The 56285-nt window shown below is 53.1% G+C and carries 59 protein-coding genes and 2 riboswitches (1 of these 61 running past the window's edge); of the genes, 44 read left to right on the top strand and 15 right to left on the bottom strand.

Annotated elements, in window-relative coordinates:
* The first annotated feature begins 150 nt into the window (after window positions 1-150).
* The 8 genes from HP435_RS23450 (at window position 151) to HP435_RS23415 (ending at window position 8834) form a co-directional block, all read left to right on the top strand.
* On the top strand, window positions 151-801 hold the full coding sequence (locus HP435_RS23450; protein WP_173599637.1) for an HAD family hydrolase: 651 nt from the start codon (window positions 151-153) through the stop codon (window positions 799-801).
* An 89-nt stretch (window positions 802-890) separates the two neighbouring features.
* Window positions 891-1037, top strand: a riboswitch (FMN riboswitch).
* Window positions 1038-1151: 114 nt separating this feature from the next.
* Window positions 1152-1298: riboswitch (FMN riboswitch) on the top strand.
* A gap of 129 nt (window positions 1299-1427) precedes the next feature.
* Entirely contained in the window at window positions 1428-2525 is a 1098-nt protein-coding gene (ribD, locus tag HP435_RS23445; RefSeq protein WP_173599636.1) for a bifunctional diaminohydroxyphosphoribosylaminopyrimidine deaminase/5-amino-6-(5-phosphoribosylamino)uracil reductase RibD, read from the top strand.
* Window positions 2526-2622: 97 nt separating this feature from the next.
* On the top strand, window positions 2623-3285 hold the full coding sequence (locus tag HP435_RS23440; RefSeq protein WP_122964487.1) for a riboflavin synthase: 663 nt from the start codon (window positions 2623-2625) through the stop codon (window positions 3283-3285).
* Window positions 3286-3302: 17 nt separating this feature from the next.
* Window positions 3303-4496, top strand: a complete 1194-nt coding sequence (locus tag HP435_RS23435; protein WP_173599635.1) for a bifunctional 3,4-dihydroxy-2-butanone-4-phosphate synthase/GTP cyclohydrolase II — start codon at window positions 3303-3305, stop codon at window positions 4494-4496.
* A gap of 20 nt (window positions 4497-4516) precedes the next feature.
* The gene (gene ribE, locus HP435_RS23430; protein ID WP_122964489.1) at window positions 4517-4981 is read left to right on the top strand and encodes a 6,7-dimethyl-8-ribityllumazine synthase; all 465 of its coding nucleotides are present in this window, start codon (window positions 4517-4519) and stop codon (window positions 4979-4981) included.
* Between the two features lie 142 nt (window positions 4982-5123).
* Complete coding sequence (locus HP435_RS23425) at window positions 5124-6623, top strand: spore germination protein (RefSeq protein WP_173596740.1); 1500 nt, start codon at window positions 5124-5126, stop codon at window positions 6621-6623.
* 4 nt (window positions 6624-6627) lie between these two features.
* Window positions 6628-7716, top strand: coding sequence for a GerAB/ArcD/ProY family transporter (locus HP435_RS23420; protein WP_173596741.1), 1089 nt, complete (start codon window positions 6628-6630; stop codon window positions 7714-7716).
* On the top strand, window positions 7713-8834 hold the full coding sequence (locus tag HP435_RS23415) for a Ger(x)C family spore germination protein (RefSeq protein ID WP_173599634.1): 1122 nt from the start codon (window positions 7713-7715) through the stop codon (window positions 8832-8834). Before HP435_RS23420 ends, HP435_RS23415 begins: the two co-directional genes overlap by 4 nt.
* A gap of 15 nt (window positions 8835-8849) precedes the next feature.
* Here the strand turns inward: HP435_RS23415 and HP435_RS23410 are convergent, their stop codons facing one another.
* The 3 genes from HP435_RS23410 to HP435_RS23400 form a co-directional block, all read right to left on the bottom strand.
* On the bottom strand, window positions 8850-10379 hold the full coding sequence (locus HP435_RS23410) for an aldehyde dehydrogenase family protein (RefSeq protein ID WP_370641109.1): 1530 nt from the start codon (window positions 10377-10379) through the stop codon (window positions 8850-8852).
* A gap of 15 nt (window positions 10380-10394) precedes the next feature.
* Window positions 10395-11018 carry a TetR/AcrR family transcriptional regulator gene (locus HP435_RS23405; protein WP_173599633.1) on the bottom strand — a complete coding sequence of 208 codons (624 nt, stop codon included), beginning with the start codon at window positions 11016-11018 and terminating at the stop codon, window positions 10395-10397.
* A 109-nt stretch (window positions 11019-11127) separates the two neighbouring features.
* Window positions 11128-12135 carry a M23 family metallopeptidase gene (locus HP435_RS23400; RefSeq protein WP_122964495.1) on the bottom strand — a complete coding sequence of 336 codons (1008 nt, stop codon included), beginning with the start codon at window positions 12133-12135 and terminating at the stop codon, window positions 11128-11130.
* 160 nt (window positions 12136-12295) lie between these two features.
* Here HP435_RS23400 and larC point away from each other — a divergent pair, with 160 nt between their 5' ends.
* Both larC and HP435_RS23390 read left to right on the top strand, forming a co-directional pair.
* Window positions 12296-13330, top strand: a complete 1035-nt coding sequence (gene larC, locus HP435_RS23395) for a nickel pincer cofactor biosynthesis protein LarC2 (RefSeq protein WP_173596744.1) — start codon at window positions 12296-12298, stop codon at window positions 13328-13330.
* A 47-nt stretch (window positions 13331-13377) separates the two neighbouring features.
* Window positions 13378-13929, top strand: coding sequence for a DJ-1/PfpI family protein (locus HP435_RS23390; protein WP_173599632.1), 552 nt, complete (start codon window positions 13378-13380; stop codon window positions 13927-13929).
* A 74-nt stretch (window positions 13930-14003) separates the two neighbouring features.
* Here the strand turns inward: HP435_RS23390 and HP435_RS23385 are convergent, their stop codons facing one another.
* Window positions 14004-14765, bottom strand: coding sequence for a nickel pincer cofactor biosynthesis protein LarC (locus HP435_RS23385; protein WP_173599631.1), 762 nt, complete (start codon window positions 14763-14765; stop codon window positions 14004-14006).
* Window positions 14766-14897: 132 nt separating this feature from the next.
* Here HP435_RS23385 and HP435_RS23380 point away from each other — a divergent pair, with 132 nt between their 5' ends.
* The 3 genes from HP435_RS23380 (at window position 14898) to lipA (ending at window position 19252) form a co-directional block, all read left to right on the top strand.
* Window positions 14898-16022 carry a metallophosphoesterase family protein gene (locus HP435_RS23380; RefSeq protein WP_173599630.1) on the top strand — a complete coding sequence of 375 codons (1125 nt, stop codon included), beginning with the start codon at window positions 14898-14900 and terminating at the stop codon, window positions 16020-16022.
* Window positions 16019-18247 carry an ATP-binding protein gene (locus HP435_RS23375; protein ID WP_173599629.1) on the top strand — a complete coding sequence of 743 codons (2229 nt, stop codon included), beginning with the start codon at window positions 16019-16021 and terminating at the stop codon, window positions 18245-18247. The genes HP435_RS23380 and HP435_RS23375 overlap by 4 nt, the downstream gene beginning before the upstream one ends.
* 99 nt (window positions 18248-18346) lie before the next feature.
* Complete coding sequence (gene lipA, locus HP435_RS23370) at window positions 18347-19252, top strand: lipoyl synthase (RefSeq protein WP_122964499.1); 906 nt, start codon at window positions 18347-18349, stop codon at window positions 19250-19252.
* 75 nt (window positions 19253-19327) lie between these two features.
* Here the strand turns inward: lipA and HP435_RS23365 are convergent, their stop codons facing one another.
* Window positions 19328-20233 carry a YhcN/YlaJ family sporulation lipoprotein gene (locus HP435_RS23365; RefSeq protein WP_229049744.1) on the bottom strand — a complete coding sequence of 302 codons (906 nt, stop codon included), beginning with the start codon at window positions 20231-20233 and terminating at the stop codon, window positions 19328-19330.
* A 116-nt stretch (window positions 20234-20349) separates the two neighbouring features.
* On the opposite strand from HP435_RS23365, the gene HP435_RS23360 reads away from it, so the two are divergent.
* Window positions 20350-20988: a YutD family protein gene (locus tag HP435_RS23360; RefSeq protein WP_229049743.1), complete on the top strand. Its 639-nt coding sequence runs from the start codon at window positions 20350-20352 to the stop codon at window positions 20986-20988.
* A 62-nt stretch (window positions 20989-21050) separates the two neighbouring features.
* Here HP435_RS23360 and HP435_RS23355 read toward each other — a convergent pair whose 3' ends face one another.
* The 3 genes from HP435_RS23355 to glpX form a co-directional block, all read right to left on the bottom strand.
* On the bottom strand, window positions 21051-21302 hold the full coding sequence (locus tag HP435_RS23355; RefSeq protein ID WP_122964502.1) for a hypothetical protein: 252 nt from the start codon (window positions 21300-21302) through the stop codon (window positions 21051-21053).
* Between the two features lie 151 nt (window positions 21303-21453).
* Window positions 21454-21723, bottom strand: coding sequence for a DUF3055 domain-containing protein (locus HP435_RS23350; protein ID WP_122964503.1), 270 nt, complete (start codon window positions 21721-21723; stop codon window positions 21454-21456).
* Between the two features lie 12 nt (window positions 21724-21735).
* On the bottom strand, window positions 21736-22710 hold the full coding sequence (glpX, locus tag HP435_RS23345; protein WP_173596751.1) for a class II fructose-bisphosphatase: 975 nt from the start codon (window positions 22708-22710) through the stop codon (window positions 21736-21738).
* Window positions 22711-22821: 111 nt separating this feature from the next.
* Between glpX and HP435_RS23340 the strand changes: the two genes are divergently transcribed.
* The 4 genes from HP435_RS23340 to HP435_RS23325 all read left to right on the top strand — a co-directional run bounded on the left by HP435_RS23340 (window position 22822) and on the right by HP435_RS23325 (window position 25024).
* The gene (locus HP435_RS23340; protein ID WP_007777847.1) at window positions 22822-22938 is read left to right on the top strand and encodes a hypothetical protein; all 117 of its coding nucleotides are present in this window, start codon (window positions 22822-22824) and stop codon (window positions 22936-22938) included.
* Between the two features lie 10 nt (window positions 22939-22948).
* A complete protein-coding gene (locus HP435_RS23335; protein ID WP_122964505.1) occupies window positions 22949-23383 on the top strand; it encodes a DUF86 domain-containing protein in 435 nt (144 codons plus the stop codon).
* A 94-nt stretch (window positions 23384-23477) separates the two neighbouring features.
* Window positions 23478-24104: a helix-turn-helix transcriptional regulator gene (locus HP435_RS23330; protein WP_122964506.1), complete on the top strand. Its 627-nt coding sequence runs from the start codon at window positions 23478-23480 to the stop codon at window positions 24102-24104.
* A gap of 140 nt (window positions 24105-24244) precedes the next feature.
* Complete coding sequence (locus tag HP435_RS23325; protein WP_173596752.1) at window positions 24245-25024, top strand: TIGR01457 family HAD-type hydrolase; 780 nt, start codon at window positions 24245-24247, stop codon at window positions 25022-25024.
* Here the strand turns inward: HP435_RS23325 and HP435_RS23320 are convergent.
* Entirely contained in the window at window positions 25007-25528 is a 522-nt protein-coding gene (locus tag HP435_RS23320) for a phosphatidylglycerophosphatase A family protein (RefSeq protein ID WP_122964508.1), read from the bottom strand. The two genes, HP435_RS23325 and HP435_RS23320, sit on opposite strands and share 18 nt — an antisense overlap.
* A 120-nt stretch (window positions 25529-25648) precedes the next feature.
* Here HP435_RS23320 and HP435_RS23315 point away from each other — a divergent pair, with 120 nt between their 5' ends.
* Genes HP435_RS23315 through HP435_RS23305 form a run of 3 tightly spaced genes read left to right on the top strand, consistent with a single transcriptional unit; the run spans window position 25649 to window position 28597 of the window.
* Complete coding sequence (locus HP435_RS23315) at window positions 25649-26734, top strand: protein kinase family protein (RefSeq protein WP_173596753.1); 1086 nt, start codon at window positions 25649-25651, stop codon at window positions 26732-26734.
* Window positions 26691-27650: a 2-hydroxyacid dehydrogenase gene (locus HP435_RS23310; RefSeq protein ID WP_173596754.1), complete on the top strand. Its 960-nt coding sequence runs from the start codon at window positions 26691-26693 to the stop codon at window positions 27648-27650. The genes HP435_RS23315 and HP435_RS23310 overlap by 44 nt, the downstream gene beginning before the upstream one ends.
* On the top strand, window positions 27647-28597 hold the full coding sequence (locus tag HP435_RS23305) for an alpha/beta hydrolase (protein ID WP_173596755.1): 951 nt from the start codon (window positions 27647-27649) through the stop codon (window positions 28595-28597). Before HP435_RS23310 ends, HP435_RS23305 begins: the two co-directional genes overlap by 4 nt.
* A gap of 52 nt (window positions 28598-28649) precedes the next feature.
* On the opposite strand, the gene HP435_RS23300 is transcribed toward HP435_RS23305, so the two are convergent.
* Window positions 28650-28871 carry a NifU family protein gene (locus HP435_RS23300; RefSeq protein WP_122964743.1) on the bottom strand — a complete coding sequence of 74 codons (222 nt, stop codon included), beginning with the start codon at window positions 28869-28871 and terminating at the stop codon, window positions 28650-28652.
* Between the two features lie 193 nt (window positions 28872-29064).
* Here HP435_RS23300 and cysK point away from each other — a divergent pair, with 193 nt between their 5' ends.
* The 17 genes from cysK (at window position 29065) to HP435_RS23215 (ending at window position 46173) form a co-directional block, all read left to right on the top strand.
* Window positions 29065-29988 carry a cysteine synthase A gene (gene cysK / locus HP435_RS23295; protein WP_063227383.1) on the top strand — a complete coding sequence of 308 codons (924 nt, stop codon included), beginning with the start codon at window positions 29065-29067 and terminating at the stop codon, window positions 29986-29988.
* A gap of 1 nt (window position 29989) precedes the next feature.
* The gene (locus tag HP435_RS23290; protein WP_063227384.1) at window positions 29990-31123 is read left to right on the top strand and encodes a bifunctional cystathionine gamma-lyase/homocysteine desulfhydrase; all 1134 of its coding nucleotides are present in this window, start codon (window positions 29990-29992) and stop codon (window positions 31121-31123) included.
* A gap of 54 nt (window positions 31124-31177) precedes the next feature.
* Window positions 31178-31513, top strand: a complete 336-nt coding sequence (locus HP435_RS23285; protein WP_063227385.1) for a YuzD family protein — start codon at window positions 31178-31180, stop codon at window positions 31511-31513.
* 142 nt (window positions 31514-31655) lie between these two features.
* A complete protein-coding gene (locus tag HP435_RS23280; protein WP_173599628.1) occupies window positions 31656-32870 on the top strand; it encodes a hypothetical protein in 1215 nt (404 codons plus the stop codon).
* Between the two features lie 200 nt (window positions 32871-33070).
* Window positions 33071-33964: a hypothetical protein gene (locus HP435_RS23275; protein ID WP_063227387.1), complete on the top strand. Its 894-nt coding sequence runs from the start codon at window positions 33071-33073 to the stop codon at window positions 33962-33964.
* Window positions 33965-34218: 254 nt separating this feature from the next.
* On the top strand, window positions 34219-34560 hold the full coding sequence (locus HP435_RS23270; RefSeq protein WP_122964514.1) for a hypothetical protein: 342 nt from the start codon (window positions 34219-34221) through the stop codon (window positions 34558-34560).
* A 130-nt stretch (window positions 34561-34690) separates the two neighbouring features.
* A complete protein-coding gene (locus HP435_RS23265; RefSeq protein ID WP_173599627.1) occupies window positions 34691-35107 on the top strand; it encodes a hypothetical protein in 417 nt (138 codons plus the stop codon).
* Complete coding sequence (locus HP435_RS23260) at window positions 35094-35987, top strand: tetratricopeptide repeat protein (RefSeq protein WP_173599626.1); 894 nt, start codon at window positions 35094-35096, stop codon at window positions 35985-35987. The genes HP435_RS23265 and HP435_RS23260 overlap by 14 nt, the downstream gene beginning before the upstream one ends.
* Window positions 35974-37260, top strand: a complete 1287-nt coding sequence (locus HP435_RS23255; RefSeq protein WP_173599625.1) for an AAA family ATPase — start codon at window positions 35974-35976, stop codon at window positions 37258-37260. The genes HP435_RS23260 and HP435_RS23255 overlap by 14 nt, the downstream gene beginning before the upstream one ends.
* Before the next feature lie 342 nt (window positions 37261-37602).
* Window positions 37603-38901 (top strand): hypothetical protein, encoded by a 1299-nt coding sequence (locus HP435_RS23250; RefSeq protein WP_141254219.1) that lies wholly within the window; start codon window positions 37603-37605, stop codon window positions 38899-38901.
* A gap of 13 nt (window positions 38902-38914) precedes the next feature.
* The gene (locus HP435_RS23245) at window positions 38915-39841 is read left to right on the top strand and encodes an ABC transporter permease (RefSeq protein ID WP_122964516.1); all 927 of its coding nucleotides are present in this window, start codon (window positions 38915-38917) and stop codon (window positions 39839-39841) included.
* 120 nt (window positions 39842-39961) lie between these two features.
* Entirely contained in the window at window positions 39962-40831 is an 870-nt protein-coding gene (locus HP435_RS23240) for an ABC transporter permease (RefSeq protein WP_122964744.1), read from the top strand.
* Window positions 40832-40845: 14 nt separating this feature from the next.
* Window positions 40846-41844 carry an ABC transporter ATP-binding protein gene (locus HP435_RS23235; RefSeq protein WP_122964517.1) on the top strand — a complete coding sequence of 333 codons (999 nt, stop codon included), beginning with the start codon at window positions 40846-40848 and terminating at the stop codon, window positions 41842-41844.
* A complete protein-coding gene (locus tag HP435_RS23230) occupies window positions 41844-42827 on the top strand; it encodes an ABC transporter ATP-binding protein (protein ID WP_063227392.1) in 984 nt (327 codons plus the stop codon). Before HP435_RS23235 ends, HP435_RS23230 begins: the two co-directional genes overlap by 1 nt.
* A gap of 94 nt (window positions 42828-42921) precedes the next feature.
* A complete protein-coding gene (locus HP435_RS23225; RefSeq protein ID WP_173599624.1) occupies window positions 42922-44580 on the top strand; it encodes a peptide ABC transporter substrate-binding protein in 1659 nt (552 codons plus the stop codon).
* Window positions 44581-44647: 67 nt separating this feature from the next.
* A complete protein-coding gene (locus tag HP435_RS23220; protein WP_173599623.1) occupies window positions 44648-45379 on the top strand; it encodes a gamma-glutamyl-gamma-aminobutyrate hydrolase family protein in 732 nt (243 codons plus the stop codon).
* Window positions 45376-46173 carry a M55 family metallopeptidase gene (locus HP435_RS23215; RefSeq protein ID WP_173599622.1) on the top strand — a complete coding sequence of 266 codons (798 nt, stop codon included), beginning with the start codon at window positions 45376-45378 and terminating at the stop codon, window positions 46171-46173. The genes HP435_RS23220 and HP435_RS23215 overlap by 4 nt, the downstream gene beginning before the upstream one ends.
* Window positions 46174-46208: 35 nt before the next feature.
* Here HP435_RS23215 and HP435_RS23210 read toward each other — a convergent pair whose 3' ends face one another.
* Window positions 46209-47639 carry a MocR-like pyridoxine biosynthesis transcription factor PdxR gene (locus HP435_RS23210; protein ID WP_173599621.1) on the bottom strand — a complete coding sequence of 477 codons (1431 nt, stop codon included), beginning with the start codon at window positions 47637-47639 and terminating at the stop codon, window positions 46209-46211.
* A 141-nt stretch (window positions 47640-47780) separates the two neighbouring features.
* Here HP435_RS23210 and HP435_RS23205 point away from each other — a divergent pair, with 141 nt between their 5' ends.
* On the top strand, window positions 47781-48674 hold the full coding sequence (locus tag HP435_RS23205; protein ID WP_173599620.1) for an arylamine N-acetyltransferase family protein: 894 nt from the start codon (window positions 47781-47783) through the stop codon (window positions 48672-48674).
* A 196-nt stretch (window positions 48675-48870) separates the two neighbouring features.
* Here the strand turns inward: HP435_RS23205 and HP435_RS23200 are convergent, their stop codons facing one another.
* Window positions 48871-49938: an NAD(P)/FAD-dependent oxidoreductase gene (locus tag HP435_RS23200; RefSeq protein ID WP_122964523.1), complete on the bottom strand. Its 1068-nt coding sequence runs from the start codon at window positions 49936-49938 to the stop codon at window positions 48871-48873.
* A 173-nt stretch (window positions 49939-50111) separates the two neighbouring features.
* Here HP435_RS23200 and HP435_RS23195 point away from each other — a divergent pair, with 173 nt between their 5' ends.
* Entirely contained in the window at window positions 50112-50375 is a 264-nt protein-coding gene (locus tag HP435_RS23195; RefSeq protein ID WP_173596760.1) for a DUF1450 domain-containing protein, read from the top strand.
* A 112-nt stretch (window positions 50376-50487) separates the two neighbouring features.
* Here the strand turns inward: HP435_RS23195 and mqnE are convergent, their stop codons facing one another.
* On the bottom strand, window positions 50488-51591 hold the full coding sequence (mqnE, locus tag HP435_RS23190) for an aminofutalosine synthase MqnE (protein ID WP_173596761.1): 1104 nt from the start codon (window positions 51589-51591) through the stop codon (window positions 50488-50490).
* A gap of 323 nt (window positions 51592-51914) precedes the next feature.
* Between mqnE and HP435_RS23185 the strand changes: the two genes are divergently transcribed.
* From HP435_RS23185 to HP435_RS23170, 4 genes are all read left to right on the top strand, one after another.
* The gene (locus HP435_RS23185; protein WP_063227402.1) at window positions 51915-52133 is read left to right on the top strand and encodes an aspartyl-phosphate phosphatase Spo0E family protein; all 219 of its coding nucleotides are present in this window, start codon (window positions 51915-51917) and stop codon (window positions 52131-52133) included.
* 145 nt (window positions 52134-52278) lie between these two features.
* Window positions 52279-52638, top strand: a complete 360-nt coding sequence (gene erpA, locus HP435_RS23180; RefSeq protein ID WP_063227403.1) for an iron-sulfur cluster insertion protein ErpA — start codon at window positions 52279-52281, stop codon at window positions 52636-52638.
* 284 nt (window positions 52639-52922) lie between these two features.
* Entirely contained in the window at window positions 52923-53375 is a 453-nt protein-coding gene (locus tag HP435_RS23175) for a VOC family protein (RefSeq protein WP_173597507.1), read from the top strand.
* A 213-nt stretch (window positions 53376-53588) separates the two neighbouring features.
* Window positions 53589-55070 (top strand): DUF4153 domain-containing protein, encoded by a 1482-nt coding sequence (locus tag HP435_RS23170; RefSeq protein ID WP_173599619.1) that lies wholly within the window; start codon window positions 53589-53591, stop codon window positions 55068-55070.
* 29 nt (window positions 55071-55099) lie between these two features.
* Here HP435_RS23170 and HP435_RS23165 read toward each other — a convergent pair whose 3' ends face one another.
* Window positions 55100-55675 (bottom strand): hypothetical protein, encoded by a 576-nt coding sequence (locus HP435_RS23165; protein WP_173599618.1) that lies wholly within the window; start codon window positions 55673-55675, stop codon window positions 55100-55102.
* 130 nt (window positions 55676-55805) lie between these two features.
* On the bottom strand, window positions 55806-56285 hold the 3' portion of the coding sequence (locus tag HP435_RS23160) for a M20 family metallopeptidase (RefSeq protein ID WP_217365778.1). The gene runs 963 nt beyond the window's last position; only the last 480 of its 1443 coding nucleotides appear in the window; its start codon lies off the right edge, out of view — the gene reads right to left on this strand; its stop codon occupies window positions 55806-55808.

Below are 56285 nucleotides of genomic sequence, written 5' to 3'. Positions count from 1 at the left end.
ATGATGTTTTTATCGTCGATCGTCTAGGCGTCGTTCACGAGCTTTTGCGATTGGAAAAAGTCCTGATTCCCGTTTTCGCATCTAGTCGAACGTTCTTAATTTGGTATACTTGACCAAATAATCATTGGCAAAAGGGGGAGAGATCCGACAATGACCAGAGCGTCGATAAAAGGCATCATTTTCGATATGGACAATACGTTGCTGCAATCCAAAATCAACTTTTTGGAAATGAAGCAGGCCATTTTTACCTTGTGGGCTGAGCACGGGCTGTGCGAGCCGACTTTTGACTGGCGCAGCCACACCGCTTCGCAATTGATCGAAATGGGCAGAAATTCGGGTCGGATGACGAGTCAGCTTGAGCAAACGATGTGGGAGGCCGTGACCGCGATTGAAAAAGCAGGGATGCACGAGGCTGTCCTGGAAGACCACGTCAAGGAAGTGCTCGCCCACCTAAAGGAACGGTATCATTTGTTCATTTTGACCAACAATGCCTACGCAGCCGCCGAGGAAGCGCTGAATCATACGGGAATCGCCGATTGTTTCCAGGAGATTGTCGCGCGCGAGCAGATGACGACACTCAAACCGCATCCGTCCGGGATTCACTACATCCGCGCCCAATACCCCAACTGGTCTGCTACGGCGTGGACGATGGTCGGAGATTCCTGGATTGACGGAAAAGCGGCGCACGGCGGGGAAGTGGCGTTTATCGCGTATCAGGGAGAGCGGGCGGACATGGAGCGCAACGAAGTGTCGCCGCGAGCGTACATCACGGACTTGCGCGAGCTGCTGGACATTTTGTAGCCGCGCTCGCGGAGAGCAGGAAAAGGACACTTCCACCTAAAAAAGTGACAGTTGACGAGAAATGTGTGCTATACTGTGCCTAACTGAATACCAGCCTTCAGGGTAGGGTGAAATTCCCGACCGGCGGTAATGACGAACGCACGTCTGAGCCCGCGACTCGCTATTGCTGTATGGATAGCGACTGACTTGGTGCAAATCCAAGGCCGACGGTAAAGTCCGGATGGGAGAAGGTGTCTTACAATAGCTTCGGCGGCTGTTTTTTCAAAAACAGAACTGTCACGAGGCTTGTTTCCCTACGCCCTGAGTATCGTTTGCTCGTGGGCGTTTTTTATTGGAAAACTGCATAGCGCAAAAATCTTCAGGGCAGGGTGAAATTCCCGACCGGCGGTAATGACGTATGTACGTCTAAAGCCCGCGACTCGCTGATCGTTACGGTCAGCGACTGATCTGGTGCAAATCCAGAGCCGACGGTAAAGTCCGGATGGAAGAAGAGCTGACCATGCTTTTTGGCATCCCTTTTGCAAAAAACGGATGCGATGAGGCTTCTTTCCTTATGCCCTGAGCCGCTAGTGGTTTCGAGGGCTTTTTGCATTGGCTGGAATCCGTGCATGAAAGAGGAGGTTTACATGGAGCAGGACATGCGGTTCATGGCACTGGCACTGGATTTGGCGCGCTCGGCAAACGGTCAGACGAGCCCCAATCCGCTCGTCGGTGCAGTCCTGGTAAACAACGGAGAGGTAGTAGGCATGGGAGCGCATTTGCGTGCAGGCGAACCTCATGCAGAAGTGCACGCTCTGCGGATGGCAGGGCAAAAAGCGGCTGGCGCTACGCTGTATGTCACATTGGAGCCGTGCAGTCATCACGGCAAAACGCCTCCGTGCGCCGAGGCGGTGATCGCGGCTGGCATCCGGCGTGCCGTGATCGCCACGCTGGACCCGAATCCGCTCGTCGCGGGAAAAGGCGCGGAGAAGCTGCGGGCAGCAGGCGCGGAAGTGGTTGTCGGCGTGCATGAAGCGGAAGCGAAAAAGCTGAATGAAGTCTTTTTCCACTTCATTACGACGCGGCGTCCGTTTGTGACGATCAAAACAGCGAGCACGCTGGATGGCAAGATCGCTACCGAAAGCGGGCACAGCCGCTGGATAACGGGTGCGCGGGCGCGGGGGGAAGTGCACGAGCTGCGCAGACAGCACGACGCGATCCTGGTCGGAGTAGGCACGGTGCTTGCGGACGATCCGCTTTTGACGGCGAGACTGGACGGGCAAGCGCATGGGCGACAGCCTGTGCGTATCATCTGGGACAGTCAGCTGCGCACGCCGCTCGGGGCCAACGTGATTCAAAATGCGGATGCGCCCACCTGGATTTTTACGACGAAAGCTGCGGCGCAAGCGAAGCAGGAGGCTTTTGCGGAAAAAGGTATCCGGCTGTTCGTGGCAGATGAGCAGATTAGGGTGGACGAGGTGCTGGACACGTTGGGCGAATGGGGAATCACTTCGCTTCTCGTCGAAGGCGGGGCCGCAGTCAACGGAGCGTTTTTGCAGGCGCGGGCGATTCAAAAAGTGATCAGCTACGTGTCGCTGAAAATGATTGGCGGTGGCCAGGCGCCGACACCGTTTGGAGGACAAGGCTTTTCCACGATGGATCAGGCGGTCAAGCTGGCGAATCCGACCGTTGAGCAACTGGATGAGCTGGACTTGCGGATCAGCGGCTATCCACAGTGGGAGTGAGGACAAAAAAGCGAATCGGAGACAGACGGCTTTGTTTCACCGAGGCCGATGGCTGCTTTCCGATGTTATAAACCGTGTAAAAAGAGGAGGAAAGCCGATGTTTACCGGACTGGTAGAAGAGCTGGGCACGGTGGAATCGCTCACGGGCAACGATCAGGCGAGTCAGCTCGTGATCCGGGCGCAGCGGGTGCTCGAAGGTGTGCAACTGGGCGACAGCATCGCAGTCAACGGGATTTGCCTGACGGTTACTTCGTTTACGCAGCGGCATTTTCAGGTCGACGTCATGCCGGAAACGATGAAAAAGACGAGCCTGCGCCATCTGCGAGCGGGCCAGCGAGTCAACCTGGAGCGGGCGATGCGCTTGGGCGACCGTTTTGGCGGGCATATCGTCTCCGGGCACGTGGACGGGACAGGCACGATCGTGTCGCGACAGCCGCACGCCAACGCTGTGCTGTTTACGATCGAAGCGAGCGCGGAGCTGTTGAAATACGTCATCGAGCGCGGCTCGATTTGCGTGGATGGCATCAGTCTTACTGTGGTGGAAGCTGCGGATACGCATTTCAGCGTGTCGATCATCCCGCACACGCTGGCGCAGACCAGCTTGCAGGATCGGCGCGCAGGCGATCAGGTGAATCTGGAGACAGACGTCATCGGCAAGTATGTAGAGCGGCTTTTGGGCGATCGCGGCCAGCAAAGGAGCGGGCAAGCGGCAGGCTCGACGATCAGCATGGCTTTTTTGCAGGAAAATGGATTTGTCTGAACGAGGAGGGAAGTCCCATGTTTCATCAGTTAGAAGAGGCATTGGAAGATTTGCGCCAAGGGAAAGCGATTATCGTAGTGGATGACGAAGATCGGGAAAACGAAGGCGATTTCGTCTGCCTGGCGGAAGCGGCGACACCGGAGATGATCAACTTCATGGCAACGCATGGGCGCGGGCTGGTCTGCGTGCCGATTACGCAACAGCGCGCGGCCAGATTGAAGCTTGCTCCGATGGTCGAAGACAACACAGACAAGCAAGGGACGGCTTTTACCGTCTCGATTGATGAGGCGAGCACGCATACGGGAATCTCAGCCCATGAGCGTTCGCAGACAGTGCTGGCGATGCTGGATGAGCAGAAGACAGCCGAAGATTTCCGCAAGCCGGGGCATATTTTTCCGTTGATAGCAAAAGCGGGCGGCGTGTTGCGCCGGGCTGGTCACACGGAGGCGGCCGTCGATCTCGCGGAGATGGCTGGCAGTGCTGCGGCAGGCGTGATTTGCGAGATTATGAATGAAGACGGCTCGATGGCCCGGTTGCCGCAGTTGGTAGAGATTGCGCGGCGGTTTGAGCTGAAGCTGATCACGATTGCCGATTTGATCGCGTATCGGATGCGCACGGAATCGCATGTGCACAAAGAAATCGAAGTGAATCTCCCGACGAGCTTCGGCGATTTTCGGATCGCGGCCTATACGAACGAAGTAGATGGCAAAGAACACGTAGCGCTCATCAAGGGCGAGATCGACTCGGACAAGCCGGTTCTCGTCCGGGTGCACTCCGAATGCCTGACCGGGGATATTTTTGGCTCCGAGCGATGCGACTGCGGGCCGCAACTGCATGCTGCGCTTGCGCAAATCGAGGCGGAGGGCGCGGGCATTCTTTTGTACATGCGCCAAGAAGGACGCGGCATCGGGCTGATTAACAAGCTCAAGGCGTACAAGCTCCAGGAGGAAGGGCTTGATACGGTGGAAGCAAACGAAAAGCTGGGCTTTGCGGCCGATTTGCGAGAGTACGGGATTGGTGCGCAAATTCTTCGCGACCTCGGAGTGCGCAGGATGCGCCTTTTGACCAACAATCCTCGCAAAATTCGCGGGCTGGACGGCTACGGGCTGAAAGTAGAAGAAAGAGTGCCGTTGCAAATGCAGGTGCAACCGCACAATCAGCGATATTTGACAACCAAGCAAACGAAGCTGGGGCACTTGCTCCACCTATAATGCAAAGGAGAGTGAACGGAATGAGAACATTTGAAGGACATCTGGTAGGGACAGGACTGCGCGTAGGGATTGTAGCAGGGCGATTTAACGAACTGATCGTCAGCAAGCTGGTTGGCGGCGCTCTCGATGCTTTGAAGCGCCACGGTGTGGAAGAGGAAAACGTCGATGTGGCATGGGTGCCAGGCGCATTTGAAATTCCGCTGATTGCCAAAAAAATGGCGGAATCCGGCCGTTACGACGCGGTAGTGACGCTGGGCGCCGTGATTCGCGGCGCAACTCCGCACTTTGATTACGTGTGCAACGAAGCGGCCAAAGGAGTTGCTTCCTTGTCGCTGTCCACAGGGATTCCGGTTATTTTCGGCGTGCTGACGACAGACAATATTGAGCAAGCGATTGAGCGTGCTGGAACGAAAGCAGGCAACAAAGGCTGGGAGGCCGCTGCGGCTGCGATTGAAATGGCGAATCTGTCGAAGCAGTTTGCCTAAACGAGAACAGTATAGCATGAGAAGGCGAGAAGCGGGGGCTGAGGCTCCCGTTTTTGCATGGATAAAAACGCCTATGGATGGATAAAATCACCACCTATCGGTCAAAGTAAGAAGGATTTTCCTGTAGATCGGGGGATTCAAGATGGAGCCGACAGATTGGTGGAGAGCGCAAGTATTCAAAGTGGCACAAGCCAAGAGCGGTGGCGCGTCGCCTTCGCGTGGCGAGCGAATCACGCCGGAAATGATCAAACAGCAAATGCACAACGTGGATGACCTCAGCAGCCTGGCTTTGACGATCAATGACGAAGAGGTTCACGTTTTTTTTCTAGATACGATGGTGGAACTGGCGCAGTTGTATGAAAACGTGTTTTTGCCGTTGCAGCGCTCGGACGGCAGAGATCCGTTGACCGTGCTTCCTTACGCGCAGCCGTGTCGCGAAGGCAACCTGGACTTGCTGCTTGCCAATTTGCTGCGCGGCCATACGATCCTGTTTTTTCTGGAACGGGAGCTTATTTTGCACGTCAATACGTTTCAGGTCGAGCATCGTGCGATTACCAAGTCGGAGAGCGAGGCGACGGTTCTCGGCCCGCAGGATTCGTTTGTGGAGATGCTGGAGATCAACCTGTCGCTCTTGCGCCGCAGATTGACGACGCCCAACCTGAAAATTGTCGCCTACACGATCGGCACAGAGACGCAAAACCGGGTAGCGGTCCTGTACCTGGAAAATATCGCGAACGAGATCAACGTCGAACGCGTGAAGACACGCATCCAAAACGTCGAGTATCAGGGCTTCGTCGGACTGCCTGTTTTGAAACAAATGCTCGAAGACAAGCCGTACTCGCCGTTTCCCCAGTTCGGGCTGACCAGTCGCCCGGACAATGTGGCAGCGGCACTGCTGGATGGCAGAATCATCATTATGCTGAACGGAAGCCCTGAAGCGGCGATCTGCCCGGCCTCTTTTCTGGAGATGTTCAGCAGCCCCGAGGATTTCTACAATCGCTGGTTAACGGCGAGCTTGCTGCGAATGATCCGCTTTTTCGGGCTGTTTGTGACGATTTTGCTTACTTCCAGCTACGTATCCGTCCTGACTTTTCACCCGGAAATGCTCCCTCCCGCCTTGCTGACGATTTTGTCTGAATCGCGCAGCCAGGTGCCTTTTCCTCCGGTCATCGAAGTGATCTTCATCGAGCTGGTTATCGAGATTTTGCGTGAAGCCGGGATACGCATGCCGACGAAAATCGGTCAGACGATCGGGATCGTGGGCGGGATTGTCATCGGAACAGCGTCCGTTCAAGCGGGATTGGCCAGCAACATCTTGATTGTTCTCGTCTCCGTCTCGGCCCTGCTTTCGTTTGTTCCGCCCAATTTTTTGATGAGCAACGCGATTCGTCTCGTTCGTTACGGTTTTATTTTGATGGCAGGCATGATGGGGATGTACGGTCAGATGCTGATGCTTGCTTTTTTGTTTGCGCATTTGCTCAACCTGACCTCTTTGGGCACTCCTTACATGGCTCCGGGTGTGCCGCGCCAGTGGACGGATTTGTTTAATGGCCTGGTGCGCGCGCCGATGAAGTTCATCGTCTATCGCAACCGCATGTCCAGAGCAAAACGCAAACAGGCGCGGCCCGTTGGTGAGGAGTAGATAGATGGACAGAGGAAAGATTCACAGCCTGAATCCGATCCATGTAATCGGGCTGATCATCAATTCAATGGTCGGCGTCAATCTGCTGTCGCTTTCTCATTTTGCCAGCAAAATGGGCTATAACTTGTGGATGGCGCCGATTTTGCTCGGAATCATTGTGACGCTGACGGTCTTTCCGATGATCGCGCTGTGCAGCCGCTACCCGGGAGATACGCTGTTCGGGATTCATGAAAAGTTGCTGGGGAAGTGGCTGGGCAGCTGCCTGAACGTCCTGGTCATCGTCTACGCCATCCTGAACACATCGACAGCGAATGAAGGATACGTCCGGCTTTTGCAAACCTCGATGCTCAACAACCAGACGATCACCATGCCGTTGCTTGGCTTGACACTCGTCATGATGTACATTACGAACGGCGGAATCAAGCTCGTGGCGAGATTTTGCCTGCTGGCCTTGTTTTTTACGGGGTGGATGCTGGTGTTGCTGCATTACGGTTTTCAAAAAGGCGGGCTGTCGCATATTTTTCCGCTTTTCAATACCGATCTGGCCAGTGTGCTGGATGCGCTTAACCAATCCTCAGGCAGTATGCTGGGGTACGAAATTTTGTTGATTTACTACCCGTTTATCATCGAAAAGAACAGAGCGCGGCGCCATGTGTTGATCGGCGTATGGACGGTCGTTTTCTTCTACGTGTTGGTGCTGCTCACGAGTGTGGCGTATTTTTCCGAATGGCAGGTGGCGAATCTCGTCTACCCGATTTTGAATCTGTTCAAGGCTGTCGAGCTGTCCTTTTTGGAGCGGGTAGAAAATTTGGGAATCGGTCTGTGGGTGTTTCTCATTCTCAGCACGTCGACCGCGTACTTGTGGATGGCGCGTACGGGGATGGAACAATTGGCGGGGAAACGTCGCTTATGGCATCTCTTGTTGCCGTCCGCGATTTCTTACTTTATGATTCGCGGCCCTCTGTCCGTGGAAGCGCAACGTTACCTGTATGACCAGCTGACTGTTTACTTCGCGTACGGCTTGATCTTGTGGCCGATCTTTTTGCTGATGCTGCACGCTTTGCGGCGAGGAAAGGGGGAGAAGGTGTCATGAGATGGAGCAGCTGGCTCTTTTTGATCGCACTCCTTTCCTGCACGCTTGCGGGCTGTGCCGCCGAATATGAACGTCCGGCGCTTGAAGACATGGCGATGATCGGCGTGATGGGGTTCGACTATGTCGATGATACGCAAATGAAGGTGCTGGTCTCCATTCCGGTTCCGGCAAAAGGCAAGGAAACGACGCAAATTTATGCGACCCAGGCTTCGATGACCAGTGAAGCGATGCTGGCGCTGGCTCCCAAAGTGGAGCGGACGATTACTTTATCGCAGCTGCGCGTCATTTTGTTCAGCGAGGAGCTTGCCCGAAAAAGCGGGATTGGCAAAGTCGTGCTCGATTTGTACCGGAATCCGATTGTGGGCGAAAACGTGTTTATCGCCATCGTCAAAGGCAAAGTAGAGGATGTCATCAGAGGGAAGTACAAGAACAAGCCGGAAATCAACACGTATTTGAACGACTTGCTGCGTCCGAGAGTGGAGACGGCGTTTTCGTCTTTTTCCACGATTCACGATTTTGTCTTCATGATGACCAGCAATATAGGCGATCCGAATTTGCCGTATTTGGTCAAGCAAGACGGGAGCATCGAGATTGCCCAAGTTGCGTTATTGCGAAAGGACAAGATGATTGGACTGTACTCGCAGCGCGAAGGGAAGCTGGTGCAATGTTTGTTGGGACGCAAGCGGCTCCCCCGCGTCAAGTTCGGGTTTGGCGACCCGGACGCTGCGGAGGCGAACGCCGACATGGAAGAGATCATTTTCGACTTCGTCTGGTCGAAATCAAAAGTGCGGAGCAATGGCAATACGAAAAAGCCGGTCATTCATATCGACCTGGAACTGCGCGGCGTGGTCGTCGGCTATGATGGAAAGAAAAACTTGGATAAGCGTCCGCAGATCACCAAGCTGGTCAAACAAATGGAAAAGCGGATTCAAAGTGAAACGAAAACCATGCTGAAAAACTATCAAAAATGGGGCGTCGATCCGGCTGGCTTGGAGGAAAGTCTCCGGCAGAAATACCATGGGAAATGGACGCGGGAAAAAGGATTGGCCCTCTACAAGAAGGCCGATCTCAACATCAAGGTCAAACTGGACATTCTCGGCTACGGAACCATCAAATAAGGGGGAGCAGGCTTGCTAACGCAGTCGTTTCAGCTCCCGCCAGATGGCTTTCAGCGTGGGAAGATTCCATTTTGGCCTTTTTCCGTAGAGCAGATGGGTCAGCCCGGAAAACATCAGCTGCTGGTCTGGCGTGTACGGATACCAGTTGAACTCGCGCTTTTTCGAGCCGGGATCGTGAATGATCGAGATGCTGTGGGTGAAAGCTTGCAGTCCAACCGGGCCGCGGTAACGGCCGATGCCGCTATCCTTGACCCCGCCAAAAGGGAGGTGCGGATTGGCATAGCTGATGATGACGTCGTTGATGCACACGTTTCCGCTCAACAGCTTTTCCGCCACGCGCTGCGCTTTTGCTTTGTCGGCTGACCAGACAGAGGCATTCAAGCCGTAGGGCGATTCATTGACCAGACGGATGACTTCTGCTTCATCGGAAAAGGTGACGATCGGCAGGACAGGGCCGAATGTCTCTTCGCGCATGATTTTCATTTCCGGTGTGACGCCTGTCAGGATGGTCGGGGCAAGGAACATGCTGTCCGTTTGGATCGCTCCGCCAGTGACAGCTGTGGCTCCCGCGGCGAGCGCGTCGTCGATGTGCGCGCGGACGATCCCGATTTGCTGCGGCGACGTCATCGAACCGACTTCTGCCTGCTCGGGAAAGCCTTGGCGCAGCGCTTTTGTTTTTTCGGTGACCAAGCGCAAAAATTCGGAATACACGCGCTCGTGGACATACAGGCGCTCGACGGACATGCACACTTGACCGGAGTTGGTGAAAGCGCCCCAGACGGCACCGTTTGCGGCGCGCTCCAGATGGGCATCGTCGAAAACGATCATCGGGTCTTTTCCGCCCAATTCCAATTCTACGGGGATCAAATGCTCCGCTGCGGCTGCCATGATTTTTTTGCCAGTGGCGACCGAACCTGTGAAAAAGATTTTGTCAGGCCGGGCGGATACAAGCCGACTGCCGACCTCCCGCCCGCCGTGCAGGACAGTGACGACGCCTTCAGGCAGTCCGACAATCTCGAACAGTTCTTCGATCAACAGGCCAGTGGACGGCGTGACTTCCGACGGCTTGAGAATGACGGTATTTCCGGCGACAAGCGCGGACAGCATCGGAATGATGGCAAGCTGAAACGGATAGTTCCACGGCGAGATGACCGCGACAACGCCCATCGGCTTGTAGTGGATGTACGATTTTTTCGGCCAGAGCACGAGCGGGGTGGGAACAGGCTGGGGAGACAGCATTTGCTGTGCGTGCTTTTCGTAAAAACGGATCGTATCAGCGGTGACAAAAATCTCGGTCATGTACGCCTCAAGCGTTACTTTTCCCGTTGCCTGGCTGATTTTTTGCGCCAGCTCCTCGCCGTGCTCGACGAGATAGTGGCGCAGGGAAGCGAGATAGCGCAGCCGCTCAGCGAGGGATGTAGCGGACCAGGCAGCAAAGGCGCGCCGTGCTTTTGCTACGGCGGCATCAACCTCGGCCGGGCTGGCCTCCGTTACCGAACCAAAAACTTCGCCAGTCGCAGGATTGCGCAAAGAGAGGACGGACATCATGGATCACCTCATTCATTTTTGATCAAGCGGAAAAAGCGACGCAAGAAAATGCTGCACTGCAAACTGGAAAAGGGCCAAAGCTTCGGCTGCGGGTTTGTCTTCGTCCAGCAAGCTTTGCAAGATCATGCCGTCAATCAAGGAGTAAACGATCGAGCTGGCAGCGTTCTCGTCCATTGCGAGCGGTGTTTGCCGCTCCGCTTGCAGCCGTCTGAGCATGCGCACAATCAAGTCGTGCAGCCGGGCGCGAATGCGGTGGACTTGTTCGAGAAAGACGGGGGTGTACAAAGCCTGCGCTTGCAAATCGTACCAGAGCCGATGCAGCTTGCGGTCTTCTTGGAGACTGCGCCCGAGAACCGTCACGAGTGCGGGGAGCCAACTGTCCAGGGGAGCAGTGACTACTTCGCGTTCCAACTCGTCGATCAAGCGTTCCTTGTAGCTTGCGATGACAGCGAGCAGCAAATCTTCCTTGCTGGCGAAGTAGTAATGCAGGATGCCGAGCGAGACGCCGGATTCCTTGGCGATATCGCGCAAAGACACGTTGGCGTAGCCTTTTTCCGCCAGACAGGCCGTTGCCTGTTCGATCAGGAAGGCTCGCTTCGCTTCTGCTTTCGCTTGGCTTTTGGAAGGGGGAGTCATGCTGTGCACCTCGTTTTTGGACGATCGTCCAAATTTTGATTTGATTGTAATTCGCTGCTGTGCGCTCTGTCAATGGAAATCGAGAACATGCCAAAAAGAAGCGGCTGCATCACCGCTTCCTTTGACGTTCCCAACGCTTGAGATACGGATAAGGGTCAAAAGCCCAATCGGCTCCCCCTGTCTCCCGGTACATGCCGTAATGCAAGTGGGGCGGAAATTTCCCCGCCGTCCCGGGCTTTCCGTAGCCGGAGCTGCCGACATACCCGAGCAATTGCCCTGGCTCCACGATGTCGCCTGGCTTCAACCCTTTTTTAAACGAGGACAAATGCGCGAAGTAATGATACACGTTGCCCATGTCCCGCATGCCGATTCGCCAGCCGCCGTAGCGGTTCCAGCCAATGACCTCGATGACTCCGTAGGCGGTCGACAGGACGGGCGTGCCGTAGCTGGCGAAAATGTCTGTGCCTTCGTGAATGCGGCGTCCTCCCCAGCCGCGAGCGTCTCCCCATGTGCTGCGGTAGCTGTAGTCGTACCGGGCAGGAATGGGAAAATGACGCTCGTCCAGTTGCAGGTGCTGGTATTTGTCGTACACCTGGGCGAATTGCCGGATCGTTTTTACCGAGCGATCGCGCTGGTAGTAAGACCAGACGCCGATTTGCCAGTCATCCGCCGAAAAGCCGTAAGCGGACAGGTAATGAATAAGCGTAGTGAGTGCATCCAAATCGTTGTTGCGGTCGGCGATCCCATCTCCGTCGCCGTCCATTCCCAGCCCGTCAAAAAACTGAATCGATGCCGGGTTGGTATCTTCCGGATCGGGGTTCATCACGCCTGACCAGCGCTCCTGCGGGATATCAACAGCCGTGAGCCGCGCGTTCGATTCTTGCGTATTGGCTTGTTTTTTGCGTATTTTCATCGTGCGCTCGTACTGGTCAATCGCGGCCAAATAGTTCCACGGAATGCCGTACAAAGACTCCATGCGCAAAAAAAGCTGCAGGCGCTCTTTTAGCAGAGGATCTGTCTGTTTGGCAGCAGAGCCTTTGGCAAAGCCTGATTCCAGCGGCAAAACGATTGCTGCCACGCACAAGCTGATCTGAATGATTAGGCGGAAAACTCGCATGCCGACTCCCTCCAGCCAGGGTAGTTTCCGTTGTAGTTTCTGCCAGTCTGAGCGGATTATCCACGATACTTTTTGGAAGCAGGCGAGCAACTTTTCTCCGGAGGCACGGGCATTTGATGTATGATGCAAGAAGAAACAAGCAAAGTTCGGAGGGGAAAAAATGAAGCTGGTCATTCGGGCAGAAGGTCCGATCATGCTGGAATCATTGGTGAAGCCGCTGCAACGGATTGCGAGCAAGCAAGGGATCGGTGCAGCTGAGCCTGCCGCCGCGAAATTCGCCGGGTGCATGCACGATTTGGCGGAGTGGTATCGGGAGGGGATGGATCAGGAACGCTGGCAACGGGAAGCAGCAGCCTTGCGCGAGCTGATGACAAGCCCTTTGACTGACTGGTGCCGGGGCAAGCTGTATGTGGAAACAATCGCCGTCCCGTTCGGTTTGCCGCTCGCCGCCCTGTCGCTTCTGTCCGGGCTGGCGATCCGGGAGACGGAACAGTTGGAGCCGCGTCGCGACTTTTCGCCGCTCGCCGTGCTCTGGCTGAAGGAAGTGGGAGCAAAGCCGATGCGCGGGCTTGCAGGCGAACTGGTGCAGGTGGAAGGTGAAAACAACGTGGCAGCAATTTTGCTGAAGCCAGGCGTTGAAACGGCGCGAGCAGACGGCATACCTGTCGGGTACGAGCAAAGGCAGCACGCCGACGAGCATATCGACGAAGGCATGGTGATATTGCAAGCGAACATAGATGACGCAAGCCCGGAGTGGCTTTCCTATCTGATGGAGCAATGCTTTTGGGCAGGGGCGAACGATGTGCATTTTTTGCCGGTGACGATGAAAAAGAGCAGAGCCGCGACACTGGTGCAAGTCATGTGCTATCAGAGCCAGCTTGAGGCGATGAAAACGATTTTGTTCAAGGAGACGACGACGTTTGGCATTCGCTCTTTCCCTGTAGCGTGTCACCGTCTGGCAAGGCGATTTATCACTGTTCAGACGAGTTGGGGAGAGGTTGCGGTCAAACTCGGCTACCACAGGGGCGAGCGGGTGCAGATTGCGCCGGAATACGAGCACTGCGCGCAGCTTGCCAGAGCCAACGGCGTACCTTTGCAGCAAGTTTATCAGGAAGCTGTGGAACTGGCCGCCCGTAAAAGTTCTGTAAAAATATGGGCAGACAAGCAGGAGCAAGCCGAGCCGCCAAAGAATTGAAAACGTGGAGTATCCAAACCCCAAAACCGTATGGAGGTGGCTGTGTGATGAGCAAAAAAGTGTTGATCGTTACAGGGGATGCCGTAGAAGCCTTGGAGGTGTTCTACCCGTATTACCGTTTGCTGGAAGAGGGTTACGAAGCCGTGATTGCTGCGCCCAGCGTGAAGACGCTGCACACCGTTTGCCACGATTTTGAAGCACACAGCGAGACGTATACGGAAAAGCCGGCTTATCAGCTGCCTGCGCACGCCGCTTTTGCCGACGTCAATCCGGAAGCGTTCGACGCCTTGATCATTCCGGGCGGTAGAGCACCCGAGCACATCAGGCTGAACGAAAACTTGAAGCCGATCGTCTCGCACTTTTTTGAAGCGAACAAGCCTGTTGCCGCGATCTGCCACGGTTCACAGGTGCTGGCAATCGTCTCCGAGCATCTCGCTGGCCGTACGCTGACAGCCTATCAGGCATGCAGACCAGACGTCGAGGCGATGGGGGCGATTTACGAAAAAGAAACCCTTCACGTAGACGGCAACCTGGTTTCTGGTCATGCATGGCCGGATTTGCCCGGCTTTATGCGCGAGTTTTTGCGTCTGCTGCGATAAGCCTATCCTAGCCTTTGCCCTTGCCTAAATAAAAACTTCCGCCGACAAAGCACATCGGCGGAAGTTTTTTTCGTTTACTTGTGTCCGACCAACAGCCGCAACACGTTTGGCTGATCGGGCAGGTCGCGTGTGCCTGCGCCGTAGCCGATGGACTCTACGGTCATCGACGGCAACGAACCGAACTGTTCGACTAGGGCGGCAGCCACTCCTGCTCCGGTAGGGGTGGTCAATTCCTTTTGGATGCTCGTCTCGCGCAGCGGTATGCCGAGCAACAGCTCCATGGTCGCCGGAGCGGGAACCGGGTACAGTCCGTGAGCGCAGCGCACGTAGCCGTTTCCCGTCGGGATCGGCCCGCAGTAAAGCTGCTCGATGTCCAGCTCTTCCAGTCCTAAAGCGATCCCGACGATATCGACGATGGAATCGAGTGCGCCCACCTCATGAAAATGGACCGTATCTACAGGGACATTGTGAATTTTCGCTTCGGCGATCGCGATTTTTTCAAAAATAGCCAGAGAGCGGCGAGTTACGCGCGGCGCCAGTCCGGCAGCCTGGATCATCGCCACAATGTCTTTGTGGCTGCGGTGTGTGTGGTCGTTTCCCAGCACTTTCAAAGGCTTCTGCGGCAGCGAGGGAGCGTGGCTTTCATCGATGACGTCCAGCTTCAAAGCGGAAACGCCAGCTTTGACGACGGTTTTCCACTCCAGGCGAAAATCTCCCGGAGACAGCTTGCGCAACTCCTGTTCGATCCGCTCGCGATTGGCTCCTGCGTCCACCAATGCGGCGAGCAGCATGTCTCCGCTGATCCCCGAAAAACAGTCCAAATACGCGATGCGCACAAGAAACACTCCTTTTCAACCAATGATTTCCTCTGTATCATATAGGGAAAGTATGTTCGTCTGATTGGCGATTGTTTGTCCAAAGTGTACCATTTGCCGATTCAGTTTGTCATGCAAGGAGTTGAGCGCTTCGTGTTGTCATTCATTCATACGGCGGACGTCCATCTGGACGCGCCTTTACATATGCTGGCGGATCGTTACGAGCTTAGGCAGGATGATGTTCGCCGCACGCTGCAAACGATTCGCGACCTGGTCGTGTCCAGACAGGTCGACTTTTGGCTGATCGCCGGAGATTTGCTGGAATACCACGGGGGCAGAAGAGCGACGGCTGTATTTTTGCGCGATCTGTTCGAAAGTGTCGCTCCGATTCCCGTTTGCATCGCGCCGGGCAACCACGATCCGTGGCGCGCGGATTCGTTTTACCAGACGATGGACTGGCCTGGCAACGTCTACTGGTTTACCCCGGAATGGGGCGTATACGAATTTCCGGAAAAGTCGTGTGTCATCTACGGCTGGGGCTTTGGACAGCCACACGTCTACGAATCGCCGCTTGCGACTTTTCCGGGCAAGCTAGATGGCTATCGGCATCACCTGATGGTTCTGCACGGCACGATCTTGAACGCGACGAAAGACGAGCACCAGCCTTACGCGCCTATGAGCTTGCAGGAGCTTGTCCAGGCGGATGTAGACTACGTCGCTCTCGGGCACATCCACAAGCCGGAACAATTCGTCCATCCGCTCAAAAAGCGGCCGCTTGCCGCCTATCCCGGTTCGCCGGAAGGATTGACCAATAAGGAAACGGGAGAGCGCTGCGTGTTGCACGGCGAGCTGGACGACGCGGGAAAATTGACCTTGCAAGCGATCCCGGTCAGTCAGCGGCAGATTCATAAACTGACCATTCACGCGCAAGGAGCGGAAACGGCGGAACAGCTAATCGCAGGGATGGAGGCACAGCTTGGCAGGATCGCCGACCGTGATCTCGTGTATGTGACTTTGACAGGAGAGAGAGCGGCGCATTTTGTTCCCTCGATTCCCGTTCTGGAGCAGCGATTTTCGCGGTTTTTTCTGTTTGCAATTACGGATGAGACGTGGCCGGACATCGATGCGCAGAAGCTGATGGCCGAGGACAGCATTTGGGGAAAATGGCTCGCCAAGCTGGCGCAGATCGAGGCGAATGCCCGCAGCGAAGAAGAGCGGGAAATAGCGAGACTGGCGAAGCAAGAAGCGCTTGCGCGGATTGGGGGGAGCATGCGATGAGAATCGAGGAGCTGACCGTAACCGGGTTCGGAAAATGGCAAGGAGCTGCTTTTCGCTTCGCTCCCGGGCTGAATTTGTTTTACGCCCCCAACGAAGCGGGAAAGTCCACGCTGCTGCAAGCGATTTTCGCCGCCCTGTACGGGATGAAGCGCGACTACGTGAAGACGGCAAGGTATTTGCCTGAATACGAAAAATACCGCCCCTGGCATCAGGGAGAGTATGAAACGATCATTACGTACCAGCTCGGGGGCAAAACGTACCGCTTGCACCGGACGCTTTTGAAAGAGCGGGAACAGGCGCGGCTTTTTCTCGACCCGGAATGGACGGAGCTGACAGACATCTACCTGGAGGATCGCCGCAAGGAACGGAACTTTCTCGAAAAGCATCTGGGGCTTACCCGCAGCTTGTTCACCGATTTGACCTGGATCAGACGGGAGCCTTTGGAGGCTGCCGAGCATCTGTTGCCTTCGTTTGCGGATGTGCAGGAGGCAAGTCCGCTTGTCCACACGATTTTGGCGGAGTTGGATCGCGACTTGACGAGCATCGGCAAAAAGGAGCGGGCGGAAAATACGCAAATGGGCAAGGCTGCATCGCGGGTCGCCCGCAAAGAACAGGAGCTGGCTGATGCCGAAGCCGCCTGGCGCATGATTACCCAACTTGCGCAGTCGATCCGCGGCTGGGAGGAGGAGCGCCAAGGGCTGGAGCAGCGGCGAATCAGGTTGCAGGCGCGCATGCAAAAGTGGCAGGAGCAGGAACAGCTTTTGCAGGAGCGCTGGCAGCGAAGCTTTACCGCAGTCGACAGGCAAGAGTGGGACTGGTGGGAGCAGTCTGCTGGCAGCGAAGAAGAGCGGCAACTGCACCATCAGGCGCGCAAAGAAGTGGAAAAGTGGGGCGAACCGCGAACTGCCGCCGCGCCAGAAGCGATGCCCGACCAAGCGCTGAACGAGCTTGCGGCCGATTACGAGCGAGGGGTTGCGCTTCGCAAACAGCGGGAGCAGCGCCATTTGCGACTCGCTGAGCTGGCGGTTCTCGCCTTGTCCACGGGAACGCGCAGCCGGGGGCAGGGACAAGGGCAAGGACGCGCGCAAAGGCAAGGGAACCAGGCGAAGCGGAGGAAAGGCGTCCTGCGTCTGTGGGGTGTTGCAGGGGTGTTTGCCAGCTTGGGCGCAGTCGGTTTGGCGACGGAGCATCCTGTCCTTGGAGGCAGTGCCATTGGTCTGGCTTTGCTTTTGGCCGCGCTCGGCGTAGTTGTGCTGCGGGCAAAAGGGGGCGCAAACAGCAGCAGTCCCGCCGCAGCCATCGACAGCCAGCAAGCGCTGGAGGGAGAACAGCTGCAACAGGAGATCGCCGCCTTGGACGCCGAGTTGGCGGAGCTGGTGGGGCGTTATGGCGTTTCGGATTGGGATACTTTTCTGGCAAAAAGGGAAGAGCTACAACGAAGCGTGCAGGAGCAGCGGACTGTTGCGCTGGAGAACGATCTGGCCAAAACAAGGCGGGAGGAACTGCTTGCGGAAAGCTGGGGCGAGGCGCTGCGTGCGATTTTAAAACGGGAAAAGCGACAGTGCGAGGAAGCGGGGAGCGACTGTCTGGCGCAGTTAGCGCACATCGAAGCCGAGTTGCAGGAGCTGCGGGAAAAAACGGCGAGGGCGCATGGCGAAATGAATGCGCATGAAAGCGAATCCGTAGCGAGTGCCAGAGACGAATACGAGCAAGCCGTGCAGGGGCTGCGCCAACTGCAGCAACGCAGAGATGCGCTGCAACTGGCGCGGGATACTCTTTTGGAAGCACAAGGGGAGTGGAAGCGGGACGTCACGCCGGACGTAAACCGGATTGCTTCCGAGGTGATGAGCCAAATTACAGCGGGGGCTTATTGCGACGTGAGGCTAGATCCGGGCGAAGGCTTTGCCGTACGCCTGCTGGAGCCATCCCGCAAGCAAATTGTCAGCCAGGAGCAATGCTCCACGGGAACCGCCGACCAGCTTTATTTGGCGCAAAGGCTGGCTCTGCTGCATCATGTGAGCAAGCGGACGGAACCGTTGCCGCTGTTTTTGGACGACCATTTTGTCCATTATGACGACGAGCGGTTGCGAAGAACATTGGCGTACGTTGCCGAGCTGGCAGCGGAGCAGCAAGTGTTTTTGTTTACTTGCCACGAGCGCGAGCGGCGCATGCTGGAATCGTTGCTGTCCGGAGGGGCTCGGCATAAAGTGCATCGGATCGGGTAATTGTTACCTCAATTGTGAAAGAGGTTGCCCCTTGTATATCCAACCTCTATAATGGAGATTGATTATGTCTCGTACCAAGATACATGAGGAGTGGGCCCTATGACGCAACGCAAGCCGGAGTGGCTCAAGATCAACCTTGTTTCAGGACCAGAACTCGCCAGCTTCAAAGAGTTGAAGCAAACGATGCGCAGCAAGACGCTACATACTGTTTGCGAAGAAGCCAAATGCCCCAACATTCATGAATGCTGGGCCAGCGGAACAGCTACGTTCATGATTTTGGGTGATATATGTACCCGTGCCTGTCGGTTTTGCGCAGTAAAAACCGGATTGCCGACGGAGCTTGATGTGGCCGAACCGGAACGCGTGGCAGAAGCAGCCGAGCAGATGCGTTTGCGACATGTTGTCGTGACTTCTGTTGCCCGCGACGACCTGAAAGACGGAGGCGCACAAATTTTCGCAGAGACGATCCGGGCGATTCGCCGTCGTCTGCCGTTTGCCTCTGTGGAAGTATTGATTCCCGATTTCCAAGGAAACTGGGATGCATTGAAGCTCGTCATGGACGCGAAGCCAGACGTGCTGAACCACAATATTGAGGCTGTTCGCCGCCTGTCCGATCGCGTGCGGGCGCGCGCCAAGTACGACCGGACTTTGGAACTGTTGAAAAAGGCGAAGGAATTTCAGCCAAACATTCCAACGAAGTCCAGCCTGATGATCGGCGTAGGCGAGACGCTCGAAGAAGTGATCGAGACAATGGACGATTTGCGTTCCGCAGATGTCAACATCATGACAATCGGTCAGTACCTGCAACCGACGAAAAAGCACCTGAAGGTAGAGCACTATTACCATCCGGATGAATTTGCCCGCCTGAAGGAAGAGGGCATGAAGCGGGGCTTCAGCCACGTCGAAGCAGGGCCGCTCGTACGCAGCTCTTACCATGCCCACGAACAGGCCAATGCAGCGAAGGAAACCATCGCCAAGGAAACGGCAATGCCACAGGCGCAATAACAGGGAAGAACCCCTCCTGCAAGCGAGACGAATCGCGGCAAAAGGGGTTCTTTTTACGTACAGGGGAGATTCGCACTAGCGACTGGTTGTACCCATGTTAGCTTTGTGGGTTGCATGCGCGTTCGTTTGCGCTTTTGTGCTGGTTCCTTGCTCGCGATCCGTCATGCCGCCCATTCGCTTGATCAGCGTATCGATGCTGGCTGCGTCTTCGTTACGCGCCGTATGCAGATTGCTTGAGCGGCTGGCGACACGGGCGATTTCCTGAATGTCGTTCGGATTGTCCGTTACGTACACTTTGTAGTAACGTGGTGAAATCGACTGCGCATTCATTTTCGCCTGGTTTTTGGCGGTGCGGGCGTCAGCTCCCTGCGTGTTCAGGCCGACGAAGATTTCTTCATCCGTCACCAGGACAGTAGATTGCTGAACGCCGGGGCAGCTCGTTGTGACGTTGCCGACTGCTTGCGCCAGCGCATCACGGTCTACATAGACGTTTTGGGCGCCAGCGGTCTTCATGCTGGCCCGGTTCGTCTGGACGTAGCCCATTTTCGGCATGCCGGTTTGCATGATGCCAGCTCCTGCACGATTCCAGGCCCGCTTTTGATAAATGGAATGATTCATTCCATTCGGCGTGCCCAACGCTCCGGCGTTGTGGTCGGTAAAGGCGTTGTACGGTCGCATGCCACTTGTGTAGGCATTGTAATTGTTGACGTTCGCCCGTGGATACGTCCCGTTCGGATGCAGGCCATTATCGACGCCAGGCGCGTTGTTCAGACCGACCCCGTTACGCACGTGCAGTCCGTCAAAGTTTGCGGAGCGCACACCGTCGTAGTTGCGGACATGCAGCCCGTCAACATTCGTTACGTGAGGAGCAGCCTGATTCGGATGCGTGTAGTTCGGCGCAGCGTTGTTTGCGCAAGCGGAAGCCAAGAGAGCAATGCCTGCAATCGCAGGATACAACCATGTCTTTTTCAATGGTAACACCCCCTACACGATAGAATGTCCAGGGGGCAGGTGCAGTTTTCGTGGGAATTTTATCTCTTGCTGTTTGAAATATGGTAAGATGTACAAAAGTAAACAAGTGTAAGGAGGAAGCGGACTTGATTCGCACGCAAGCCGGTACTTATGAAGTCATGGAAGAAAATCGCGACGGCTGGAATCCGGAAGCATTCAGGGAGCGTTACAGCGATATCCTCGATAAATACGATTACATCGTAGGGGACTGGGGCTACGGACAGCTTCGTCTGCGGGGATTTTATACAGATGCCAATCGCAAAGTACCGTTCGAGCAGAGGATCGCCGCTTTGGATGAGTACCTGCACGAGTTTTGCAACTTTGGCTGCCCGTACTTCGTTTTGCGCAAAGTGAAGGATGCCATTGGACATAGCGGTGGAGAGCACGAAGGCAACGACGATAATCCGGACACGATTCTCGATATTCGCCATGACGCGTCAAGGGGAGAAAGTTCGGCTGTCATTGTCGAACGCAAGGACCGACGCCGTTTTAACCCCCGGCAAAACAAGCAGGATCGCCAGGAGCGAAACAATAACGGAGCTTCCCACGACCGTTCCGGTGCTGGTCGCAACGATCGGTCAGACAAGCCCAAGTTCCACAAAGAAAAGCAGGACAAAAACGGCAAGGACTCTTCCTCGCGGGAAAAACGTCCGAACCAGATGCGTCCCAACCGGGAGCGCGACAAAGTTCCGACTGGTCAGAACACGCCCAAGCGTGACACATAGAAAGACAAAAGCAAACAGCCCCGGGACTAGGGGCTGTTTTGCTGTACATAAATCTTGCTTCATCAAAAGCCGCCGCCGTAAAACGGAAAGGGCTGATACGGGTACGGGTAGTACGGATAGGAGTATGGATACGGGTATGGATAGTAATAAGGCGGATAGTAGCTATAAGGAAGCGGAATGATCACAGGGCCAATTCCTTCGTCTCTTCTTCGGCGAAAGAAGACGGGATGCGCCTGGTCTTCCGGAATCATCTGGTATTGTTCGTCCGCCTGATGGCCCTGCAACTGGTTTTCGTCAGCTTGATACGGTTGCATATTGCGACTGCACTCCTCTCAGTGTCTGTATGTGCAGTAGCAGTATACGAGACATCCGCCTGCAAGGAGCGTTGTCCCGATGGAAATGGGCAGCAAAAAAGCCTATCCCCGGGCTCTTGTGTCAAGAGCGGGATAGGCCCAAAAAGCGGAATTAAACGACAGTCTCCAAAAAAGTTTTCAGCTCTTCTGCTTCCCGCTCGTTCAGATTGAAGGCAAATTCGAGGTAGCCTTCTTCTTCGAGATCGTCGTGCCCGATAATGGCAGAGCGGCCGTTTTGGATGTTGATGACGATTTTTTTGCCGTAAAAACGGTTTGTCGTCGTGATAGCCAGATCGAATCGGGTAGCTTCGCCCATAAAGCTGACGAAGCGGGTTTTCGTGTCCTCCGGTTCGTCGTACAAGAAAAACAGGTCATTCACCATAAATACGCTCCTCTACTTCCATAACAGATTTGGTTTGTGTTCGATATTGTGCAAAGCGCGGACAAAACGGATCGTTTTCGTTTGGGCGCGCATGACGATGGAATGCGTCTCCACCATATCGTCGCCCAGGTAGCGAACTCCTTGAAGCAGCTCGCCGTCCGATACGCCTGTGGCGGCAAAAATGGCGTCGTCTCCTTTTACCATATCGTTCAAGGTCAACAACTGCTCCGGATTGGTCAGGCCCATCTTGATACAGCGTTCGCGTTCCCCGTCATTTTGCGGCTTGAGCATCGCCTGCATGTCTCCGCCGAGGCATTTGATCGCCGCCGCGCTAATGACGCCTTCCGGTGCTCCGCCGATTCCGAGAAACAGGTCGATCCCTGTATGTGGCAGACAGGCGGCAATCGCTGCGCCTACATCGCCATCGCCGAACAGTTTGACGCGCGCGCCTTTTTCCCGCACCGTGTCGATGATGTGCTGGTGCCGCTCCCGTTCCTGAACGATCACAGTCACGTCGGAAACGCGCTTGTTGTTCGCTTTCGCTACCACTTCAATCATTTTATCCACGGGATCAAGCAAGTTGATTTGTCCCGCAGCCCGTTTGCCCACAGCCATTTTCATCATGTACATGTCAGGGGCATGAAGCAGCGTTCCGCGGTCACCGATCGCGATGACCGACATGGCATTGTTGTGGCCTTTGGCGACGATCGTGGTTCCTTCCAGCGGGTCGACAGCGACATCAACCTCCGGGCCGCCAGCTTCGGGGTGACCGAGTTTTTCGCCAATGTACAGCATCGGCGCTTCATCCAGCTCTCCTTCGCCAATCACGACGGTTCCCCGCATGTTGATGGTGTCGAACATGGCGCGCATGGCGCTTGTCGCCGCTCCGTCCGCTTCATTTTTCTTTCCCCGACCCATCCAGTGAGACGAGGCGAGGGCAGCCATTTCCGTCACCCGCACGATTTCCAATGCCAGTTCGCGTTCCACAGTTGTGTTCCTCCCTTTATGCCGGCAAAATTCACCCCATCATTGTAACACAAAGTACAAGCTGATTCGTGACAGCAGGGACAAATTTGGTATACTGTTGGAGGAAAAGAGGTGAAAGCCGTGAGCAATTCCTATTTGCAGGAAGGGGAATTGGTCCTTCTCGTCCTGGTGCTGACATTTGTGTTTACTACCTATTATGCGAAACGAAAAGCCAAAAAGCGAAAATAAGGAGAATCTTATGTACGACGTGAATACAAAGCGAATTGACCAAGTTTTAGCATATATGTCTCTCATGCTTGATCTGCTGGACAAGCTCAGGGAACGAGGAGCCGAGGCGGTTTTGGCGGATGAAGTGGCTGTTGCAGCGATGGAGCGAGCCCTGCACTTGTCCATCGAAGGAATTGTCGATGTAGGGAATGCGTTGATCGACGGCTTTATCATGCGTGACCCTGGCAGCTATAGCGACATCGTGGAAATTTTGCGTGACGAACAAGTCATTACAGATGAGCAAGCGGTCGTCTTGACGCGCGTCGTTGATTTCCGCAAGCATCTGGTGATTGACTACACAAGCGTTCCGGCTGGAGAAATGTTTGCGCTGGCAGAAGAGGCAGTCGCAGCGATGCGCCAGTTTGACCCGCAAGTTCGCGCTTTTTTGCAGAAAGAATTGTTCTAGAAAATGGAGAAGCGGATTTTTTATACAAAACACTTTCGTTTGTTTACTAAAGCGTGCCGATCCGCTACAATAAGTAGAAAGGACGGTGATACGTATGACAAACGAGGGGACGTCCACTCGTGACCAAATCCTGCACATGCTCAAGGTAAAAGGCTCACTCTCTGTCAGCGACATGGCCGTCGAGCTTGGCATTACTGAAATGGCGGTCAGACGCCATCTGAACACTTTGGAGAGAGACAATCTGATCAAGTCCACGCTTGTAAGACAAGCAATGGGACGACCGACGAATGTATATTCCTTGTCGCAGGAAGCAGATGAGCTGTTTCCGCGCAATTATTCTCATTTGACACTGGACTTCCTGCAAGATTTGAAAGACATCGACGGAATGGGCAAAGTCGAGATGCTGTTTCGCCGCCGCGAAAATCGCCTGGAGGAATCGTATCGCTCCCAAGTGCAAGGGGAGTTGAAGGACCGCGTAGCGAAGCTGGCGGAGCTGCAAAACGAAAAAGGCTACATGGTGGAATGGGAAGCGGACGCCGACGGCAACACGTACCGCATTCAGGAGTTCAACTGTCCGATCGCCCAAGTCGCGCGCGAGTTCAACCAGGCTTGTACCTGTGAGCTTTCCTTGTTCCGCCGCGTGCTGAACGCCGATGTGGAGCAAACCTCCTGCATGGCAAAAGGCGGAGACAAGTGCGTGTTTGAAATCAAAAAAGCGTAAATACAGTGTCAGTGATGGCCACTTTTGTACGATTGCGTGCGAGGGTGGTTTTTTGCTGTTGAAAAAACATACAGCCGACTCGTCAAACGATGAAAAAGCGGGTATGGTAAATGGGTACAACAGGGTGGAGGAGATCAGACATGAAACCATACAAAGGCTATTTGCTCGATTTGGACGGAACGATTTACCGCGGCCATGAAGCGATCCCGGGGGCTGGCGAATTTGTCCGCTATTTGCAGGACAAGCAGATTCCGTACCTGTTTTTAACCAACAACTCTTCGACATCGGCTGAACGAGTGGCGGATCGGTTGACGGGGATGGGAATCGAGGCGGCTGCCCGTGACGTTTACACGACAAGCATGGCGACTGTCCAGTATTTACAAGAGCAGGCGCCCGCCGGGGCAAACGTATACGCGATCGGGGAGGAAGGCTTGCTGACACAACTGGAAGCAGCAGGCTATCGCCTGACCGAAGCTGATCCGGACTACGTCATTGTCGGAATCGACCGTGCCTTTACCTATGAAAAGCTCGCAGTGGCTGCGCGCGCGATCCGTTCAGGAGCCACTTTTATCGCAACCAATGCCGACGCTGCTTTGCCTACTGACGCGGGGCTATTCCCGGGGAACGGCTCGTTGGTAGCGGCTGTTTCCGTTGCATCCGCCACCAAACCGATTGTGATTGGCAAACCGGAGTCCATCATCGTGCGCTATGCGCTGGAAGTGCTCGGGACAAAAGCTTCCGAGACGTTAATTGTCGGCGATAACCTGTTTACCGATATTGAAGCCGGAGCAAACAGCGGGTTGGACAGCCTGCTCGTTTTGACTGGCTACTCTACGCGTGAGGAAGCCGCCAGCCATACGGCAAAGCCGACGTATGTCGCCAGCGATTTGCCGGAATGGCAGCTACGAATCTCGCTCTAGACACTCTTCCTGCTGCTTTTGGCGATGGGCAATCCGGCTCGAAGCTGCTGCGGCTACCGCTCCTACGAGGTCGTCCAAAAACGTGTGGACGCCGAAGCTTTTGTCGTTGAGCTGGGCGAGCTTGCCGTGTTTAAGCTTGTCGACATAGCCGAAGTTGGTGAAGCCGATGCTGCCGTACAAATTCACGATGGCGAGCGCCAACACTTCATCTACGCCATACAAAGGCTCGTCCGCTTCAATAATCGACTGGAGCGGGGGCAGCAGCTGTTTTTGTTCGGCGAGCATGTCCAGCTGAATGCCAGTCAGCAAGGCATTTTGCACCTCGCGCTTGTTCAGAACGGCCTGCACGCTCTCCAGACACAGCTGCATCGTCAGATCAGGGACGTATTGTTCTTGCAGGAAAAAGACAATCTCGGCGATGTCGTCGAGGGAAACGCCGCGTTTCGTCAACAGCTCAATGACCGCCTCCAGGCAGCTTTCGCTGTTCAGCGGGTGTTCGACCATCGGTATTCCTCCTTTTCTGGCAAACATGGGTGCTCCTAGTATCTGCAGCCAGATAGGCACCTATCCCGGCTTGGCGACATACAATGCGCCTAGAGAAGGTGTGCAAGGAGGCTGACCTGTATGGAGGAAAAAGAACTGCTTCAGGAGCAGTATGGATTCCAACTGCAAAATTATCGGGTGACGGGCGCCAGCAAAGTGCTCGAAACCGACCAGGGCTTGTATTACATGTTTGAAGCGCCGGCAGGGTATCGATACAAAAGCAAATTCATCGAGAAAGTGCGCAAGCATCTGGAGCAGCAAAAAGACATTCGGATGCTCAAGCTGGTCAAGACGACGGGCGGGCAGCCCCATTTTGTCGAGGATGAACAGCTATACTACTTGTATCGGGGAGTGCGCGAGTCGGTTCCGGAAAATTCGTTTTACGCCAGCGGACAGTCGTTGGCGCAGTTCCACCAGGCGACGAAAAATTTTTCCGGCGAAAAACTGTTCATCCCGTACAGCTCGCTTGGAAACTGGCCGAGTACGTGGAGACGGAAATTGCGGCATTACAACGAGTACCGCGATGAACTGGATGAGTCCGATGCCGAGTTGACGCCGATGGATGAGCTGCTTTTGACTTGCTACACGTACGTGCATCAGCTTGGGGAAATATCTGTGCAATACTTGCTGGAAGCGGGCTACGACAAAGTCGTGAAAGAAACGGCAGGACTTGGAAAAGTAGCCTACCAAAATTTTGATCAAGGGTATATGCTATGGAATGAGAAGGATGTACGCCTGATGGCGGGAGAATGGAACTGGGTTCTCGACATGCGGGCTCGCGATCTTGGGCAATGGCTGAAAGCCGAAACGAAGCGCAACGGTTGGAACGACGAAGCCGTGATTCACTTTTTGGACGGCTACAACAGTGTTGCGCCGTTGCTGACAGGAGAGTACGCCGTCATTTACGCCCTCATGCTCTACCCTGGCCGTTTTTTGAAGCTCGTGGAGTCGTACAAGGAGCTTCCGCTGGAGGAGCGGCAGGAAGTAAACGCGGAAGGCTGGCAATCCCAACTGGAAGACGAGCTTGCGAAAATGGAAGAAGGACTCCGGCGCTATCCCCGTCTGGTCGCAGATCATTATGGCGTCACCATTCCACAAATCGATTGGCTGTGGAGGCAAAACAATGAGCAAGCCACAAGTATTCGTCACGAGGAAACTGACCAATGAAGTCATAGCCATGCTGGAGACGGTAGCCGATGTGAAGCAATGGGAGGAGGACACTCCTGTGTCGCGCGAAAAGCTGCTCGAAGAGATCGAGCACGCCGATGCGGTGCTGACCATGCTGACGGAACGGGTGGACGAGGAGCTTTTGGCTCGTGCCAAAAAGCTGCGGATCGTCGCGAATATGGCTGTGGGCTATGACAATATCGATGTGCCTGCCTGCAAAAGACGCGGGATCGCGGTGACCAATACGCCAGATGTTTTGACGGAAGCGACCGCAGACCTGGCATTCGCCCTGCTGCTTGCGACTGGCCGGAGAGTGACGGAAGCCAACCGCTTTTTGCTCGCAGGCGAGTGGACGTCATGGAGCCCGTACTTGATGGCGGGACAAAGCGTGTACGGAGCTACGCTTGGCATTATCGGCATGGGGAGAATCGGGGAAGCGGTCGCACAGCGAGCAGCCGGGTTCAACATGCGCATTTTGTACCATAACCGCAATCGCAAGGAAGAGGCGGAGGCCAAGACGGGAGCGCGGCTGGTTGGGCTGGAGGAATTGCTTCAGGAAGCGGATTACGTCGTGCTACTGACGCCGCTGACAGCGGAAACGAAGCACCTGATGGGAGCGCATGAATTTTCCCTGATGAAAAAATCGGCGGTCTTCGTGAACGTTTCCCGTGGCGGAACCGTCGATGAAGCCGCTTTGTATCATGCTTTGACCACTGGACAGATTTGGGCGGCGGGGCTGGACGTATTTGTCCAGGAGCCAGTTCCGCTCGATCATCCGCTTTTGGCGCTGAAAAATGTGGTGGCGCTCCCGCACATTGGCAGTGCCACGATCCAGACGCGCAATGAGATGGCGTCGCTGGCCGCCGCCAATATTGTCGCTGTACTGAGTGGAAAGGAGCCGTTGACCGCTTTATGAGTACCGTGTTGATCATCGTGGCGAGCCTTTTGCTGCTGGGGATTCTGGCCGCTTCCGCCGTCGCTTTGCATGTGACGTGGCGCTTGACGCATCCGGTGCGCAAACCGATTGACATGAACCCGGAGGACTTCGGACTGGTGGCGGCGGAAGCGGTTGTTTTTCCCAGTCGGGAGACGAATATTTCGCTCTCGGGCTGGTATCATTCCGCTGCCCGAAACGGGCGCACGCCGAATGGCCGGACGCTGATTTTTGCCCATGGCTACAGCCAAAACAGGCAAGAGCCGCACCTTCCCGCTCTGGCGCTCGCAAGCAAACTCGTTCAGGCGGGCTACGATGTGTTGATGTTCGATTTTCGCAACAGCGGGGAGTCGACTCCGGCTTTGACTACAATCGGTTTGCGCGAGCAGCATGACTTGCTCGGCGCGATTGATTTTGTGGCGGCGAAGCATCCCGAACAAACCATTGGACTCGTCGGTTTCTCCATGGGGGCGGCGACTTCTTTGCTCGTCGGGGGAAGAGATGCGCGGATTGCGGCTGTGGTGGCGGACTCTCCCTTTTATTCGCTCAGCGAGTATTTGGAAGAAAATTTGCCGCAATGGACGGGCCTCCCGCGCTTTCCTTTCAACTGGCTGATCTTGACGCTGAGTCCGGTTTTTCTCAGGGCGAATCCGCGTCATGTCAAGCCTTTTGAGATCGTTCGCCAAGCGAAAAAGCCGATCCTGTTCATTCATGGCACGGGAGATCATACGGTGCCTGCGGAAAACAGCAAGCGGCTGCACGCTCTGGCAGAAGACGAGGATTCGCAAATTTGGCTGGTGCCGCACGCCGGGCACGTACGCAGCTTTGCTTTGATTCCCGACGAGTACGCAGAGCGGGTCATCGCCTTTTTGGAAAGAGGCATGGCGAAAACGGGGCAAAGTGGCAAGGCATCGATCTTGGGAAAATGAAAAAAGCAGCTACGCGTAAGCGGGTAGCTGCTTTCATGGCTGTGCGCCTGGATTAGAATACTTGTTGAACTTCCTTGATGCCTGGGATTTCTTCCACCAGTGCACGTTCAATCCCTGCTTTCAGGGTAATGGTGGACGAAGGGCAGCTGCCGCATGCACCCATCAGGCGCAGCTTTACGATGCCTTCTTCTACGTCAACGAGTTGTACGTCGCCACCGTCACGTTGCAGGTAAGGGCGCAGTTTATCGAGAACTTCTTGTACTTGATCCATCATATCCATGGTCGATTCACTCCTTTCCAACCTCTCCTTTATTATAATCGTACGCCGGTGATAAATCCATGGCTTACATGCCCTGTCGACACTTTCCTGGGAGAAGTATAATCAAAGTGGGCTGGCATGGACTTTTTGCAATAGCAGCATGTTATAATGAAAAAGCAAGTACTTCAACATAAGGAGTCAGATCTTCGTGAACGTATTTCGCAATGTGAAGGAACTGATTGGCAATACACCAATCGTCGAAATTACACAGTTTGAGCTTCCAGAAGGAGTGCGCTTGTTCGCCAAACTGGAATACTTTAACCCAGGTGGCAGCGTAAAAGACAGACTGGGCATGGAATTGATTCGCGCCGCTGAAGAGAGCGGCCAGCTGAAGCCAGGCGGCACCATTATCGAACCGACAGCAGGGAATACAGGGATTGGCGTAGCACTGGCCGCTGTAGGAACCGGCTATAAAGTCATTTTTTGCGTACCAGCCAAATTTTCCGAGGAAAAGCAAGAGTTGATGCGCGCACTGGGAGCCGAGGTTGTAAATACCCCGACTGAACTGGGGATCAAGGGAGCGATTGCCAAAGCACAAGAGCTGGCAGCATCGATTCCTGGCTCATTCGTGCCGCAGCAGTTCGCTAACCCGGCAAACCCTGACGCCCACTACAAGACGACAGGCCCTGAAATCTGGAGCCAGATGGACGGACAAGTAGACGTGTTCGTTGCAGGCGCCGGGTCTGGTGGTACGTTCATGGGGGCTGCCCGCTACCTGAAGGAGCAAAACCCGAACGTCAAAACCGTCATCGTGGAGCCAGAAGGTTCGATTTTGAACGGGGGAGAATCCGGTCCGCACAAAACGGAAGGGATCGGCATGGAGTTTTTGCCGCCATTCATGGACACCAGCTATTTCAATGCGATTCACACGATTCTCGATGTGGAAGCATTTGATCTGGTCAAGCAGCTCGCAGCCAAAGAAGGCTTGCTCGTCGGAAGCTCTGCCGGAGCAGCGATGGCAGCAGCTTTGCGCGAAGCGAAAGAAGCAGCGCCGGGTACCAACATCGTCACGCTGTTTGCCGATGGCAGCGAACGCTATCTGAGCAAAAAAATCTACCAGGGGGGAATCTAAGATGCGCATTAAAACTCGTCTGATCCACGGCGGTATCGATGGAGATCCACATACAGGAGCGGTTTCCGTTCCGATTTACCAAGTGAGCACGTACAAACAGGAAGCGATTGGCGTGCACAAAGGCTTCGAATACTCCCGTACGGGCAACCCGACGCGTCACGCGCTGGAAACGTACATTGCCGAGATCGAAGGCGGAGCACGCGGCTTTGCTTTTGGCTCCGGGATGGCGGCTTTGTCCACGATTTTGTCTTTGTTCAGCAAAGGCGATCATCTTGTAGTGGGTGACGATGTGTACGGCGGTACATATCGCGTCGTAACCCGCGTATTTTCCCGTATGGGTCTGGAAGCAAGCTACGTCGACACGAGCAACCTGGAAGCGGTAGAGGCAGCCATTCGCCCGGAAACAAAGGCGATCATCATGGAAACGCCGACCAACCCATTGCTCAAAGTAAGCGACATCCGTGCGCTGGCAGACATCGCCAAAGCAAAAGGCGTGCTGCTCGTAGTCGACAACACGTTCATGACTCCATACTGGCAAAATCCGCTCGATCTGGGCGCAGACATCGTGTTCCACAGCGCAACGAAGTATTTGGGCGGACATAGCGATGTGGTCGCTGGTCTGGTCGTTGCAAAAGATGCGCAGCTTGGCGAAGACCTGCATTTCGTGCAAAATGCGATTGGCGGCGTCCTCGGCCCACAAGATTCCTGGCTGCTTCTGCGCGGGATGAAAACGCTCGGAATCCGCATGGAAGAGCATGAGCACAACGCCCGCACGATAGCAAAATGGCTGTCTGAGCGCAGCGACATCAAGCGTGTCATCTACCCTGGCTTGTCCAATCACTCCGGTCATGAGCTGATCCAAAAACAGGCTCGCGGCTTTGGCGGCATGATCTCCTTCGACGTTGGCAGCGCAGAGCGTGCCGATGAAGTTTTGGCGAAAGTGAAGTATTACACATTGGCAGAATCGCTCGGGGCAGTAGAAAGCCTGATCAGCGTGCCTGCTCGTATGACGCATGCTTCCATCCCGGCAGAACGCCGCGCCGAGTTGGGCATCACAGATGGACTGGTTCGCATTTCCGTGGGAATCGAAGATGTGCAAGACCTGATTGAAGATCTGGATCAGGCTCTGTCCTAAATCGCATAACGAATGCAACTCAGCTACGGACGGACTCGCGAGGAGGCGGATGAGATGAGTGTGGAAATCAAGGTATTCGGAACCGAACAGCTTTGCGCAAGCTGCGTCAATTTGCCATCTGCCAAAGAGACAGCAGAATGGTTGCAGGCTGCCCTTTCTCGCAAATACGGAAGCGACAGCATCCGCATCGTGTACAGCGACTTTCAACAGCCGCAGACAGACGATGACAAAAGCTGGGCGACACGCATCATTGAGGAAGATTTATGGTATCCGCTTGTCGTAATTTCCGGGGAAATTGTCGGCGAGGGAAATCCTAAGCTGAAAGATATTTACGAAAAGCTGGAAAGCATGGGGGTTGCCCCGGTAGCTGTCCAGACTGAGAGCGAATAAGCTATCGCCAAAAGCTCGACCAGTTGGATACAAGCCGATCAGATGAGAAGCATCTGGTCGGTTTTTTTTTATGTTGATATGTTACTTTCCATTTCCTTCCGCGTCCATATTGGTATGACATGAAAAAAGGATGATTTTGACCATGCAAGGAAAACAGTTTGTTTTTAGCCTGCTGACGTGTACGCTTTGTCTCTCGGCTGTGCCAGTTGCGTCACCCGCTCTGGACATAGCCGCAGCGGCTGCTCCTGGTTATAAAATCACATACAAGCTCCCGGCTAATCCAGAGAAGTATTTGTTTTTGAATGTGCAGATGGTTTCGCTCGCAAACCCGCAGACGCCTGCGACAGTGCGGGAGTATCCGATCAAACAGTATTTGGTTGACTCGACGGGGAATCTCGACCATTACAAATTGGAGTTTGACGACAACCGAAAGTTTGTCACATCCAAAAAAGGCTTCCTGTGGAACTTTTATCAGATGATCGGGATTTTTCCGCCTGCGTATCCAGAGGGTGGGAAACTTGCTGAACTGGATCGGCAAATCGATACTTTGGATGGCTATTCCCCTGAAGGGCTACAGGCGAGGAAGGCGCGTGCCGAGCTGGAGCTGAACGCCCGAATACAGCCACTCATCCATGCCGGGTATGTCAAACCGGAGGAAATCGATGACGGGATTGCGACAAGAGAATTTGTCGCGACGGTGTTTTATCGTGCATTCAAAGATGTGCGTCCTTACCACGGAGGCATTGACCTGAAAGACTCGGAGAATGAAGCCGTGCGCTGGGCGGTGGAGAGTGGGCTGCCAGGTTTTCCCGTAGACAGCAAAGGATTTGTGTTCCCGCAGTCACCGCTCGATCTGGAACCAGGAGAGAAAAATTTCCCGGAGACGTATGCCTATGACCGTGTCTTTCAGTTTGTTCAGCTGATTTTGCCAGGGAAAAAGACAGCAAGCGGCTGGGCGTACTATCAAGTGAAGCTGCTGCCCGGAATGGCGCCTGTGCAGCCGCGAGAGATCATCTCGGTCAACGGCAAGCCTTTTGCAGAGGGAGCAGAGAACTACTCGATTGAACAGACGAACGAATACCAAAATGCCAGCAGAAAAATCGCCCAGCATTTCATTCAGCGCTTCCCGCAGTTGCTTGAGCAAGCGCGCAAAGATGCGCTGAAGCCGCGCGTCTGGGACTGGAGCCGGGACGTGATCCACCATCCGATATTCGCCAAGCAGGTCGCCGCCTACCGCAAAAACAAGAGCAGCCAAAACTTGAACGCTGTGTATCAGGCGGTGCGAGCGCACTATAATCTGAGCATTCGCCAAGACTCGGCTGCGAATGTGAAAAGCGTGCTCGACAACGTCAAGTAAGCCGTGGCACAGGCGCTTTTTTGCCTGCGGGGAAGGGAACAGCGCGAGAAAGCGGCGCACTTTCTGCAACTGGTTGCCCGCCCCTGCACAGAAAGTTTTTACCTCTTTGTTTTTGATTCGTAAACCGTTTGTAACGAATTAAGATGGGCTTCGTCCTATAGTTGTACATGAAGACAAGAACAACTTGGGAGGAAAAAACAATGAACAAAAAATGGATGAAGCCCGCTGCATTCCTCGTATTGGCAGGAGTAGTAGGAGTTGCAGGTTTGAATATGGCAGGAACGAAAGTGGCGCACGCTGATTCGGAAAAAGGCAAGCTGTTCGCAGCGGCAGCAGACTTGAAGCTCGACAAAAACACGTACGTCATCGATGTAAAGTCCGCCGATGTGAACGGCGACAAGGTTGAAGATAAAGTATTTCTGGTTGGACAAAAAGAAAAGGCAGACGACATCTACGCTTCCAACATGAACATTGTTGTACAAGACGGCAAATCGAAAGCGTACAGTACAACAGACCTCAAGGAACTGGGCGGCTACGAAGGCGAACTGACTCTCGTAGACTTTACCGGAGATCACGTAGCAGATGCGTTTGTAAAAACCGCAACGGGCGGCAGCGGTGGCATTTACAGCCACGTCATTGCCACTTTCGAAAACAACAAGCCCGCTGTCATTTTTGGCGAAAAGGAAAACGATGGTATCCACTACGAAGGCAAGTTCGTGGATGGCTTTAAAGTAGAGGGCAAAGGCTCCAAGCTGGACAAGCCGCTGACCATTGACGTGAGTGCGAATCAGGACGTATATGTCGCAGCGAAGCTGTACGACAAAGCAGGCAAAGTGCAGGCAAACGGCGACGATGTAAACGTCTTTTCGTATCCGTTCGGCTCGCTTACGCCAGTCGACATGGATGGAAACGGAACGTTTGAACTTGTAGGGGAACAGCGAATCGTGGGCATGAACAACACAGATACTGTGTCCCGCATCAGCTCCGTATGGGGCTACCAGGGCGAGGGCAAATGGAACCCTTGGGAAGTGGAATACTCTACCTTCCTGATCAAGCATCCAGGCGAAGCGATCAACACAATGATCGGCAAATAACATACTTGCCTTGCCTATGCCACAACAGAGGGGGTGTCTCCAAAGTCGATTTTCCGACCAGGAGACGCTCCTTTTTTCGTGTGACAAAACTGACAAAACGTAGGGAAACTGTGGTTCGGGTTTTGGGCTTTTTTGTTCGTCTTTTTGGGGCGGCCCCTCGCTGCTTTTTCCCGGCCAAGAGGTGTTGGTGTTCTATCGTCCAGCGGTCGCACATATCCTTCTTTGGAAGAGCCCAAATCAAGGAGGACGAGCCGATGGAACAGCTAATCGCCCGCTTTTATGAATTGAAAGAAATCCAGAAGCAGGTAGAGGATGAGCTTGGCGCGCTGCGAAGCAAGCTGCTCGACGCTTACGCGGAAGCCGGAAGCGCCGAGGAAGGTGACTTCAAGCTGGTGATCAGCTACCAGGAGCGGCGAGACTACAGCGACGATCGCTTGTACAATTCGTTGCCCGACCCGTCTCTTTGGCGGCTCATGTCGCGGGCGGACACCGGGAAAATTGCCAGTCTGCTTAAACTGAATGTGATTCACGAGAAGATACTGGAAGGCACATATGAGCAGAAAAAGGTGCCTGTGCTGCGGGTGCAGAAGTTGTGAGGGGGAAGGGAGAGAGAGGAAGACCGTCTGGCGGGTGCCGGCGGTTTTTTTATATTTCGCTCAATCAAATCCTTTTATTTACCGATATGGTATATATACCCTTTGTTTTGTGTGGAGATGAGCGTGAAGAGTGAACCAAGAATTGTTCCAACCGAGCTTGAAAGCGGACGTGGATTATGTAACCAAGTCGTATAATTTAAATCACTTCTTACTCGTATCCCTTATAGGCGGTTTTTTTCCAGCTATTCTGTTAGGGATGAAGAATGCGCGTTGGCTTCGGGTAAGACCTTTGTGGAGCTACACGGTGGCAACTGTGGGTGGTGTTCTGTGGTTTGCAGTAGGATACACGGGATATGGCCGTTTTCTAGCAGTTTTTGTTGGTATTGCGTATTACTTCCTAATGAGAGAAATGTACACGTATCATTTAGGGTTGTACGGGAGAAAACAACCTATTCTCCTGAAAGCAATTCTTTATACCATAATTGGCCGAGTAATTGAAGGATATGTACTCATAAAGGGAGTGCAATTTTTTTATGGGAATGGATAGAGCAGAAAAATCTGTTAACTATAGACTGGGCGTACATTATTACAACATGAATCGTTATCAACAAGCAAAAGAGCATTTGGAAAAGGCCCTCGCTGAGGATCCAAATGATACGGACGCCCTTTTTTGGATGAGCTACTCGGAATACTGCCTCAAAAATTATGAAGAAGCTCATCGGTTGTGTAGAGACATCATTCAAAAAGGGATGATGACAGAGAACGTATATGAATTGCTTGGTGTTATCCTCTTGGCTGAAAAGAAATGGTATGAGGCGGAGCAGGCTTTCTTGCAGGCAATCTCCTTGAATCCTGTGGAAGCTGATGTAATTGCAAATTACGCATATCTCATGATAGAAACAGGGCATTTAAAAAAAGCAAAAATGCTGCTTGCAGAAGCAAAGCGTATAGACTCGATGAATAGTCTAGTGCTACATTGTCAGTTTTATTTGGACCTCATTCACAATAGGAAAAAGCAGCAACAAGAATCACTGATGGCCTATATTCAGATTGCAGATGATGAACGAAGCAAACTTCAAACGATTGGGGAAGCGGCGTATTTTCGTGGTGATTATCGAATAGCAAAAGAAAACCTGATACAAGCATTTTTGCTGGATCCGAATAACTCAAGAGTAAAAGAATTATTAGACTCAATTGATAGAGTCACGCATATTGTTTTTTTGCCAAATCGGATTGTCAAGAAGTTGGGAGGAACATTAGTGGCGTGGGTGCTATCGTTAGCGCTTATTTTACTTACTATACTCATCGCCAGGCCTTATGTTCGTGACGTCGCTGTGTTCCTGTTCTTGTTCAATGTCTATACATGGATATCTCCATTTATTTATAATCTGGTGACAAAGGCAGGAGTACAACGTGAAGAAAATTGAGCTAATTAAGCAAATGACAATAAATAATCCGGAGAATGCTTCTGCATGGTATCTGCTTGGACTGGAATACGCTCAAACCGAAAAGTACACGGAAGCGCTTCAAGCTTTTACAGAAGCATTGCGTTGCAATGATCCGGGGTATACACAGCAAATTATTGAGGAGTTGGGTAAACTCTCCTTAGCGCAAACTTCTGCGGCAGTACAAAGCGAGCGAGTCGTTCATCAAGAGGTGGCTACAGGAGGAACGGATTATGATGCCTTACATGGATCTGTAGATGAAAAAGCATCTGAAAAAGTACCTGTACTTACAAACGCGAGAGATCTACTTGTCAATAAGGGAGAAGCGGAAGGGACCGATCAACTCTTCCAAATCATCTCCGGCGGGCAAACAGGCAAAAAAGACAGGGCAGAGGCGACGATTACGTTTGCCGATGTTGGTGGTTTGCATGCTGTAAAAAACGCCATACAGATGAAAATCGTTAAGCCATTTGTCTCGCCCGGGCTGTTTGAGCGATTCCGGAAAAAGGTCGGAGGCGGTATCTTGCTCTACGGGCCTCCCGGCTGTGGAAAGACGTTTATCGCCAAAGCGACTGCGGGCGAGTGCCGCGCTCGATTTATTCCGATTCATATCGCAGACATCCTTGACCCGTATATAGGGGCAAGCGAGCAGAACTTGCGGGAGGTGTTCTCGTCAGCGCGGGCAACCAAACCCAGCGTGCTGTTCCTTGATGAAATGGATGCGCTTGGCTACAACCGGAGTCGCTCCACCTCCAACTCCATGAGAGCAGTCATTGATACTCTTTTGACCGAAATCGAAGGAATTGAAGCCAATACTGATAAAATGCTCATTATCGGAGCAACGAATATGCCTTGGGACGTAGATCCTGCTTTTAAACGTCCCGGCCGTTTTGATAAGATGATCTTTGTCTCACCCCCGGATGATGAAGCGCGAGCAACCATTTTCCAGATTAAGCTTCAAGATCGTCCAATGGAGCAAATCGACTATGCACTTTTGGCGAAAGAAACTGACTTGTATTCGGGAGCAGACATCGAAAATGTGATTGAGCTTGCTGCAGAAGAAGTAATCAATGAAATTATGCGCACAGGGGTAGAGCGTCCCCTTACAATGCAGGATCTCAAAAATGCGATTCAGTCGACACAGCCCTCCACAATTGATTGGCTCCGCACCGTGAAAAACTATGTCAAATACGCAAATCAAGGCGGTCTTTACAACGATGTAGAATCGTTCCTATCCCGTTACAAGCGAATATAGCATCGAACTCTTTACAGCTTATTTCTGCACGAAACGTGTGTGGAGATAAGCTTTTTGCTTTTTTCGTGCTCGTCAGTGCGGGCAGCGTGGAGCAGCAGCATTTCTTCCATAGCAATTCCTTATACCCAGGCCCCCATCCCCAACGAAAAAATAATACCCAATATAGATTGACAATTCAGACTTTTATAAATAATATTAATTTAAATCGAATTACAGACATATTACAGAACGAAAAATGTCGAAAATTCACTGTTTGACCGTTTATTTAATTGGATTTTATTGCCAAATCCTTTTTCTATTACGAATAGCAGACTAATTAAAGAACAAGTAGAAGGTGATTAATTGAACCTAACATTCGCTGTCATTGGTCCCAGGTTGCTAGTCGAAGATATTTGCACCGTGCTCGCGGAGTTTCCGCATATCGAACCGATCAGGCTCATTTACGATTCGGAAAAGAGTGTGCGGGAGCTGCTCCAGGAATGCATGGAAGTTTACGATGTCTACTTTTTCAGCGGCGATGTGCCGTTCCTTCTCTCCCAAGACCTGATCCCGCCCCATTCGTGCTCGATTTTCATCCCCTTCGAAGGAACTGATCTGTACAGAGCGATCTTCCAGATTTATCGCCACTATCACTTTTTCCCGACCATCAGCTTTGACGGTATTCCAGCCAAGCACTTGCAAGAGTTTTTTGACGAGATTGAAGCGAAAGGAGTGCATTGGTTCTCGAAAAACATGGACGGCTTCCAAAATTCGGAGGAGCTGTACGAGCATCATCTGACGCTATGGCAAGAGGGCAAGGCGCAAGTCGTTGCCACCAGCATTCACTCCGTCTACGAGCGGTTGAAGGGCGAGCATGTCCCGGTCTTTTTCATCAAAAGCACGAAGCAGCTCATTCGCGACACGATCAATAAGGCACTGTGGCTGGCGCGGGATCAGAAAAAGCAGCTGGCGCAAATTACGGTGCTGCAATTTCGGATCGAGCCTGCCGAGGGCGAACAGCTTGGCGATGCGCTCGACAAATATCAAAAGAAAGTGACGGAGTTCAGCAAACGGCTGTTTGCGTCGATGACGAGCGCCGATCCGGGGCAGTACACGCTGTATACCACGCGGGGGATCGTGGAAAAAGTGACCAAAGACTTTTCCAGCTTTCCCGTCCTGAAAAACAGCAGCGGAGAGCTGGGAACGATGAACTTGGGCATCGGCATGGGCGAGACAGTCGAGCGGGCTTTGTACAATGCCAATCGCGCCGTCGAATTTGCTTTTCGCAACCCGGGCAACAGCGCCTATCTCATCGACGACCAGATGAAGGTGCTCGGTCCGCTCGGCACGCGCAACACGCTCGATTATTCCCTCATCGGCGAAGAACGGGGCGATTTTGTCTCGACGTCGATTCGCAAGCTGTTTTCCTGGCTCCAGCTCATCCAGAAAAACGAGGTGACGACACGGGAAATTAGCGTCGGGATGAACACGGGGGAGCGCAATGCAGCGAGGATGGTGCAGAAGATGAAGGAAAAAGGCATAGCCGAAGTCATCGGCACGGAATCGATGAGTCAGCGGGGCAGGCCGAGGCCGATTTATCGTATTGATTTGCACAAGCTGTCTCTGGAAGTAAAAGTGCGGCACGACCCGAAAGACGTTTAAAAGGAGGTTTGAGATGGCTGGCTATATCGTGAAGCGGTTTTTTGCGAGCATATTGACGATGTTTGTCCTCATCACGATCACGTTTTTTCTGATGCACGCCGTGCCGGGAGGGCCTTTCAGCCCGGCGGAGGAACGGAAAGTGCCCAAAAGCGTCATGGAAAAGATGGAGGAAAAATTCGGCTTGAATGAACCACTGAGCGTCCAGTACGTGAATTACTTGAAAAGCATTGCCCAGGGCGATCTCGGCTTTTCCTTCAAGCAGTCCGATGTGACGGTGAATGAATTGATCTCACGCGGCTTCCCTGTCTCGGCAAAAGTCGGGCTGGTGGCGATCGTCGTAGCGCTCATCGTCGGGATGCTGCTTGGCATTACGTCAGCGATCAAGCGCGGAAAATGGGCGGATTGGGCATCGATGATCTTTGCCACAGTCGGCATCTCCATTCCGAATTTCGTCATTACCGTGCTGATGCTGTTTCTGTTCGCCGTTGTCCTGAAGCTTTTGCCTACTTACGGATTATCGAGCTGGAAGCATTACATTTTGCCTGTCATCGGTCTTGCCTTTGGCCCGATCGCTTATATCGCCAGGTTGATGCGTTCCAGCATGCTGGAAGTGATGCGCCAGGACTACATTTTGACAGCGCGGGCCAAAGGCGTCCCGGAATACCGCGTCATTTTCAAGCACGCACTGAAAAACGCGATTATCCCGATCGTCACGTATTTGGGGCCGCTGGTCGCCGCCTTGTTAACGGGGAGCTTCATCGTGGAGCGCGTGTTTTCCATCCCGGGCATCGGCAGGGACTTCGTGACGGGCATCAGCGACCGGGATTACTCGGTTATTTTGGGGCTGACCGTCTTTCTCGGGCTTTTCATCATCGTGGCAAACTTTATCGTGGACGTTTTGTACGCGATTATCGACCGGCGGGTAAAAATCGAGGAGTAGGTGATGACGAACATGAATTACGCCTGGAAGGGGAGCGAGGGGGCCAATCTGCGCGGAGACAGGGAGCAGGAGTGGGCGGATATTCCCGATGAGGATTTCGCCAGACTGGACGCTGGCACGATGCAAAGCGAGACGATCTCGCGTCCGAGCAAATCGTACTGGCAAGACGCGTGGAGCCGTTTTCGGAAAGACCCGCTGGCGATGATCGGTTTGTGCACGATTGTGGTCATTGCCGTTGCGGCGATCGTCGGCCCGCTGTTTTCCGCGTACACGTACGATGGACAGGATATTGCCAATCAAAATCAGGGGCCGTCTGCGGAGCATTGGTTCGGAACGGACAAATTCGGGCGGGACATTTTCGTGCGTGCCCTGTACGGTGCGCAAATCAGCCTGACGATCGGGGTAGCGGCTGCGGCGATCAATCTCGTAATCGGCGTTATTTACGGCGGAATCTCCGGCTATCTCGGCGGCAAGGTCGACATGGTGATGATGCGGATTGTCGACATCATGATCGGCGTGCCCGAGCTGCTGTACATTATTTTGCTGATGATGTTCCTCGGCAATACGATCGAGAGCATCCTGATTGCGATGTCGCTGACGTACTGGATCGGGACGGCGCGGATGGTTCGCTCCCAGGTTATCACGCTCAAGCATCAGGAGTTTGTGCTGGCGGCGCGGGCTACAGGCTCTTCCAACATGCGCATTTTGTTCAAGCATCTGATTCCGAACAGCATGGGCCCGATTATCGTGACCGTTACGTTTCTCGTGCCGTCGGCGATCTTCACGGAAGCGTTTCTCAGCTTTTTGGGGATCGGGATTCAGGTGCCGATGGCAAGCTGGGGCACGCTCGTCAACGATGCGATTCCGACTTTGTTTACCCAGCCGTATCAGATGCTGTTCCCGGCACTCGCGATCAGCATTACGATGTTTGCACTGAACTTCATCGGTGACGGCTTGCGCGATGCGCTGGACCCAAGGCTAAAGAAATAAAGGCGGGTGATAACGTGAAATTGCTCCAGGTAGAAAACTTGAAAACGACATTTCACATCGACGCAGGACAGGTGCAAGCCGTCCGCGGGATTTCCTTTCACGTCGAAAAAGGCGAGTCCATCGGCATCGTGGGAGAATCCGGTTCGGGCAAAAGCGTGTCGATGCTCTCCCTTTTGAAGCTGCTGCCGGACAACGCCACATTGACAGCGGACAACATCTTGTTTGACGGCGCGCAGATGGTCAATACGAGTCAAAAAGCGATGCGCAAAATGCTCGGGCGCGACATTGGCATGATTTTTCAAGACCCGATGACGTCGCTGAATCCGCTGTTTACCGTCGGCGAGCAAATCATCGAGCCGCTGCGCATTCACCAAAAGCTGTCGAAGGAAGCGGCGCGGCAAAGAGCGATCGAGATTTTGCGCATGGTGGAAATCCCCAGTCCGGAAAAGCGATTGAAGCAGTATCCGCACGAATTTTCCGGCGGCATGCGGCAGCGCGTCATGATTGCCATCGCCCTGTCCTGTTCGCCCAAGCTGCTGATTGCCGACGAGCCGACGACCGCGCTCGATGTGACGATTCAGGCGCAAATCCTCGATCTGATGCGCGACTTGAAAGACAAGCTGAACGTCTCGATTGTGATGATTACGCACGATCTCGGTGTAATTGCCAACATGTGCAACCGGATCATCGTCATGTACGGCGGCACGATTGTTGAGCAAGGAACGACTCGCGAAATTTTTTACAAACCGCGCCATCCGTATACGTGGGGGCTGTTGCGTTCCATCCCGCAGTTTACGGAAGGGGAAAAGAAAAAGCTCATCTCCATCCCGGGCAGCCCGCCCGATTTGCTCCGCCCGCCTGCCGGATGTGCCTTCACGTCGCGCTGTCCGTACGCGATGAAGGTTTGCGAAAAGCAGCCGCCGCAGTCCGTCGCGCTGTCTGAAACCCACCAGGCCGCCTGTTGGCTGATGCATCCAAAAGCGGCCAACCATATGCGGGAGGTGATCGGCTAATGGCAAAGCCCGCTTCGGCGCTGGTAGAAGTGCGGAATTTGAAAAAGCATTTCGAGGTGCAAAAGAGCTTCCTCGGCCGCAGCTCTACGCTGCTCAAGGCAGTAGACGACGTCAGCTTTACGATTTTCAGAGGGGAGACATTCGGACTGGTCGGAGAATCCGGGTGCGGCAAATCGACGATCGGCAGAACACTGTTGAAGCTGTACGAGCCAACTGCTGGCGAGATCATTTTCGACGGCCAACCAATCACCCGGCTCACGCACAAAGAAATGTTGCCCTACCGCAAAAAAATGCAAATGATTTTCCAAGACCCGTACGCTTCGCTCGACCCGCGCATGACGATCGCGCAGATTATCGGAGATCCGCTGGCGGTACATAACATTTATCGCGGAAAGGACCGAGTGGATCGGGTCAAGGAGCTGATCGAGCTGGTCGGATTGAAAGCGGATCACCTCAATCGGTATCCGCATGAATTTTCCGGGGGCCAGCGTCAGCGGATCGGGATCGCTCGCGCCCTGGCTGTCGAGCCGGAGTTCATTATTTGCGACGAGCCAATCTCTGCCCTGGACGTCTCGATTCAGGCGCAGGTCGTCAACATGCTGGAAGAGTTGCAGGAACGATTCGGGCTGACGTACTTGTTCGTCTCCCACGACTTGTCGATGGTTCGGCACATTTCCCACAAAGTCGGCGTCATGTACCTGGGGAGCCTGGTCGAATACGCGAGCGTGCACGATTTGTACACGAACATGCAGCATCCGTACACGCGGGCGTTGTTGTCTGCGGTACCGATTGCCGACCCGGACACGGCAGAAGGGAGCGAGCGCATCCACCTCCAGGGTGATGTGCCCAGCCCGCTGAATCCACCGAGCGGCTGTGCGTTTCGGACACGTTGTCCACATGCGCTGCACCGCTGCGCAGAAGAGAAGCCTGCTTTAAAAGACAGCGGCAACGGCCACCTCGTTGCTTGCCATTTGCTCGATTGACAGTCTTTTCGCCATCTTTTCGCTTTTCACCAGCGAGATATGAATGCCGTGTTTTCGGACGGCTCATATAAATGCAAAAAATGGGGGGACGAGTATGAAAAAGAGGTTGGGCATCGTTTTGGCGGCGCTACTTGCGATCACATCAGTCACAGCCGGATGTAGCAGCTCAGGCACGGCACCGCAGGGAGAGAATCAAGGACAGCAGACCGCGCCGAAAGCGGAGGGCGAGAAGCCTGCTGCCGAGCAAAAAATCATTTATGCCTTGAGCAAAGAACCGGAGGAGATGGACCCGACGCTGAACGTGTACGCGCGCTCGTCCATCGTGTTGCAAAACTTGTTCCGCGGTCTTTATAAAATCGATGAATCCGGAAAAAAGCCCGTGCCGTCACTTGCCGAAGGGTATGAGCTGGATGCGACAGGCACCAAGTACACTTTTAAAATCGACAAAAATGCCAAATGGTCTGACGGAAAGCCCGTAACCGCCCAAGACTTCGAGTATTCCTGGAAGCGTGTGCTCAATCCGGACGTCGCTTCCGGCGCGGCTTTTTACTTGTACTACATCAAAAACGGCAAGGCGTACAACGAAAAGCAAGCGAAAGCAGAAGATGTCGGCGTCAAGGCAGTCGATGAAAGCACGCTGGAAGTAACGCTGGAAAATCCGACTCCGTACTTCCTGGAGCTGTTGTGCGTTACCGCCTACTACCCGGTGCGTCAGGACGTAGTGGAAAAAGAAGGCTGGACCAAATCGCCCGAGACGTATTTGACGACAGGACCGTTCATGCTGACAGAGCTTCGCCCGAAAGAAAAATACGTCCTGAAGAAAAATCCGAACTACCTCGAAGCGGATAAAGTGAAGCTGGATACGCTGGAAATCGTGTTCATCGAGTCCACCGAAGCAGAGCTTGCCGCCTATACGAACGGCGAGATTCACGTGTCCGACAACATCAGCCCGGAAGGCATGAAGCAGTATCAAAGCACGCCTGATTTTTTCTCTGTTCCCCGGATCGGCATGCAATATTTTGATTTCAACGCATCCAAAAAGCCGTTTGATGACGCGAAAGTCCGCAAAGCATTCAGCATCTCGATCAATCGCGACCAGATCATCAAAAATATTGTGCAGTCTGTAGAGAAGCCTGCTTTTGGCATGGTGCCGTACGGAATCCCGGATGGGGTGCAAAAAGACAAGGAATACCGCGATGTCGTCGGCAACGTGTTCAGCGAAAACGTCGACGAGGCGAAAAAACTGCTCGCCGAAGCAGGGTATCCGAACGGGCAAGGCATCCCGGAAATTACGATGATCGTCATGGCGAGCCAGTCGGACAAAGACATCGCCCAAGCGCTGCAAAGCATGTGGAAGCAAAATTTGGGAGTAGATGTCAACATCCAGACGTTTGAATCGAAAGTGTATTGGGACGAGATTGAAAACGGCAATTTCCACATCGCTTCTGACGGTTGGACAGGAGACTACCCGGACCCGATGACGAACCTCGACATCTTTGAAGGCGTGAATACAGCCGACGACCTGAGATGGAACAGCGCCGAATACGACCGTTTGCTGGAAGAAAACCGCAAAATCTCCGATCAGGCAAAACGGATGGAAAACTTCGCGAAGGCGGAAAAAATCTTGGCCGACGAAATGCCGCTGATGCCGATTCGCTTCTTTGAAGATCAGTTCCTGGCGAAGCCGAATGTCAAAGGCGTGCTGAAAAACTACATCGGTCACACCATTTTTGAATATGCGCATGTAGAATAACATTTCAACGGGGAAAGGGCCGGTAAGTGGAAGCTTGTCGGCCCTGCCTCACGAGGGAGCCATGAAGATGAAGCCGATTATCGGTTTGACCACATTTTTGTCCGAACAGTCGAAGTACAGTACGGTAAGCCGAAACTACGTCGACTCGATTTACGCTGCGGGAGGCGTGCCGATCACGATTCCGATCGTAGAGGACAAGACAGATTACAGCGAGTACATAGACTTGGTAGACGGCATTTTGTTCACGGGCGGCAACGATATCGCGCCGTACTATTTTGGCGAAAATCCGCTGAAAGAGCTGCACTCGATGTCCTCGATCCGCGACGAATACGAACTCTCGCTTTTTCGCAAAGCGTATGAGAAAAACGTGCCGATTTTCGGGATTTGCCGGGGCATCCAACTGATCAATGTCGCGCTGGGAGGCAGTCTCTATCAGGACATCTACAGCCAAATTCCCGGCGCTTTGGGGCACTCGCCGACGCAAACAGCCTCGGATGAACTGTACCATTCCATTCAAATCAGCAAACATACGCAACTGTATGATATCTTTGGAGAAGAGCGAATTTTCACCAATTCTTTCCATCATCAATCGGTCAAACAACTGGGAAAAAATCTGGTCGCGACGGCATTTTCCGAGGATGGGATCGTGGAGGCGCTCGAAAGCACGGAGGAGCGGTTTTTGCTGGGGGTTCAATGGCACCCGGAATGCATGACCAAACGACATCCGATGTTTCTGAAGCTGTTTTCTGCGTTTATTCAAGCATCGCTTGTCCACAAACAAAAGGAGGTATCGGCATGAAACTGTTTATCAGCGCGGATTTGGAAGGAGTAGCAGGCATCGTCAACTGGACGGAAGCCGACATCGAAAGCTCGTTTTCCAAATACTTTACCGAACAGATGACGAAAGAAGTGAATGCAGCCTGTGAAGCGGCGATTGCGGCGGGGGCAACGGACATTCTCGTAAAAGACGCGCACAGCACGGCGCGCAACCTCGATCCGTCCAAACTGCCTGAGCAGGTGAAAATTTTGCGGGGCTGGACGCGCGATCCGTATTCGATGATGGCAGGGCTAGATGAGAGCTATGATGGCGTTTTGTTTATCGGCTACCACGCGGCGGCGGGGGCGAACGGCAACCCGCTGGCGCATACCATGAACATGCAAAACGAGTATGTCAAAATCAACGGAGAAATCGCCAGCGAGCTGCTGATCAACGTCTACATCGCCGCTTCCATGGGTGTGCCTGCGCTGCTGGTCACCGGAGACAAAATGATTTGCGAAGAAGCGCAGACGATCAACCCGCACATCAAGACGGTTCCCGTCAATGAAGGCATCGGCAACGCGGCTATCTCGATTCATCCGAATGTCGCTCTGCGACAAATCAAGGAACAGGTTCAAGCTGTAGTTGCCGATGACTTGTCCAAATACAAGGTGCAACTGCCGGAAACGTTTCATGTCGAGATCGCTTTCCGCGAGCATTATTTGGCTTATCGCGGCTCTTTCTATCCAGGAGCCAAGCAGACGGGCGCCAAGACCGTCGAATTTGCGGCGGACGACTACATGGAAGTGTTGCGCTTTTTGTTTTTTGTTTTGTAAAACGTTGAAAACGAGCTGTTCCGGAGGCTTTGCGCCTAGCGGGACAGCTCGCTGATTCCTTTCCACGCCTGGCTCAACCGTTTGATGCCCTCCTCCATTTTGCTCTCATCCATCCCGGCAAACCCCATATAAATACGCGGATACTCTGACGCAGGCGGAGTCATCCACAGCTCGCTGACATCGTACACCTGCACACCATTTTCCGCTGCCCGTTTTACAAGAGACGAAGCTGGCTCGCGCGTTTTCACCGTCAACTGGACATGCAGACCTGCATTGTGGCCGGAAATGGTGACGAGCTCGCCCAAATGAGCGTGAAGCAGCTCGATGAACCGATGATGCGCTTTTGCATATGTACGCCTGATCCGGCGAATATGACGGTACCAGTGGCCTTGTTCCATGAAAGCTTGCATGGCCCATTGATCGATCCTTGAAGGCCCCTGATACAAATATTGAATGCTTGGAAGTTTGCGGGCAAGCTCAGCGGGCAGCACCATGTAGCTCATGCGAAGCGCAGGAGAGAATGCTTTGGAAAAAGTGCCCAGATAGACGACCCTTCCGGCGTGATCCAGCCCTTGCAGGGAAGGGATAGGCTTACCGACATAGCGAAATTCGCCGTCGTAGTCATCCTCGATGATGAAGGCTTCGCTGGTGCGCGCCCATTGCAGCAAACGTTCCCGCTCCGGGTACGGGATGATGCTCCCCGTGGGAAATTGATGAGAAGGGGTAATATAGACGACTTGTGCCTGGGAACGAGCGACTTCGTCCAGAGAGATCCCTTTTTCATCGACGCCGATCGGTGTGACCCGATAGCCGCTTTGCAAAAAATGGTCGCGAACAGGGGCATAGCCAGGCTCCTCAAACGCGATATGATTCACACCTTGCAGGAGCTTGATCAAAATGGCGATGCTGTATTGAATCCCGGAGCTTACGACAATTTGTTCAGGGATGCAGCGAACCCCTCTTGAATGGCGCAAATAGGACGCAAGAACGGTACGAAACGAAAGCTCGCCCTGTGGATCGCCATAACTGCAAATTTTGTGTTGGGCATGATCCAGCGCATGGTGCAGCATCTTTCGCCAAAGGCGAAAAGGGAAGGTCTGTTCATGAATGGCTGAAGGGCGAAAATCGATCAGGGCGGAAGCAACTCCGGGCGCGAAAGGCAGCGATGACAGGTCTTTTTGGTCAACCATCTGTCTCGTTTGTGTCTGGGGCGGCTCTAACTGGAACGGACTGGCTACATACAGACCGGAGCGGGGCTTGCTGATCACATAGCCTTCTGTCACCAGCATCTGGTAGGCGGTTTCGACCGTCGTTTTACTGATGTGCATATGCTGCTGAAGCGATCGGATCGAAGGCAAGCGGGAGCCGTACGGCAAATCGCCGTTTTTAATCTGGTCGCGTATTTGCGTGTACACCTGTATGTACTGTGGCTCGGGAGCGTGACTGTTGATGGAAAGAGAAAGCATCCGACGACAAGCTCCTTTCGCATCTGTCTTTAAAAAATACTTCGAAACTGTCTCTTTTTGCAGGGGCAGTTCTAGTATAAATTGAGGGAGGATTCCCTTCAACAAAAAAGGGAGGAAGAAAGCTGGAGCGGAGGATGACCGATGATATTGACGAGAGAAGAACAAAGAGCGTATGTAAAACGTCTGGGCATAGCGGATATTTCAGCTCCGACCAAATCGTACTTGTTTGAACTGCAAAAAGCGCATGTACACAAGCTGCCCTGGCAGACGCTCGATATTTTTGCGGGAAAGCCAACCACTATCGAGCCGCGTGAAACCGTCCAGATGGTGATAGCTGGCCGGAGCGGTTATTGCTTTCATCTAAACGGGGCGTTTGCTGCGTTGCTTCGTTCGTTGGGATATAAAGTTTCCATGCATCGGGCAGGTGTTCAGCCGCTGGGAGAAGCGCCGCGGGTCAACTCGTTCCACCTCGGTTTGACTGTCCAACTCACAAATGATGCGGGAGAAGAGGAAAACTGGCTGGTCGATGTCGGCCTCGGAGACATGCCTGTAGAACCGTTGCCGATGCGCTTTGGCGTCTATGAGCAAAGTCCGTACACCCACAAGCTCCTGCCGTCGAGTGTTGCGGCTGGGGGATGGCGTCTGGATCACGACCCCGAGGCCAATTTTGCCGGAGTAGACTTTGCTCCCGAAGTTGTCGAGGACATTCGTGTATTCCAGCCCAATCACGAGCATTACTGTCATTCCGCTGATTCTCCGTGGATCAATCTGTTCCTCATCCGAAACCGGAGCGAGCAGGAGTCCAACGAGCTGCGGGGGTGCATCTGGCGAAAACACGATAAGAGTGGCATCCGCAAGACGGAGATCGAATCGAAAGCCATGTGGCTCGAATTGCTGGGAGACATGTTTGGCGAGCATCTCGTTCGTTACAACAGTCTGGAACGGGACGCGATTTGGCAAAAAGTGTGCGCGAAGCATGAAGAGTGGAAAAGGGCGCAGGAGCGAGAGGCTGGGCGGACGGAGACGACTATGTAAGCAGCACGAATACGGCATCCGAAATCCCCTGCCTATCCTCGATCATAGCCCCACAACCCACCGTAATCAATGTTTCTTGACCAATCAGGCGGACACATCGTTTGGATACGTTCATTCATTTGAACATTCACACCTTTTCAGCATGCATGACACAAAAAGAAAACCTGTTTGACCAACTGGCCAACAGGCTTGCATGTTATCCCATATGTTTTTTGTACATCCAGAGCTGACCGCTTTTGATGACGCGTGCCATCTGGCCGACCAGAGACATTTTCCCCATGCTGGCAAAGCCCTCTTTTTTGCCGAGGGAGCCGAGGAAGCCCTTGTGCTTGAGCGCTGGCAGCGAGGCAGGGTATTCTTCGCCCTTGATGTCTTTTTTCAGCATCATGGCGATTTGGTCACCTTGAATCTCGGCTGTCTGGGCGCTCGGCGCAATGATCGTGCTCGCACAGTCGCCTACGACGTAAACGTTTGTATGGGTAGGAATCTGGTGATACTGATTCAACTTGGCGCGTCCGATGTTGTCTGTCTCAATCGGCAGGGAGCGAATGATGCGATTGGCCTGAATACCGGCTGTCCACACGATGACATCGCTTTGAACCGGCTGGTTGTGGTTGTACACCACTCCCGGTTCGATTCCTGTTACACAAGCCATGGAGACAAGCTGAACCTCATGCTCGATAAACCATTGGGAAGCGTATTCCTGCAATTTTTTCGGGAATGGGCTCAAAATGCTTGGGCCGCGGTCGATGATGCGCACGTTCAGGTCGGGACGGCTTTCGCGCAGTTCTGCTGCCATTTCCACGCCGGAAAGTCCACCACCCACAACGGTAACCGTACCATATGGATTCACATTATTGATTGCCATGTATGTGTTGCGGGTAGCTCCCATGGATTGGATCGAGCAAGTAAACTGCTCTGCACCAGGTATGTCATGGTAGCGATCCTCACAGCCCAATCCGATGACGAGCCAATCGTACGAGAGGGCGTCCCCGTTTGCAAAATTGACGACCTGCTCGTCCAAATCCACTTCGCTGACTTCGCCGTATTTGACAGTCAGGCGCGGATCGTTTGGAAAATTAACTCGCAAGTGAGATTCTGGCGTAGTACCTGCTGCCAGAGCGTAGTACTCCGTTTTCAAGCCGTGAAACGGCATACGGTCTACGAGGGTAATAAACACGTCGTCTGGTAAATCAGGGGACAGGACTCGCTCGATAATACGAAGACCCCCGTATCCTCCACCAAGGATCACAAGTCGTTTCATAGAAGGTCTAGTCCTTTCTTCTGTCCGTTTTTTACAGCACCCATTCTATTTTTAGTCTCTTTCCGTAAAAATGCAAGCAGAATCTTTTTCCCGTTTTCTCCGCTGGATTTTTGCAAAAGTCGCGGTACAATAAAGTACGTGACGATGTTGGAATAATCGGTAGGTGAAGATAGATGAAACCTTTGGTAGAATTTTGCGCGAGCAACGTATCTTCCTACACACAGCCTGTCGTGGACGCTCTGGAAAACGACCCCGAGCTGGACGTCGATGTTCTTGAATACGGCTGTCTCGGCTATTGCGGAGAGTGCTACATGGAGCCGTTTGCCCTGGTAAACGGAACGCTTTTGCAAGCTCCGTCGGCCGATGAATTGCTTGTAAAAATCAAGAACTACTTGCGGGAGGAAGAAGAGCTGCTGAATGCAGACTTTCCTCTATAAGCTGTTTTCTTAGGATGTTCATTGAAGCCCGCGAAAAAACGCGTGTGTACGGAAATAAAAAAGAAGCTGATGTCCCACGACGCGACGGTCGGGCATCAGCTTCTTGCCGTTTTTAGTGTTCTTTGATGACGTTGTAGAACGTATCGCGTTCCAGGGCGCGTTTGCCAGCGCCTTTGATCAGCCAGACGAGCTCGTCAACCGTCAAGGCTTGCTGGGTGAGCGCTCCGGCCGAGTGGCTGATGCGCTCTTCAATCAAAGTGCCGTGCGCATCGGAAATCCCCATAGTCAGCGACAGTTGCGTCAGCTGTGTACCGATATTAATGAAGTAAGCTTTGATGTGCTGGAAATTGTCCAGCATGAGGCGGCTGATTGCCATTGTTTTCAGGTCGTCGATGGCAGAGTTGCGGCGTTTGATGCCGGCAGTTGCCTTGATCGGCTGAACAGCGAGCGGGATGAATACCATGAAGCCGTTTGTATCGTCTTGCAGCTCGCGGAGGCGCAGCATGTGAATGACGCGCTCTTCCAAAGTTTCGATGGAGCCGTACAGCATGGTTGTATGTGTCCGGAAGCCAAGCTCATGAGCGGTGCGGTGAACTTGCAGGTACATGTCTGTGCTCGCTTTTTCCGGGCTCATTTTCATCCGGTAGCGCTCTGTCAAAATTTCGGCGCCGCCGCCAGTCAGCGTTTCCAGACCTGCTTTTTTCAGTTCGAGCAAAACTTCGCGAATGGACAGACCGGAGATGCGGGAGAAAAACTCGATCTCTGCACCTGTGTAGGCTTTCATGGTGACATCCGGGTAAGCTTGCTTCAGGATGCGCACGTTGTCGAGATAGTATTCAAACGGCTTGTGCTGATTGTGGCCGCCCACGATGTGAAATTCACGAATCCCTGGATGAAAGCGGGTTTCAACATAATGAAGCAATTCTTCTTTGCTCATTGTGTATGCGCCCTCGTCGCCTTCATCACGACGGAATCCGCAAAATCTACAGTGAGCTTCGCAAACGTTTGTCGGATTGATGTACATGTTTTGCAAAAAGTAGACTTTATCTTCGTTTTTGCGGTAATTGACGACATTTGCCAATTGTCCGATCGTCAAAAGATCGTTGGAGTTAAAGAGAGTAACGCCGTCTTCCAAAGTGAGGCGTTCGCCGTGCATGACTTTTTCCGCGATTCCGGCGAGCGATTTGTCTTGGATGGCAATGGTTTCAAGCGCCATTCCAAACACTTCCTTTCTAGGTCGAGTGGTAAGGGATAAGAGCTGTTCGTCCAGGCCATGCCCAATCAGAAACGTTCCTTGGGGGTGGAGAAAGCTCAATAAAAAGGGAAAATCTCGGGCAACAAGGCATCTATATTATAAACCTGTTAGTATGTACGAACAATAAGATAAGTTCTCCAACTGTTTGCTGTAAAATTCTAACATTTATCGCCATATTTTTGTTGCATTTTTGGGGGAATGTGGGAAATTTTGTTTGCGAAATGATGGCCGTTCTTGTAAAATATAGTAAGAAAGCCTGATCTACTATTAGGAGGAGCTTCATAATGCGGGACGTTTTGCTCGAAAAAATCGAACTCCTTCGACAGCGTATGGTAATTATGGGGTTAGAGGTTGGGTTGGATCATCCAGAAGTCCTAGAATACAGTATGCAAATTGATCAACTACACAACGAACTGAACCAGATAGATCATAATCTGTCTAAGGTAGGCCGAAAGAAGACGTATCGTTTTTATTTAACCGAGAACAATGCTTTTTTTGCATAAGGAGGGGGAGCCCTTCTTTTTTGTTTGCCTTTTTCCAGCAGTATGAGCGCCCGAAGTGCAGGGGAACCTTGTGAGAAGGGTTGCATCTTTTGTATACTGAACATATAGAAAGGGTAAAGTTAGCCTGCAAAGGAGGGAGTCAAGCATGATTACATTGACAGAAAAAGCCAGCTTGAAAGTAAAAGAGATGTTGGCAGCAGAAAACAAGCCCGGGATGTTTTTGCGGGTAGGTGTTCGACCTGGCGGTTGCAGCGGCTTTACGTATGGGATGGGCTGGGATCAGGAAATGAAGGAAGGCGACGAAACCTTCGAACAACACGGCGTGAAGATTGTTGTCGACAAGGACAGCTATCTATACATTAAAGGTACCGAGATTGATTACAAGGAATCGATGATGGGCGGCGGCTTTTCCATCGAAAATCCGAATGCCATCGCTTCTTGCGGCTGTGGGTCGTCCTTCAAGACCGCGCTGGCAAAAGGCAAAGAGGAAAAATGTGACGATTAAATTAGGGCTAGACTGTATGGAGAAAACCTCTTTGGTTCGTGTGGATCGAATGCACGAACCAAAGGGGGTTTTTTATTTGTGGCTATGTTAAAACGCCGTACAAGGAACCGTGGAAATGGACGAAACGTATTTCTTGTTCTCCGAAAAGGGCAGTTTCGTTTAATGATTAAAAATAATATGCAGGAGATAATGGCGTAACTCCGAATTGTTAAATTACAAAAATATTAGAATTTTTCGTAGTTTACTATACTGTGATTTATCTGTACACATAAGGAGATAAAACTATGGACAAAAACAAATTGCTAAGAATGGACAATGTTGGCATCGTTGTAGAATCCCTTGATGACGCAATCGCTTTCTTCGAGGAGATTGGCTTGAGGCTCGAAGGGCGAGCTACTGTCGAAGGCGAATGGGCTGGTCGCGTAACCGGACTGGGTTCGCAGTGTGTAGAGATTGCTATGATGGTTACCCCGGATGGCCACAGCCGACTTGAACTTTCGCGCTTTCTCACCCCACCCACTATATCAGACCACCGAACTGCTCCTGTAAATTCCCTCGGTTATCTACGCGTCATGTTCGCGGTTGAAGACATTGACGAAATGGTATCCAGACTCACTAAGCATGGTGCTCAGCTCGTTGGCGAAGTGGTTCAGTACAAGGACTCGTACCGGCTCTGCTACATTCGTGGAGTTGAAGGACTGCTAATCGGTTTGGCGGAACAGCTCGGCAATAAATAAGGGACGTTTAGTCGTGATGCATGAACTTTACTAACGGGTACGATAGCCCAATAAGCCGCCTCTTCCATGGGGCGGTTTTCTTATCGTAAAATATTTATTGCTTCCAGCATTTGTAACAAATGACCAAGCCCGCGCGTACTAACTACAAGCAGTTGCCGCATAGCTGCGATCTCTGTTCCTTTCAGAAGAGGAAAATCACAAGGAGTGAAGGACGTGGCGGAACGGTCACAGGAACAAAAAGCTTACCAGTGGTTGCTGCTGGGGGCTTTCGGAATCGGCTGTTTTGGCGATTTGCTGTTTTACGGCAAAAATTATGGCGTATCGTACCCGCTGTTTTTTATAGGAATGTATGCGTTGTTCGTATGGCAAGCCAAGCTGCATCAGAGACTGAGCTTTTCACGGGAAAACAAATACATCTGGCTTCTGTGTGTGCCGATCGGCATGTTGTCGCTTACGTTTGCGCTCTTTTCCAATGGCTACTTTCACTTGTTCAACTTCGTGCTGGTGCCGATGCTGTTTGTGCTGCAAACGATGCTTTTCACCGGGCGCCATAAAGCGAAGTGGCATGAGATTATGTTTGTGGGAGAGCTGTTGGAGATATTGGTTTACTATACGCCGAAGCATACACGGCTGCCGTTCATCATGATCAAAGGATCGGTCAAAGGCCGGATGAACCAGCGAAACTACGGCGTGTTGAAAAAAATCATGACCGGGCTCTTGATCTCCTTGCCGATTTTGCTCGTCGTGCTGACCTTGTTGTCACAAGCGGACCGCGTGTTTGGCCATTTTCTGAATGAATTTCCCGATATGCTGATTGATGTAGATTCAGTCGAAGGCATGTTTCGCCTGTTTGTGATCGGACTTGTTACGCTAGTAGTGTTTGGCTACATGTACTCCCTGTTTGGCAAACGGGCAGACACGGTGGAGCTTCCGCAGCCGCAAGAGCAGGAAAAGATCGTCTGGGACGGGATTATTTTGGTGACGATCCTGACGATTATTGATGCCGTGTATGCTGCTTTTACATACATCCAGATTTCGTATTTGTTCAGCGGAGCGAAAGCAGCTCTCCCGGAAGGACTGACGTACGCCGAGTATGCCAAAAACGGCTTCAACGAGCTGCTGACAGTGACGGTCATCAATTTCATCATCTTGCTTGCCACGCTGTATCTCGTATCGCGCAAAAATCGGCTGTTGTATCGCTCTGTACAAGTGTTGCTCACGCTGCTTACGGTCTGTACCAGCTTTATGCTCTTTTCGGCGTACTATCGGCTGTCGCTGTACGAAGCAGCTTATGGCTACACGCATACCCGTTTGCTCGCGCATCTGTTCATGATTTTTCTGCTGATCCTGTTTGCGATCGCCTTGTGGAAAATTTGGCGAGACAGCTTTTCGTTGCTCAAATATTACGCGCTCGTGACGCTCGCGAGCTACGTGCTTATCAACTACATCAACATGGACGTCATCATCGCCCAAAATAACCTAGAGCGCTATCGGGCAACGGGAAATATTGACGTCGAGTATTTGGGCAGGCTTTCGTACGATGTGGTGCCGTATTTGCAGGAATTGAAAGCGGACGAATCGTTGAAAGCAGCTGTGACGTATGAGCTGGAAAACAAATGGGCGGAACTGCGCGGAGAATCGAGCTGGCAGTCGTTCAACTGGTCGAAGTACAGGGCGAAGCAGTACCTTCCCTAACCAAAAAGCAAAGCGGAGACGAGGGGCAGCTATCGTCTCCGCTTGCTTTTTTGGCGATAGAAAAGGAACAAGGCGATGACACAGAAGACGACCGCAACTGCGCCGGCGAAAGCGGGAAGCGTCCAATCGGTTGCAGACGAAGGGGGCGGAGGGAGCGGAGCGCTTCCGGTTCCCAAGGCTTGCAAGTCTTCTGTCGCATCGGCGAGCAGGGTGGTGCGGGTGCAAATGTTTGTCTCCAGATCGCTGTGCTCCCAGTACGAGGCGTAGACAAGGTATTCGTCTCCCGGCTGAAAAGGAATGCCGCATCCGCCGCCCAAGCCACTCGTGACGACGAGCACCTGTGATTGCAAGGCCCCTTTCCAGACAGTCTGCACTTCAAACGTAACATCGAAGCCGATTCTTGCCGGGGTAGACAAAAAAGGCATTCTCACAGGCTCCTCGACGCGAAGCACTTTTCCGCTGAAGACGGCAGCAGATTGCCCCAGCGCTGTCACCGGATCGGGAGCAGGAGCACAACTGCAAGCCGCTGCCGGACTTGGGCTGAGCAAAGAGGTAACGATGACGGCGACAGCGAATAGCCAGTATGGTATGGCGCGAAACATCATGGAAAATCACCCCCGGTATTTATTTGACGAGGGAAGAGGGAGAGTGTTCCAGTTGTGCCCAAAAAGCCCTTGCCGCTCTGAAAAAAAGAGCGAAGCAAGGGCTTTTATACGATACAGCAGGTTTATCCTATTAGCGCCGAGCGGCTGGCTTGATGTCGGCCGGGATTGGGCAGACGTAGGAGGTGCCGTCCAGCTTTTCTCGCAGCTCGGCTTTGGCCTCCGCGATTTTTTCCGGGTGAAGCAGGACGTCGATGGCGGTTGCGGCCATGACTTTGCCTGCGTGCAGCATTCCTTTGTGGCCGATCGACATGCCGCCTTGGGCTACGGCTTGCCACGAATGCAACTGGGTGCCCATCGCAAAGCACGTCGTTGAGCATTGGACAGTCGGAACGATCCAACTGACATCGCCCACATCAGTCGAGCCCGACATGAGTCTTGCTTGCGGAAGCAGAGGCAGGAGTACAGTGGAAAGCTCCTCGCTGCCCAACTGCTCTGTCAGCTTTTTACCGGATGCCCCCATGACTTTGGCAATCATGTTCAGATCGCTGCTTTTGTCCGACTCGGGAATCGTCTCGCGAATTTGGCGGGCGAAGTTCTGCTCTTCCTCGGT

It is taken from the genome of Brevibacillus sp. HD3.3A, from assembly GCF_013284375.2.
Taxonomy (GTDB): domain Bacteria; phylum Bacillota; class Bacilli; order Brevibacillales; family Brevibacillaceae; genus Brevibacillus; species Brevibacillus parabrevis.
This window is presented reverse-complemented; position numbering and strand designations above follow the sequence as displayed.

Coding starts and splice junctions, on each gene's coding strand:
- HP435_RS23450 (WP_173599637.1), top strand. CDS start 151: ATGACCAGAGCGTCGATAAAAGGCATCATTTTCGATATGGACAATACG.
- ribD (WP_173599636.1), top strand. CDS start 1,428: ATGGAGCAGGACATGCGGTTCATGGCACTGGCACTGGATTTGGCGCGC.
- HP435_RS23440 (WP_122964487.1), top strand. CDS start 2,623: ATGTTTACCGGACTGGTAGAAGAGCTGGGCACGGTGGAATCGCTCACG.
- HP435_RS23435 (WP_173599635.1), top strand. CDS start 3,303: ATGTTTCATCAGTTAGAAGAGGCATTGGAAGATTTGCGCCAAGGGAAA.
- ribE (WP_122964489.1), top strand. CDS start 4,517: ATGAGAACATTTGAAGGACATCTGGTAGGGACAGGACTGCGCGTAGGG.
- HP435_RS23425 (WP_173596740.1), top strand. CDS start 5,124: ATGGAGCCGACAGATTGGTGGAGAGCGCAAGTATTCAAAGTGGCACAA.
- HP435_RS23420 (WP_173596741.1), top strand. CDS start 6,628: ATGGACAGAGGAAAGATTCACAGCCTGAATCCGATCCATGTAATCGGG.
- HP435_RS23415 (WP_173599634.1), top strand. CDS start 7,713: ATGAGATGGAGCAGCTGGCTCTTTTTGATCGCACTCCTTTCCTGCACG.
- HP435_RS23410 (WP_370641109.1), bottom strand. CDS start 10,379: ATGTCCGTCCTCTCTTTGCGCAATCCTGCGACTGGCGAAGTTTTTGGT.
- HP435_RS23405 (WP_173599633.1), bottom strand. CDS start 11,018: ATGACTCCCCCTTCCAAAAGCCAAGCGAAAGCAGAAGCGAAGCGAGCC.
- HP435_RS23400 (WP_122964495.1), bottom strand. CDS start 12,135: ATGCGAGTTTTCCGCCTAATCATTCAGATCAGCTTGTGCGTGGCAGCA.
- larC (WP_173596744.1), top strand. CDS start 12,296: ATGAAGCTGGTCATTCGGGCAGAAGGTCCGATCATGCTGGAATCATTG.
- HP435_RS23390 (WP_173599632.1), top strand. CDS start 13,378: ATGAGCAAAAAAGTGTTGATCGTTACAGGGGATGCCGTAGAAGCCTTG.
- HP435_RS23375 (WP_173599629.1), top strand. CDS start 16,019: ATGAGAATCGAGGAGCTGACCGTAACCGGGTTCGGAAAATGGCAAGGA.
- lipA (WP_122964499.1), top strand. CDS start 18,347: ATGACGCAACGCAAGCCGGAGTGGCTCAAGATCAACCTTGTTTCAGGA.
- HP435_RS23355 (WP_122964502.1), bottom strand. CDS start 21,302: ATGCAACCGTATCAAGCTGACGAAAACCAGTTGCAGGGCCATCAGGCG.
- HP435_RS23350 (WP_122964503.1), bottom strand. CDS start 21,723: ATGGTGAATGACCTGTTTTTCTTGTACGACGAACCGGAGGACACGAAA.
- HP435_RS23335 (WP_122964505.1), top strand. CDS start 22,949: ATGTACGACGTGAATACAAAGCGAATTGACCAAGTTTTAGCATATATG.
- HP435_RS23330 (WP_122964506.1), top strand. CDS start 23,478: ATGACAAACGAGGGGACGTCCACTCGTGACCAAATCCTGCACATGCTC.
- HP435_RS23325 (WP_173596752.1), top strand. CDS start 24,245: ATGAAACCATACAAAGGCTATTTGCTCGATTTGGACGGAACGATTTAC.
- HP435_RS23320 (WP_122964508.1), bottom strand. CDS start 25,528: ATGGTCGAACACCCGCTGAACAGCGAAAGCTGCCTGGAGGCGGTCATT.
- HP435_RS23315 (WP_173596753.1), top strand. CDS start 25,649: ATGGAGGAAAAAGAACTGCTTCAGGAGCAGTATGGATTCCAACTGCAA.
- HP435_RS23310 (WP_173596754.1), top strand. CDS start 26,691: ATGAGCAAGCCACAAGTATTCGTCACGAGGAAACTGACCAATGAAGTC.
- HP435_RS23305 (WP_173596755.1), top strand. CDS start 27,647: ATGAGTACCGTGTTGATCATCGTGGCGAGCCTTTTGCTGCTGGGGATT.
- HP435_RS23300 (WP_122964743.1), bottom strand. CDS start 28,871: ATGATGGATCAAGTACAAGAAGTTCTCGATAAACTGCGCCCTTACCTG.
- HP435_RS23290 (WP_063227384.1), top strand. CDS start 29,990: ATGCGCATTAAAACTCGTCTGATCCACGGCGGTATCGATGGAGATCCA.
- HP435_RS23285 (WP_063227385.1), top strand. CDS start 31,178: ATGAGTGTGGAAATCAAGGTATTCGGAACCGAACAGCTTTGCGCAAGC.
- HP435_RS23280 (WP_173599628.1), top strand. CDS start 31,656: ATGCAAGGAAAACAGTTTGTTTTTAGCCTGCTGACGTGTACGCTTTGT.
- HP435_RS23275 (WP_063227387.1), top strand. CDS start 33,071: ATGAACAAAAAATGGATGAAGCCCGCTGCATTCCTCGTATTGGCAGGA.
- HP435_RS23270 (WP_122964514.1), top strand. CDS start 34,219: ATGGAACAGCTAATCGCCCGCTTTTATGAATTGAAAGAAATCCAGAAG.
- HP435_RS23260 (WP_173599626.1), top strand. CDS start 35,094: ATGGGAATGGATAGAGCAGAAAAATCTGTTAACTATAGACTGGGCGTA.
- HP435_RS23245 (WP_122964516.1), top strand. CDS start 38,915: ATGGCTGGCTATATCGTGAAGCGGTTTTTTGCGAGCATATTGACGATG.
- HP435_RS23240 (WP_122964744.1), top strand. CDS start 39,962: ATGCAAAGCGAGACGATCTCGCGTCCGAGCAAATCGTACTGGCAAGAC.
- HP435_RS23230 (WP_063227392.1), top strand. CDS start 41,844: ATGGCAAAGCCCGCTTCGGCGCTGGTAGAAGTGCGGAATTTGAAAAAG.
- HP435_RS23225 (WP_173599624.1), top strand. CDS start 42,922: ATGAAAAAGAGGTTGGGCATCGTTTTGGCGGCGCTACTTGCGATCACA.
- HP435_RS23220 (WP_173599623.1), top strand. CDS start 44,648: ATGAAGCCGATTATCGGTTTGACCACATTTTTGTCCGAACAGTCGAAG.
- HP435_RS23215 (WP_173599622.1), top strand. CDS start 45,376: ATGAAACTGTTTATCAGCGCGGATTTGGAAGGAGTAGCAGGCATCGTC.
- HP435_RS23210 (WP_173599621.1), bottom strand. CDS start 47,639: ATGCTTTCTCTTTCCATCAACAGTCACGCTCCCGAGCCACAGTACATA.
- HP435_RS23205 (WP_173599620.1), top strand. CDS start 47,781: ATGATATTGACGAGAGAAGAACAAAGAGCGTATGTAAAACGTCTGGGC.
- HP435_RS23200 (WP_122964523.1), bottom strand. CDS start 49,938: ATGAAACGACTTGTGATCCTTGGTGGAGGATACGGGGGTCTTCGTATT.
- HP435_RS23195 (WP_173596760.1), top strand. CDS start 50,112: ATGAAACCTTTGGTAGAATTTTGCGCGAGCAACGTATCTTCCTACACA.
- mqnE (WP_173596761.1), bottom strand. CDS start 51,591: ATGGCGCTTGAAACCATTGCCATCCAAGACAAATCGCTCGCCGGAATC.
- HP435_RS23185 (WP_063227402.1), top strand. CDS start 51,915: ATGCGGGACGTTTTGCTCGAAAAAATCGAACTCCTTCGACAGCGTATG.
- erpA (WP_063227403.1), top strand. CDS start 52,279: ATGATTACATTGACAGAAAAAGCCAGCTTGAAAGTAAAAGAGATGTTG.
- HP435_RS23175 (WP_173597507.1), top strand. CDS start 52,923: ATGGACAAAAACAAATTGCTAAGAATGGACAATGTTGGCATCGTTGTA.
- HP435_RS23165 (WP_173599618.1), bottom strand. CDS start 55,675: ATGATGTTTCGCGCCATACCATACTGGCTATTCGCTGTCGCCGTCATC.